General features: G+C 71.4%; 39 protein-coding genes and 2 pseudogenes (1 of these 41 only partly in view). 24 read left to right on the top strand and 17 right to left on the bottom strand.

Annotation, left to right across the window (positions count from 1 at the left end):
- Both ABH926_RS15845 and ABH926_RS15840 read right to left on the bottom strand, forming a co-directional pair.
- Positions 1-10,069, bottom strand: partial view of an SDR family NAD(P)-dependent oxidoreductase gene (locus ABH926_RS15845; RefSeq protein ID WP_370366319.1) — the 5' portion only. 1,253 nt of this gene lie to the left of the window's left edge; only the first 10,069 of its 11,322 coding nucleotides appear in the window; the start codon lies at positions 10,067-10,069; its stop codon lies off the left edge, out of view.
- A gap of 328 nt (positions 10,070-10,397) precedes the next feature.
- Positions 10,398-11,276, bottom strand: coding sequence for a thioesterase II family protein (locus ABH926_RS15840; RefSeq protein ID WP_370366318.1), 879 nt, complete (start codon positions 11,274-11,276; stop codon positions 10,398-10,400).
- 303 nt (positions 11,277-11,579) lie between these two features.
- Here ABH926_RS15840 and ABH926_RS15835 point away from each other — a divergent pair, with 303 nt between their 5' ends.
- Both ABH926_RS15835 and ABH926_RS15830 read left to right on the top strand, forming a co-directional pair.
- Positions 11,580-12,365, top strand: a complete 786-nt coding sequence (locus tag ABH926_RS15835) for an ABC transporter ATP-binding protein (protein ID WP_370366317.1) — start codon at positions 11,580-11,582, stop codon at positions 12,363-12,365.
- A 3-nt stretch (positions 12,366-12,368) separates the two neighbouring features.
- Positions 12,369-13,733: an FtsX-like permease family protein gene (locus tag ABH926_RS15830; protein ID WP_370366316.1), complete on the top strand. Its 1,365-nt coding sequence runs from the start codon at positions 12,369-12,371 to the stop codon at positions 13,731-13,733.
- Between the two features lie 210 nt (positions 13,734-13,943).
- Here ABH926_RS15830 and ABH926_RS15825 read toward each other — a convergent pair whose 3' ends face one another.
- Complete coding sequence (locus ABH926_RS15825; RefSeq protein ID WP_370366315.1) at positions 13,944-15,518, bottom strand: AMP-binding protein; 1,575 nt, start codon at positions 15,516-15,518, stop codon at positions 13,944-13,946.
- 74 nt (positions 15,519-15,592) lie between these two features.
- On the opposite strand from ABH926_RS15825, the gene ABH926_RS15820 reads away from it, so the two are divergent.
- The 3 genes from ABH926_RS15820 (at position 15,593) to ABH926_RS15810 (ending at position 17,801) form a co-directional block, all read left to right on the top strand.
- Positions 15,593-15,838 carry a phosphopantetheine-binding protein gene (locus ABH926_RS15820; protein ID WP_370342646.1) on the top strand — a complete coding sequence of 82 codons (246 nt, stop codon included), beginning with the start codon at positions 15,593-15,595 and terminating at the stop codon, positions 15,836-15,838.
- Between the two features lie 437 nt (positions 15,839-16,275).
- A complete protein-coding gene (locus ABH926_RS15815) occupies positions 16,276-17,154 on the top strand; it encodes a metallophosphoesterase (RefSeq protein ID WP_370366314.1) in 879 nt (292 codons plus the stop codon).
- Positions 17,151-17,801, top strand: coding sequence for a 4'-phosphopantetheinyl transferase (locus ABH926_RS15810; protein ID WP_370366313.1), 651 nt, complete (start codon positions 17,151-17,153; stop codon positions 17,799-17,801). The genes ABH926_RS15815 and ABH926_RS15810 overlap by 4 nt, the downstream gene beginning before the upstream one ends.
- Positions 17,802-17,900: 99 nt before the next feature.
- Here ABH926_RS15810 and ABH926_RS15805 read toward each other — a convergent pair whose 3' ends face one another.
- Positions 17,901-22,268, bottom strand: coding sequence for a discoidin domain-containing protein (locus ABH926_RS15805; RefSeq protein WP_370366312.1), 4,368 nt, complete (start codon positions 22,266-22,268; stop codon positions 17,901-17,903).
- A 238-nt stretch (positions 22,269-22,506) separates the two neighbouring features.
- On the opposite strand from ABH926_RS15805, the gene ABH926_RS15800 reads away from it, so the two are divergent.
- Entirely contained in the window at positions 22,507-22,653 is a 147-nt protein-coding gene (locus tag ABH926_RS15800; RefSeq protein WP_370366311.1) for a hypothetical protein, read from the top strand.
- Positions 22,654-22,953: 300 nt separating this feature from the next.
- Here the strand turns inward: ABH926_RS15800 and ABH926_RS15795 are convergent, their stop codons facing one another.
- The gene (locus ABH926_RS15795; RefSeq protein ID WP_370366310.1) at positions 22,954-24,252 is read right to left on the bottom strand and encodes a serine/threonine-protein kinase; all 1,299 of its coding nucleotides are present in this window, start codon (positions 24,250-24,252) and stop codon (positions 22,954-22,956) included.
- Between the two features lie 66 nt (positions 24,253-24,318).
- Entirely contained in the window at positions 24,319-25,140 is an 822-nt protein-coding gene (locus ABH926_RS15790; RefSeq protein WP_370366309.1) for a ribonuclease BN, read from the bottom strand.
- 264 nt (positions 25,141-25,404) lie between these two features.
- Between ABH926_RS15790 and ABH926_RS15785 the strand changes: the two genes are divergently transcribed.
- Positions 25,405-25,821: a hypothetical protein gene (locus tag ABH926_RS15785; protein ID WP_370366308.1), complete on the top strand. Its 417-nt coding sequence runs from the start codon at positions 25,405-25,407 to the stop codon at positions 25,819-25,821.
- A gap of 27 nt (positions 25,822-25,848) precedes the next feature.
- Here the strand turns inward: ABH926_RS15785 and ABH926_RS15780 are convergent, their stop codons facing one another.
- The gene (locus tag ABH926_RS15780; RefSeq protein ID WP_370366307.1) at positions 25,849-27,456 is read right to left on the bottom strand and encodes an FMN-binding glutamate synthase family protein; all 1,608 of its coding nucleotides are present in this window, start codon (positions 27,454-27,456) and stop codon (positions 25,849-25,851) included.
- A gap of 118 nt (positions 27,457-27,574) precedes the next feature.
- Positions 27,575-27,907 carry a WhiB family transcriptional regulator gene (locus ABH926_RS15775; protein WP_370366306.1) on the bottom strand — a complete coding sequence of 111 codons (333 nt, stop codon included), beginning with the start codon at positions 27,905-27,907 and terminating at the stop codon, positions 27,575-27,577.
- A gap of 253 nt (positions 27,908-28,160) precedes the next feature.
- On the opposite strand from ABH926_RS15775, the gene ABH926_RS15770 reads away from it, so the two are divergent.
- The 5 genes from ABH926_RS15770 to ABH926_RS15750 all read left to right on the top strand — a co-directional run bounded on the left by ABH926_RS15770 (position 28,161) and on the right by ABH926_RS15750 (position 33,661).
- Complete coding sequence (locus ABH926_RS15770) at positions 28,161-28,340, top strand: hydrophobic protein (protein ID WP_370366305.1); 180 nt, start codon at positions 28,161-28,163, stop codon at positions 28,338-28,340.
- A 49-nt stretch (positions 28,341-28,389) separates the two neighbouring features.
- A complete protein-coding gene (locus ABH926_RS15765; RefSeq protein ID WP_370366303.1) occupies positions 28,390-30,120 on the top strand; it encodes a thiamine pyrophosphate-dependent enzyme in 1,731 nt (576 codons plus the stop codon).
- Between the two features lie 364 nt (positions 30,121-30,484).
- The gene (locus ABH926_RS15760) at positions 30,485-31,351 is read left to right on the top strand and encodes a hypothetical protein (RefSeq protein ID WP_370366301.1); all 867 of its coding nucleotides are present in this window, start codon (positions 30,485-30,487) and stop codon (positions 31,349-31,351) included.
- Between the two features lie 211 nt (positions 31,352-31,562).
- Complete coding sequence (locus ABH926_RS15755) at positions 31,563-33,191, top strand: protease pro-enzyme activation domain-containing protein (protein ID WP_370366299.1); 1,629 nt, start codon at positions 31,563-31,565, stop codon at positions 33,189-33,191.
- Positions 33,192-33,415: 224 nt separating this feature from the next.
- Positions 33,416-33,661 carry a hypothetical protein gene (locus ABH926_RS15750; protein WP_370366297.1) on the top strand — a complete coding sequence of 82 codons (246 nt, stop codon included), beginning with the start codon at positions 33,416-33,418 and terminating at the stop codon, positions 33,659-33,661.
- A gap of 24 nt (positions 33,662-33,685) precedes the next feature.
- Here the strand turns inward: ABH926_RS15750 and ABH926_RS15745 are convergent, their stop codons facing one another.
- On the bottom strand, positions 33,686-34,987 hold the full coding sequence (locus tag ABH926_RS15745; RefSeq protein WP_370366295.1) for an MFS transporter: 1,302 nt from the start codon (positions 34,985-34,987) through the stop codon (positions 33,686-33,688).
- A 755-nt stretch (positions 34,988-35,742) separates the two neighbouring features.
- Between ABH926_RS15745 and rho the strand changes: the two are divergent.
- Both rho and ABH926_RS15735 read left to right on the top strand, forming a co-directional pair.
- A pseudogene (gene rho / locus ABH926_RS15740) lies at positions 35,743-36,939 on the top strand (transcription termination factor Rho); the annotation flags it as partial.
- A gap of 288 nt (positions 36,940-37,227) precedes the next feature.
- Positions 37,228-37,920 carry an alpha/beta fold hydrolase gene (locus ABH926_RS15735; RefSeq protein WP_370366294.1) on the top strand — a complete coding sequence of 231 codons (693 nt, stop codon included), beginning with the start codon at positions 37,228-37,230 and terminating at the stop codon, positions 37,918-37,920.
- On the opposite strand, the gene ABH926_RS15730 is transcribed toward ABH926_RS15735, so the two are convergent.
- Together ABH926_RS15730 and ABH926_RS15725 are read right to left on the bottom strand one after the other, a co-directional pair.
- Positions 37,890-39,965 carry a carbohydrate binding domain-containing protein gene (locus ABH926_RS15730; protein WP_370366293.1) on the bottom strand — a complete coding sequence of 692 codons (2,076 nt, stop codon included), beginning with the start codon at positions 39,963-39,965 and terminating at the stop codon, positions 37,890-37,892. The two genes, ABH926_RS15735 and ABH926_RS15730, sit on opposite strands and share 31 nt — an antisense overlap.
- A gap of 117 nt (positions 39,966-40,082) precedes the next feature.
- Positions 40,083-40,406 carry an STAS domain-containing protein gene (locus ABH926_RS15725; RefSeq protein ID WP_370366291.1) on the bottom strand — a complete coding sequence of 108 codons (324 nt, stop codon included), beginning with the start codon at positions 40,404-40,406 and terminating at the stop codon, positions 40,083-40,085.
- A gap of 392 nt (positions 40,407-40,798) precedes the next feature.
- Here ABH926_RS15725 and ABH926_RS15720 point away from each other — a divergent pair, with 392 nt between their 5' ends.
- Complete coding sequence (locus tag ABH926_RS15720; RefSeq protein ID WP_370366290.1) at positions 40,799-42,007, top strand: alpha/beta hydrolase; 1,209 nt, start codon at positions 40,799-40,801, stop codon at positions 42,005-42,007.
- A 138-nt stretch (positions 42,008-42,145) separates the two neighbouring features.
- On the opposite strand, the gene ABH926_RS15715 is transcribed toward ABH926_RS15720, so the two are convergent.
- The 4 genes from ABH926_RS15715 to ABH926_RS15700 form a co-directional block, all read right to left on the bottom strand.
- Entirely contained in the window at positions 42,146-44,059 is a 1,914-nt protein-coding gene (locus ABH926_RS15715; protein ID WP_370366289.1) for an acyl-CoA dehydrogenase, read from the bottom strand.
- Positions 44,060-44,141: 82 nt separating this feature from the next.
- The gene (locus tag ABH926_RS15710) at positions 44,142-44,477 is read right to left on the bottom strand and encodes a hypothetical protein (protein WP_370366288.1); all 336 of its coding nucleotides are present in this window, start codon (positions 44,475-44,477) and stop codon (positions 44,142-44,144) included.
- Between the two features lie 78 nt (positions 44,478-44,555).
- Positions 44,556-45,368: a class I SAM-dependent methyltransferase gene (locus ABH926_RS15705; RefSeq protein WP_370366287.1), complete on the bottom strand. Its 813-nt coding sequence runs from the start codon at positions 45,366-45,368 to the stop codon at positions 44,556-44,558.
- Positions 45,369-45,397: 29 nt separating this feature from the next.
- The gene (locus tag ABH926_RS15700; RefSeq protein ID WP_370366286.1) at positions 45,398-46,582 is read right to left on the bottom strand and encodes a hypothetical protein; all 1,185 of its coding nucleotides are present in this window, start codon (positions 46,580-46,582) and stop codon (positions 45,398-45,400) included.
- A 142-nt stretch (positions 46,583-46,724) separates the two neighbouring features.
- On the opposite strand from ABH926_RS15700, the gene ABH926_RS15695 reads away from it, so the two are divergent.
- The 6 genes and pseudogenes from ABH926_RS15695 to ABH926_RS15670 all read left to right on the top strand — a co-directional run bounded on the left by ABH926_RS15695 (position 46,725) and on the right by ABH926_RS15670 (position 53,136).
- A complete protein-coding gene (locus tag ABH926_RS15695) occupies positions 46,725-47,954 on the top strand; it encodes a cytochrome P450 (RefSeq protein ID WP_370366285.1) in 1,230 nt (409 codons plus the stop codon).
- A 68-nt stretch (positions 47,955-48,022) separates the two neighbouring features.
- On the top strand, positions 48,023-48,622 hold the full coding sequence (locus ABH926_RS15690) for a sulfite oxidase-like oxidoreductase (RefSeq protein WP_370366284.1): 600 nt from the start codon (positions 48,023-48,025) through the stop codon (positions 48,620-48,622).
- Positions 48,592-49,359, top strand: coding sequence for a ferredoxin reductase (locus tag ABH926_RS15685; protein WP_370366283.1), 768 nt, complete (start codon positions 48,592-48,594; stop codon positions 49,357-49,359). The genes ABH926_RS15690 and ABH926_RS15685 overlap by 31 nt, the downstream gene beginning before the upstream one ends.
- Positions 49,359-49,676 carry a DUF6510 family protein gene (locus tag ABH926_RS15680; RefSeq protein ID WP_370366282.1) on the top strand — a complete coding sequence of 106 codons (318 nt, stop codon included), beginning with the start codon at positions 49,359-49,361 and terminating at the stop codon, positions 49,674-49,676. The genes ABH926_RS15685 and ABH926_RS15680 overlap by 1 nt, the downstream gene beginning before the upstream one ends.
- Before the next feature lie 326 nt (positions 49,677-50,002).
- Positions 50,003-50,716: a G1 family glutamic endopeptidase gene (locus tag ABH926_RS15675; RefSeq protein ID WP_370366280.1), complete on the top strand. Its 714-nt coding sequence runs from the start codon at positions 50,003-50,005 to the stop codon at positions 50,714-50,716.
- Between the two features lie 187 nt (positions 50,717-50,903).
- Positions 50,904-53,136: pseudogene (locus ABH926_RS15670) on the top strand (LLM class flavin-dependent oxidoreductase).
- Here ABH926_RS15670 and ABH926_RS15665 read toward each other — a convergent pair.
- Positions 53,124-53,483, bottom strand: coding sequence for a winged helix-turn-helix transcriptional regulator (locus ABH926_RS15665; RefSeq protein WP_370366279.1), 360 nt, complete (start codon positions 53,481-53,483; stop codon positions 53,124-53,126). The pseudogene ABH926_RS15670 and the gene ABH926_RS15665 sit on opposite strands and share 13 nt — an antisense overlap.
- A gap of 165 nt (positions 53,484-53,648) precedes the next feature.
- Here ABH926_RS15665 and ABH926_RS15660 point away from each other — a divergent pair, with 165 nt between their 5' ends.
- Positions 53,649-54,974, top strand: coding sequence for an SLC13 family permease (locus tag ABH926_RS15660; RefSeq protein WP_370366340.1), 1,326 nt, complete (start codon positions 53,649-53,651; stop codon positions 54,972-54,974).
- 138 nt (positions 54,975-55,112) lie between these two features.
- Here the strand turns inward: ABH926_RS15660 and ABH926_RS15655 are convergent, their stop codons facing one another.
- Entirely contained in the window at positions 55,113-56,438 is a 1,326-nt protein-coding gene (locus ABH926_RS15655) for an MFS transporter (protein WP_370366278.1), read from the bottom strand.
- Positions 56,439-56,490: 52 nt separating this feature from the next.
- On the opposite strand from ABH926_RS15655, the gene ABH926_RS15650 reads away from it, so the two are divergent.
- Together ABH926_RS15650 and ABH926_RS15645 are read left to right on the top strand one after the other, a co-directional pair.
- Positions 56,491-57,138 carry a hypothetical protein gene (locus tag ABH926_RS15650; RefSeq protein ID WP_370366277.1) on the top strand — a complete coding sequence of 216 codons (648 nt, stop codon included), beginning with the start codon at positions 56,491-56,493 and terminating at the stop codon, positions 57,136-57,138.
- Between the two features lie 14 nt (positions 57,139-57,152).
- Positions 57,153-57,668 (top strand): S1 RNA-binding domain-containing protein, encoded by a 516-nt coding sequence (locus ABH926_RS15645; protein ID WP_370366276.1) that lies wholly within the window; start codon positions 57,153-57,155, stop codon positions 57,666-57,668.
- Positions 57,669-57,671 lie beyond the last annotated feature (3 nt).

Here is a 57,671-nt window from a genome sequence, read left to right as displayed (position 1 = left end):
GCCGACGCCGTAGCCCGGCCGCGTCCGCCGGCGCCGCGGCGGCCGCCGCCGAACGCCGGGACGGCGCCACCAACGCCCGCAGCAGATGCGGTATCTCAGTAGTCGAAGCCGCACTGCCGGAGCCCGAGGAAAGCAGAAGCTTAGCGGGCACCAGGAGCGATTCCGGCCGCGATGCCGCGACGTCGAGAAGCTCCATCCCCTCCTCGGCCGACAGCGCCCCCATCCCGGCACGCGCCATCCGAGCCTGCTGCGCGGTCGAGAGCGTCTGCGCCCACAGACCCCAGGCCAGCGACTGAGCGGCCAGACCCTGAGCCCGGCGATGCGCGGCCAGCGCGTCCAGGAAGGCGTTCGCCGCCGCGTAGTTGCCCTGGCCCGGGTTGCCGAACAGCCCGGAAGCCGAGGAGAAGAGCACGAAGGCGGACAAGTCAGCATCCTGCGTCAGCCGGTGCAGGTTCAGCGCGGCATCCACCTTCGGGCGCAGTACCGCGTCGAGCCGGTCGCCGGTCAGCGCCGGGATCGCTCCGTCGTCGAGCACACCGGCCAGATGCACGACCGCGGTCAGCGGGTGTTCGGCCGGGATGCCGGCGAGCAGCGCGGTCACCGCGTCGGCGTCGGCGAGGTCGCAGGCCGCGGCCTCGACGTGCGCGCCGAGGCCGGTCAGCGCAGCGGCCTCCTCCGGCAGTGTGCCGCTGCGGCTCACCAGCAGTAGGCGGTGCGCGCCGTGCTCGGTCACCAGGTGGCGGGCGACCAGCGCGCCGATGGTCCCGGTCGCACCGGTGACCAGCGTGGTGCCCTCGGCGCCGAAGACGCTCGCGGGCTCGCCGGCCGCCGCCACGGCGCGCGGCCGGATCAGGCGCGGTACGCAGGCCTTGCCGGAACGGACCACGGCCTGCGGCTCACCGGATCCGGCCAGCACCACCGCCATCGCGATCGAAGCAGGGTCCTCATCCACATCGACGACGACGAAGCGCCCCGGGTACTCGGCCTGGGCCGAGCGGATCAGACCCCAGACAGCGGCTCCGGCGAGATCGGAGATGTCCTCGCCGGGCAGCGCCACGGCACCGCGCGTCACGAAGACCAGCGTGCTTTCGGCGGGCACGTCCTCGGCGTCCTCGCCCTCGGCGGAGGCCACCTCGCTCTGGAGTATCGCCAGCACGGCGCGCGTCGCCTCGTGAACCGAGGCTGCGTCCATCCCTGGATTCGGCTGCTCGACGATCCGCACCGGCGACGCCTCGTCGACACTCGCGAGCGCGGCGGGCAGCCAGTCCACGCCGAACAGCGCCTTGTGCGTCCCGGACGCCGGCGATGCGCCGAGGTCCGTCCCGCCGCGCAACAGCAGCGACTCGACCGCCGCGACCGGCGCCCCGGCCTGGTCGGCCAGCTCGATCGCCACCGCGCCGCCGTCGATCGGCCGCACCCGCACCCGCACCTTGGTCGCGCCGGTCGCGTACAGCTCGACCCCGGACCAGGCGAACGGCAGGCCCGAGGCCACCTCGCCGCCGGACAGCGCGATCGCGTGCAGCGCGGCGTCCAGGACCGCCGGGTGCAGGCCGAAACCGAGCACCTGCGCGCCCGGCGACTGGTCCAAGCTCACCTCGGCGTAGACCTCCGGCCCGAGCGACCAGGCCGCGCGCAGGCCGCGGAACAGCGGACCGTATCCGAGCCCTGCTTCGGCCAGACCCGGGTAGAGCTCGTCGAGCTCCAGGGCCTGGGCGCCGGCCGGCGGCCATTCGTCCGGTGCCTCCGGCTGCTCCTGAAGCGCGTCGACGGCCAGCGTGCCGGCGGCGTGCCGGGCCCACGGGTCCTCGGCGTCGGCCCGCGAGTACACGGCCACCGTCCGCCGTCCGGCCTCGTCGGGGGCGCCGACCACCACCTGGATCTGCACCTTGCCCCGCTCGGGCAGGATCAGCGGCTGCTCCAGGACCAGGTCCTCCAGGCGGCGGCAGCCGACCTCGTCACCGGCGCGGATCACCAGGTCCACGAAGCCCGCGCCGGGGAACAGCACCGCGCCGCCGACGCGGTGGTCGGCGAGCCACGGGTGGGTGCCCAGCGAGAGCCGGCCCATCAGGGCCATGCCTTCGGAGTCGGCGAACCCGACGGCCGTGCCGAGCACCGGGTGCTCCACCGGCTCCAGTCCGGTGGCCGCCAGGTCGCCGCCGCCCTTGAGGGCCTTGGGGTCCACGTCGGGCCAGTAGCGACGGCGCTGGAACGCGTAGGGCGGCAACGACACGCGCTTGGCGGGCCCGCCGGCGACCAGTACAGAGCCGACCAGCGCGGTGGCGGCCAGGCCCAGGCCGTCGGCGTACAGCCGTCCGGCGGCCCGGTGCAGCGTGACTACCTCGGGCCTGTCCTTGGCCAGCAAGGGAATCATCGCGGTGTCGTCGCCGGCCTCGCTCAGACAACCCTGAGTCAGAGCACTGAGTGTGCCGTCGGAGCCGAGCTCCACGAACCGGGTCACTCCCGCTGCCTCCAGCGTGCGCACCGCGTCAAGGAAACGGACCGTCTGCCGGCAGTTGGCCACCCAGTACTCGGGGTCGCCGAGTTCGCCCTCTGCGGCGAGTTGCCCGGTGACGGTGGAGACCATGGCGAAGCGCGCCTTCTGGAACGACAGGCCGCCCGCGATCTCCCGCAGCTCGTCCAGGATCGGATCCATCTGCGGCGAGTGCACCGCCTGGTTGATCGCCAGCCGCCGCGTGCGCCGGCCCAGTGCGCTCCAGTGCTCGGCCAGTTCCAGCACCGGGGCCTCGTCGCCGGAGACCACGACCGAGCGCGGCCCGTTCACCACGGCGATACCGACCCGGTCGCCGATCATCGGCTCGACCTCTTCAGCCGTGGCCTCGATCGCGACTGCGGCGCCGCCGGTCAGGGCCTGCATCAGGAGTCCGCGGTGCGCGGTCAGCCGCGCCGCGTCGGCCAGCGGCAGCACCCCGGCGGCGTGCGCGGCGGCGAGCTCGCCGACCGAGTGCCCGAGGATGTAGTCAGGCTTCTGACCCCAGGACTCGAGCAGCCGGAACAGCGCGGTCTCCAGGGCGAAGACCGAGGCGAGCGTGTACGAGGTCTGATCAATGATGGCCGCGTCGTCCGAACCCGGCTCGGCGAATACCACGTCGCGCAGGTCCCGATCCAGATGCGGCTTGAAAGCCTCGCTCACCTCGTCGAAGGCGCGAGCGAACGCGGGCAGGGCGGCGTACAGTTCCCGACCCATGCCGACGCGCTGGATTCCCTGGCCGGGGAACAGGAACGCCGTCTTGCGGCCGGTGCGCACGGACCCCCGGACCACCGCGGCGGATTGGCGGTCTTCAGCCAGTGCGGCCAGCGCCGCCAGCGTCTCGTCCCGATCGGTGCCGACGACGGCCGCGCGGTACGGCAGCGCCGACCGCGATGTCGCCAGCGCGTGACCGACGTCGGACAGGTCCAGCTCGGGATGCGCGAGCAGATAGGCGGCCAGCCGCTCGGCCTGCGCGGGCAGCGCCTGCTGGGTGCGGGCCGAGAGCAGCAGCGGGGGTGTCGGGAGTATCGCAGTAGCCTGCGTCGACGGCTCAGGCGATTCGGGCGAGTCGGCCGTCGTCTTCGACTCGTCGGCCGGAGCCTGTTCGATGATGACGTGCGCGTTGGTCCCGCTGTATCCGAAGGCTGAGATGCCGGCGCGGCGCGGATGACCGTTCTGCTCCCAGGGCACGTTCTCCGCCAGCAGCTTCACGTTCCCGGCGGACCAGTCCACGCTGCTGGCCGGCGTCTGCGCGTACCGCGACTGCGGCAGCAGCCCGTGGCGCAGCGCCAGCACCATCTTGATCACCCCGGCGACGCCGGCGGCGGCCTGCGCGTGGCCGATGTTGGACTTCACCGAGCCCAGCCACAGCGGCCGGTCGGCCGGACGGTCCTGGCCGTAGGTCGCCAACAGCGCGCCGAGCTCGATCGGGTCGCCGAGCGAGGTGCCGGTGCCGTGGCCCTCGACCGCGTCCACGTCGGCCGGACCGAGGCCGGCCAGCGCCAGCGCGCGGCGGATCATCCGTTCCTGGGCCACGCCGTTCGGCGCGGTGAGACCGTTGGAGGCGCCGTCCTGGTTGACCGCGGTGGAGCGGACCACCGCGAGCACTTCGTGGCCGCGCCGCTTCGCCTCGGACAGCCGCTCCAGGACCAGCACGCCCACGCCCTCGGCCCAGCCGACCCCGTCGGCCTGGTCGGAGTACGCCTTGCAGCGGCCGTCGGGCGAGGAGCCGCCCTGGATGTCGGACAGCGCGAAGGCCTCCGGCGAGGCCAGCAGCGTGACGCCGCCGGCCAGCGCGAGCGAGCAGTCGCCGCGGCGCAGCGCCTGGGCCGCCATGTGCAGGGCCACCAGTGAGGAGGAGCAGGCGGTGTCGATCGAGACAGCCGGCCCTTCCAGGCCCAGCAGATAGGACACGCGGCCCGAGACCACGCTGCCGAGCGTTCCGGTGCCCCGGTAGAAGAGGTTGTCCGGCAGCATCGCCGAGGGGCCGGCGTCGTAGTCGCACTGCATCGCGCCGGCGAAGACGCCGGTCGGGCTGCCCTTGAGGGCCAGCGGGTCCAGGCCCGCGTCCTGCAAGGCCTCCCAGCACACTTCCAGGAACTTGCGCTGCTGCGGGTCCATCATCAGCGCCTCGTTCGGGCTGATCCCGAAGAACGGCGCGTCGAAATCCGTGGCGTCGCGCAGGAATCCGCCCTGCGGCTGCTTGCCGGTCGCGGCGACCAGCTCGTGCCAGTAGTCCATGTCCCAGGCGCGGTCGGTCGGGAACGCCGAGACCCCGTCGGCGCCGGCGGTCAGCAACTGCCACAGGTCATCGGGGGACTCCACGCCGCCGGGGTAGCGGCAGGCCATGCCGACGATCGCGATCGGCTCGTCGTCGGCGGCGACCGGCAGCGCGTCCTGCGGTTCGGCCGCGTCCGCGCCGAAGATCTCGGCGTGCAGATGCCCGGCCAGCTCCCGCGCGGTCGGATAGTCGAAGACCACTGTCACGCGCAGCCGCACGCCGCACGCGGCGGTCAGCCGGTTGCGCAGTTCGACGGCGGTCAGCGAGTCGAACCCGAGGTCCTTGAACACCCGGTCGGCGTCGACCTCGTCGGCCCCGGCGTAGCCGAGCACCGCCGCGACGTGCGTCCGGACCATCTCGGCCAGCGCGTCCAACTGCTCGGCCGCGGACCGGCCGGCCAGCCGGGCGCGCAGCGGCTCGGCGCCGGCCTGGCGGCCCGACGCCCGACGCCGGCCCGCGGGCACCAGGCCCCGCAGCAGATCGGGGAAGGAGTCAGGGTCCTTGCTCAGGCCGGCGAGGTCCAGCCGGATCGGCACCAGCGCGGCGTCGTCCAGCGCGGCCGCGGTGTCGAGCAGGGCCAGGCCCTCCTCGGCGGACAAGGCGTTGGCCGCGCCCTTGCCGGTGCCGCCCATGCTGTCGGCCAGCGCCCACTGGCCCCAGGCCAGCGACTGCGCGGGACGTCCCAGGGCTTTGCGATGCTCGGCCAGGGCGTCCAGGAAGCTGTTGGCGGCGGCGTAGTTGGCCTGTCCGGGGGCGCCGAGCACGCCGGCCGCCGAGGAGAAGAGCACGAACGCGGACAGGTCGCGACGCTCGGTCAGCGTGTGCAGGTTCCACGCCGCGTCGGCCTTGGCCGCCAACACAGCGTCGAGACGCTCAGGGGTCTGCGAAGCCAGGATCCCGTCGGCCAGGACACCGGCGGTGTGCACCACCGCGGCGATCTTCCGCTTGGCGAGCAGAGCGCGTGCGGCCTTCAGGTCACCGAGGTCGCACGCGGCGATCTCCACGTCGGCACCCAGCGCGATCAGCTGGGCGGACAGCTCCGCCGCGCCCGCCGCCCGGGTGCCGCTGCGGCTGACGAGCAGCAGGCGGCGGATCCCGTGGCGCTCGACCAGATGGCGGGCCACCAGGCTGCCGAGGGCGCCGGTGCCGCCGGTTATCAGGACGCTGCCGGGGTGCTCGGCGGCTGCGGCCCAGGGCAGCTGCTCCACCTCGGACCCGGGCGCGGGACGCACTCGCACCAAGCGCGGGATCCAGACCTCTTCGTCGCGCACGGCAGTCTCGGCCAGCTCCGCCGCGACGATTCCCGGCAGCAGGCCGAGCACGTCCTGCCCGGTCGGGGCGTCCATAAGGAACAGCCGGCCCGGGTGCTCCGCCTGGGCGGAACGGATCATGCCGTGGACCGCGGCGCCGGCCAGGTCGGTCGGCTCCTCCCCCGCCAGCGCCACCGCGCCATGGGTGACCAGCACCAGGCGCGAGGCTTCGAAGCGGTCCTGCGCGAGCCAGGTCTGGACGGCGGCCAGCACGCGGTGCGTCGCCGTCCGGGCGGCGGCCGCGTCCGGGCCGCCTTCGACCGGCAGCACGAGGATCGCGGGGACCGGGCCGTCGCCCTCAGGTGCGATCGCGTCGAGCATCGCGACGGTGTCAGTGGTCTGCGACTGGATCGGCGCGGCGTGCCGGGACCATTCGACGCGGTAGAGCAGGTCGCTGCCCGCCTTGGCCGCGCCTGCGGTTTCGGTGTCGGCGCCGGAGAAGATTCGGAGCATCAGCGATCCGACCGAGGCGACCGGGTGGCCGTCCGCGTCGGCGATCTTCAGGGTGACGGTCTTGGCGCCGTCGGTGTCAGTGCCAGTGCCAGTGCGCGTGATCTTTACGCGGACGGCCGGCGCGCCGGCGGCGTGCAGCTCCACATCGGACCACATGTAGGGCAGGGCGGCCGAGCCCTCGGAGGGCTCCGGGGCGTCCTCGCCGAGCAGGCCGATCGCGTGGAGCACCGCGTCGAACACTGCCGGGTGCAGGCCGAAGCTCTCCGCGTGGTGCCGGACGTGCTCGGGCAGCGCTGCCTCGGCGAAGACCTCGTCGCCGCGGCGCCAGGCGGCGCGCAGGCCCTGGAACACCGGGCCGTAGACCAGGCCGCCGGCGGCAGCCATGTCCTCGTACATGCCGTCCAGGTCCACGGGGCGCGCGCCGGGTGGGGGCCAGGCTGCGAAATCGGAGTCGGACACCGACTCGTCGGCGCCTTCGGCCAGGACGCCTTCGGCGTGCAGCGTCCACGCGTCCTCGGTCGGCGGTCCGTCCGGGCGGGAGTAGACGGCCACCTGGCGCGCGCCGTCGTCCTCCGGCGCTCCGACGATCACCTGGATCAGCACGCCGCCGCGCTCCGGCAGGACCAGCGGGGCCCGCAGCGTCAGTTCCCTGACAGCGGGGCATTCGGCGCGGTCGCCGGCCCGGACCGCCAGCTCGACGAAGGCCGTGCCGGGCAGCAGCGTCCGACCGCCGACGCGGTGGTCGGCGAGCCAGGGGTGGGTGGCGACGGAGAGCCGGCCGGAGAGCACGACGCCCTCGGAGTCGGCCAGGACGGTCGCCGCGCCGAGCAGCGGGTGGTCGACCGGTTCCAGGCCCAGGGAGCCCGGGTCGCCGTCCGAGGAGGAGGCCTCCAGCCAGAAACGCTGGCGCTGGAAGGGGTACGTGGGCAGGTCGATGCGCGCGGCGGGCTCGCCGTAGAAGGCGTGCCAGTCCACTGCGATGCCTTGGGCGTGCAGGGTGGCCAGCGCGGTGACGATCGCGCGCTCCTCGGGCTGGTCCTTGCGCAGCGCCGCCAGCGCGGTGGCGCCGTCGAGGTCGAGGAGTCCGGTCAGGGTCGCCTGCGGGCCGATCTCCACGAAGCGGGTGACGTTGCTGGATACCAGGGAGCTGATGCCGTCGGCGAAGCGCACGGACTGCCGCACATGCCCGACCCAGTACTCGGGGTCGCACAGCTCCTTCTCGGCGAGCTTGCCGGTGACGTTCGAGACGAGCAGGATCTGCGGGACGGTGTAGGTCAGGCTCTCGGCGACCTTGCGGAACTCGGCCAGCATCGGGTCCATCAGTACGGAGTGGAAGGCGTGCGAGACGGCCAGCTGCTTGGTGCGCGAGAAGCCCGCGGCGACCTTCGCCACCGCCTCCGCCTCGCCGGAGACCACTACCGAGGACGGTCCGTTGATCGCGGCGATGTCGACACCCGGCACCAGCGCGGCGCGCACCTCGTCCTCGGTCGCGGCGATCGAGACCATCGCACCGCCAGCCGGCAGGGCCTGCATGAGGCGGCCGCGTGCGGCGACGAGGGTGCAGGCGTCGTCCAGCGACCAGACGCCGGCGACGTAGGCGGCGGCGAGCTCGCCGATCGAGTGGCCGGCGAGGTATTCCGGGTGCACGCCCCAGGACTCGAAGAGGCGGAACAGCGCGACCTCGAAGGCGAACAGCGCGCACTGGGTGTAAGTGGTCTGATCCAGCAGCTCCGGCTTGGACCACATGATGTCTTTGAGGGGGTACTCGAAGCGCGCGCAGACCTCGTCGAGCGCGGCGGCGAACACCGGGAAGGCCTGGTAGAGCTCGGCGCCCATGCCGAGCCGCTGCGAACCCTGGCCGGCGAACAGGAACGCCACGCGGCCGCCACCGCCGGCCCCGGTCACCACACCCCGAGTCGGCTCGCCGGCGACCAGCGAGGACAGGCCGGCGAGTAGCTCCTCGCGCCCCGCACCGACCACCACCGCACGCTGCTCGAACTGGGTACGGGTGAGCGCCAGGGCCCGGCCGGTGTCGGCAGGTTCGGCGCCCGGGTTCGCTTCGGCCCAAGCCAGGAGCTGCTCGGATTGGGCGGCCAGGGCTGCCGGGGTGCGGCCCGAGACCGGCCACGCGGTCACGGCCCTGGCAGTCGCAAGGTGGGCGCCATCACCAGAAATGGCTTCGGCCGCCTCCTCCTCGAACTGCTCCAGAATCACATGCGAGTTCGTCCCGCTCAGCCCGAAGGCCGACACCGCCGCGCGCCGGGGCCGCCCGGTCTGCGGCCATTCGCGCCGCTCCGTCAGCAGCCTGACGTTCCCCGCGGTCCAGTCCACGTGCCGGGTCGGCTCGTCCACGTGCAGGGTCTGCGGCAGCACCCCGTTCCGCAGGGCCATCACCATCTTGATCACCCCGGCCACCCCCGCGGCGGCCTGGGTGTGTCCGAGGTTCGACTTCACCGAACCCAGCCACAGCGGCCGGTCCTCAGGGCGGTCCTGGCCGTAGACCGCCATCAGCGCCTGGGCCTCGATCGGGTCGCCGAGGGTGGTGGCGGTGCCGTGCGCCTCCAGGGCGTCGACCTGGTCGGCGGACAGGCGGGCGTTGGCCAGGGCGGCGCGGATCACCCGTTGCTGGGCCGGGCCGTTGGGGGCGGTCATGCCGTTGGAGGCGCCGTCCTGGTTCACCGCGGTGCCGCGGACGACCGCCCACACCGGGTGGCCGTTGCGGCGGGCGTCGGACAGGCGCTCCAGCAGCAGCATGCCGGCGCCTTCGGACCAGCCGGTGCCGTCGGCGGACTGGGCGAAGGCGTGGCAGCGGCCGTCGGCGGCCATGCCGCGGCCGGCGCTGAACTCCACGAAGATGCGCGGCGTCGACATCACGCTGACGCCGCCGGCCAGGGCCAGCGAGCACTCGCCGGCCCGCAGCGACTGCGCGGCCATGTGCAGGGTGACCAGGGAGGAGGAGCAGGCGGTGTCCACCGTCACGGCCGGGCCCTCCAGGCCGAAGTGGTACGCCACCCGGCCGGAGACCACGCCGGAGGAGCCGAAGCCGCCCGGGTAGTCGTGGTACATCACGCCGGCGAAGACTCCGACCTGGCTGCCCTTGACCGACTGCGGCTGGATCCCGGCCCGCTCGAACGCCTCCCAGGAGGTGTCCAGCAGCAGCCGCTGCTGCGGGTCGATCAGCAGCGCCTCGCGCGGGCTGATGCCGAAGAAGGCGGCGTCGAAGTCCGGCGAGTCGTGCAGGAAGCCGCCCTCGTCGACGTAGCTGGTCCCGGGCCGCTCGCCGGTCGGGTCGTAGAACACCTCCAGGTCCCAGCCGCGGTCGGCGGGGAACGGGCCGACCGCGTCGACGCCGCCGGCCACCAGGTCCCACAGCTGCTCAGGCGTGCCCGCCTCGCCGGGGAAGCGGCAGGCCATCCCGATGATCGCGATCGGCTCTCGCGCGCTGTCGGTCAGTTTGCGGTTCTGCTCGCGCAGACGCTCGGTCTCCTTCAACGAGACCCGAAGGGCGGAGAGCAGTTTGTCTTCGGGCTTTTCCATATTGCCCTCACCCTTCAGTCACGGATCGGCCATAGGCGGTGCACGCGCCTCACATTAGGAGTGCTCACAGGCCTGCCCCCACCCCTAGAAGGCCCTGGCAGGCCCCTGAGAACAGGCGCGCCGCCGGGAACGGCGCGGCGCGGGAAAACCTCTACGGAAATGCCGCGGGAATGACGCGGAAGGCAGCAGTGAACACGGAAAAGTCGGCCCGGCCGCTCGGGCCGGGCCGACTCGTCGTCGGGCTAGGGGTCCGCGGTGGTCCGCACGCAGCCCCGCGAGCCGCCGTCGTCGCCTCGGCGGTCGGCGGGGTGCGGGCCCCCGGTGCCTTCTAGGGGTGCTGCGCCCCGGCCGCCCACGCGCGCAGCCCGGCGCGCACCGACGCGATCACGCTGGGCGCCTGCTCGCTGAGGAAGAAGTGACCGCCGGGGAACTGCTCGACACGGCACTCCCCCGTGGTGTGCCGCTCCCAGGCCTGGGCCTCCTCCGCGGTGGTCATGTCGTCGCTGTCGCCGGTGAGCACGTGGATCGGGCAGCCGAGCACCGGGCCGTCGTCGGCCTGGTAGGTCTCCACCGCCTTGTAGTCCCCGCGCACCGCGGTGATGACCATGGGCAGCAGGTCCTCGTCCTCGAGGACCTCGTCCCCGGTGCCGCTGAGCTCCTTCAGGGCCTTGATGATGCCCTGGTCGTCGCGGCGGTGCACCGATTCCTCGCGCACGGTGGAGGGGGCCCGCCGGCCGGAGGCGAACAGCCCGAGCGGCGTGATGCCCTGGGCCTCCAGGCGCCGGGCCACTTCGTAGCCGACCATGGCGCCCATGCTGTGGCCGAACAGCGCCACCGGCCGGTCGCACCACGGCAGCAGCTCGGCGGTGACCAGGTCGGCCAGGGCGCGGATGTCGTCGATCACCGGTTCGGTGCGCCGGTCCTGCCGGCCCGGGTACTGCACGGCCAGCACGTCGACCTCGGGGGCCAGCGCCCTGGCGACGGGGAAGTAGTACGTCGCGGCGCCGCCGGCGTGCGGCAGGCACAGCAGGCGCACGGCGGCGTCCTCGGCGGGCTGGAAGCGGCGGATCCAGTCGCCGGTGGCGGCGCGGGCCCGGTTCTGGCCCTGGCTCTGGCTCTGGCCCTGGCTCTGAGCGTTCGCCGACTGAGCGTTCGCCGACTGAGCGTTCGTCGTCTGAGTACTCGTCGTCTGAGTGGTCGTCGTCATAGTGTCTCGAATGTCGCAGCCGGGCCCGGGCCCTTCAACCCCTATCGAATCCCGCCTCCACCAGGGGTGTCGGCACGGAGCACACGCTTGTTGCCGGCAGATCACCGCCGGCTCACGCCGCCGGCGGCCGGACCGCGGATCAGGGCCCTGTCGTGCAGGTCGCCGACCCTTCGGTCACCGATCCAGTCCGAAATGGTGGAGTTATGCCTACCATCGCCGGGGTGTTTCCACCCCTGACTCCCGGCGGGCTCCGCAGGATCCTCATATGGCAGGAAGGGCATCGCCAGGAGGAGAGAGCAGAAAATGATTCGAGGAAACACCCAGGTCCGGCAGGACGACGTGCTCCGGCTGGTCTCGGTGAGCAAGGTCTACGACAAGACCGGAGTGCCGGTCACCGCTTTGAAGAACGTGAACCTGTCCCTGGCCGCGGGCACGTTCACCGCGATCATGGGCCCCTCGGGCTCGGGCAAGAGCACGCTGCTGCAGTGCGCCTCCGGGCTGGACCAGCCGACCAGCGGCCAGGTGAGCATCGCCGGGCAGCCGATGGCGTTCGGCGACGAGACCGAGCTGACCAAGTTCCGCCGCGGCCGGATCGGCTTCGTGTTCCAGCAGTTCAATCTGCTGCCCTCCCTCACGGTGCAGCAGAACATCACCCTGCCGGCGCGGCTGGAGGGCAAGCGCGTGGACAAGGCCCGGATGGCCGCCGTGGTCTCGCGGGTGGGCCTGTCCGGCCGGCTCGGCCACCGGCCGGCCCAGCTGTCCGGCGGTGAGCAGCAGCGGGTGGCGATCGCCCGGGCGCTGGTCGCCAACCCCAAGATCCTGTTCGCCGACGAGCCGACCGGCGCGCTGGACACCCACCGGGCCGGCGAGGTGCTGAACCTGTTCGACCAGGCCGTGCGCGAGTTCGGGCAGACGGTGATCATGGTGACCCACGACCCGATCGCCGCCTCGCACGCCGACCTGGTGCTCTTCCTGGTCGACGGGCAGATCGTGGACGAGATGGCGCACCCGAACCCGGCCTCGGTGGCCGAGGAGATGGCCCGCCTCGGCGAGGAAGTCACCCGCCGTCACGCCGGATCGGAGTCCTGACCAGTGTTCCGCCTCGCTCTGAGCTCGCTGCGCTCGCGCAAGGGCTCCTTCGCCGCGACGTTCATCAACGTCTTCCTCGGCGCCGGCATCCTCATGGCCTTCTCCTCGCTGTTCGACACCGGCGCCGCCGCCGGGGTCTCCAAGCAGGACAAGAAGACCCTGACCACGATGTGCTTCGTGGTGGACGGCTGGGGGGTGCTGATCGTGGCCTTCGGGATCGCGGCCACCCTGAACCTCGTGGTGCGCCAGCGCGGCACCGAGATCGGCCTGCTGAAGTCGGCCGGCGCGGTCCCCGGCCAGATCACCCGCATGATCATGGGCGAGACCGCGGTGGTCGCGCTGCTGGGCGCGGTCCTGGCGCTGCCCGCCGGCTTCTTCGCCGGGCGCGCCGTGGTCGCCACCCTGGCCTCCACCCACCAGGTGACGCACGGCATCGCCTACCACTTCGGGCCGATGGCGCTGAGCATCGGCCTGGGCGACACGTTCCTGGCCGCCGCCGTCGCCGCCTACATCACCGGCCGCCGGGCCGCCACCGTCAGCACGCGGGAGGCCCTGGTCGCCGGCGCGGTCGAGACCTCGAAGATGAGCAAGAAGCGGATCGCCTTCGGCATCTTCTTCCTGCTGCTCGGCAGCGACTGCGGCGTCCTGGTCTCCACCGCGCTCAAGCACAAGGGATACCTGACGATGTCGCTGGCCGGCGAGGCGTGCATCCACGTCTCCATCGGCCTGGCACTGTTGTCCCCGCTGCTGCTGCGCCTGGTCCGGCTGCTGGTCGGCGGCCTGATCCGGGGCTTCGGCGGGGCCCCGGGCTACCTGGCCGACCTGAACATGCGGCAGCGCTCGAACCGGATGGCCGGGGTGCTGATGCCGATCATCCTGTTCGTCGGGATGGCCACCGGCTCGCTGTACATGCAGGTCATCGAGAACGACGCGGTGTCCTCCGGCCGGGAGGTGCGGACCCAGGACACGAAGAACGTGGAGACGCTGAACTTCGTCATCGTCGCCACGATCGCGGTCTTCGCCGCGGTGGTGCTGATCAACCTCGCGGTCACCTCGACGGTCTACCGCCGGCGCGAGTTCGGCCAGCAGCGGCTGGTCGGCAGCACGCCGGGGCAGGTCCGGCGGATGGTCCGGCTGGAGAGCGTGATCACGGTGATCACCGGCCTGCTGGCCGGGACCGTGGCGGCGCTGGCCTCGGTGGTGCCGTTCAGCATCGCCCGGGCGGACAAGGTGGTGCCGCACATCGGGCCCGCCATCTATCTGGGAGTGGTGGCCACGGTCATCGTCCTGACGTTCGCGGCGAACGGGGGCGCCACGCGCAAGGCACTGCGCGAGCCCGCGCTCGACGCTCTCGCGGCAGGGCGCTGATACGGGTCGCGACGGTTCGCGGCGATCAGCTTCGGGCCTGACGTCGCGACTATCGCACGGGCGCGGACAGCCCGGAGCACGGTGTCGGCCTTGGGTCGACACGGCGCTCCGGGCTTGTTGGTGCTTCAGGCTTGTTGGTGCTTCAGGCTTGTTGGTGCTCCGAGCTTCTTGGTGCTCCGGGCTTGTTGGTGGCTTGTGCTTGTCTCCTGATCAGAGATCGCGCTCGGCGGCGGCCAGGGCGGTGAGCGCCCCGCGGTCCACCTTCCGGTTGGGCGACAACGGGAACTGCTCGATCCGCGTGAACCGGCGCGGGATCGCACCGATCGGCAGTTGCTCGCGCAGCCCGCGGACCAGCTCGACCGCCGAATGCGGCTCGCCGGTGTAGTAGGCCACGAGCACGACGCCGCCGTCCGTCGGGGCGCCCACGACGACGGCGTCCTGGACCCCGCAGGCCCGCAGCGCGTGCTCGACCTCGGCCGGCTCGATCCGCCAGCCCTGCACCTGGATCTGGGAGTCCAGGCGGCCCAGGTACGCCAGATCAGTACCCGTAGTAACAGCCTCGCCGCCGGGGCCGATGCGGCGCGCGCGGTCGCCGGTGCGGTAGTAACGCAGGCCATTGCGTTCCAGGAACCGGCCGGGGCCGTCGGCGGGGTCCAGGTACCCGGTGGTCATCTGGGGACCGGCGATGCAGAGCTCTCCTTCCTCGGCGGCCGGGTTGCCGTCGGCGTCGAGCAGGAGGACGTCGTGGCCGGCGTGCACGGCGCCGATCGGGACCACGCCGTTGACCGCCACGCGCGGCGTCCGGGTGTCGGACCAGCGGTAGGCCGAGACGGTCACCGTGAGCTCGGTCGGGCCGTACAGGTTCTCCACGGTCGCCGCCGGTGCGGCCCGGCGCCAGTCCTCGACGTCCCGGCACGTGAGCGCCTCCCCGGCGAAGAAGCTCCAGCGCAGTCCGGGCATGGCGCCGGGGGCCAGGCCGCCGGTGCGGCGCACCAGGTCGATGGCGCTGGGGGTGGAGAACCAGACGGTCACGCCGCGCTCAGCCAGGAACTCCGGCAGCGCGCGGAAGGCCTGCGGCGGCACGGTCGTGAACTCCGCGCCCGCGCCCCAGGCACAGAAGAGGTCGAACACCGAGCAGTCGAAGTTCAGGTCGAAGACCTGGGAGAAGACGTCGGTCGGGGCGAAGTCGTAGCGCGCGTCCAGCAGTGAGAAGTAGTGCGCGAAGCCTCGGTGCGTCAGCCGCACCCCCTTGGGCCGGCCCGTCGATCCAGAGGTGAACAGGATGTAAGCCAAGTCCTCGGCGGCCACCGGCCGTGGCTCGGCGAGGGCCGCGGCCGGGTCCGCCTTCAGCGTGGCGAAGGGCAGGCCGTCGACCGGGGTCGCCGCGTCGTCCGGACCGACCACGAGCGCCGCCCGGCCCTGACCGCCGCAGACCTGTTCCAGGACCGGCAGCGCGCCCGCGTCGGCGATCACGACGTCGGCCTGCGCGGCCTCGGCCATCTGGGCCAGCCGGGCGGCCGGGAAGTCCGGGCGCAGGGGCACCACCGTGGCGCCGGCGTAGAGCGCGGCGAGGATCCCGGTGTAGGCCTCGGGGCCCTTGGCCGCCAGGACGCCCACCGCCTTCGCCTCCGCGGCCGCCAGCGCGCCGGCCCATATCAGAGCTCGTTCATGCAGCTGCCGGTAGGTCCAGGCCTGGTCTCCGTGGCGCAGCGCCGTCCGCTCCGGGGCCAGGGCCAGGCCGCGCTGGAAGCGGGCCGGAAGGGTTTGTTCTGTCGGGAATTCCATGTCCGCCTCCGAGGGCCGGGAATAGGGGTTCGCTTTCATCGACCGGAAAGGATGCCGTCGGTAAAGTCATCGCCATGTGGGATGAGCGATTCGAAGAATCCGTACGCCGCTATCTGCCATATCTGCCCGCCGACGAGGAACTGGCCGCCGACACCCCGCTGCGGGATTTCGGCCTGGACTCGCTGGCGACGGTGGAGCTGCTGTCCGCGCTGGAGGCCTCTTACGACGTCCGGTTCCAGGACGAGGCCCTGTCGCTGGCCACGTTCGAGACGCCCGAGGTGCTGTGGAAGACCCTGTCCCGGATCCGGGAGCAGGTGTAGCAGGCTGCGAAGACCGGCGTCGGCCCTGGTCGGCCGCGTCGGGTTCGCATGGCGACCACGCGGCCGCGTCCTGCCGGGACGCGGCCGCATCGCGTGCTCGCTCTTCGCCGTCGCAGCCGTCGCCGCCATCGCCGCCTCCCGGGCTCTCACGCGTCCTCCAGCCCATGTCTAGCCGCCACACCAAGGCCTGGACCAGCCCCTTAGGGGCACCCCAGAGCCCTGAGGGGGCCGGTGGAGGCCTTCGGCGACCCCGACGCGAACCCCTATCTCGCAGCGCCGGACATGCGCACAGGGGCTCGCGGATGCGACAGTGGTAGCGCTGCCGTGTCACGCTCCGCGATCCGCGCAGCCGAGCATTCTCCATTCCTCGCCTATTCGCCGGAGACCGAATGCGTGCGGTAGAAACGGAATCCCACGACCCGACGGCTATTCCGGCAATGGATGGCGCGCGTGTCTGGGCGGTGAGCGATCTCCATGTCGCGCACCCCGACAATCGGGCAATCGTGGAACGGCTGCGGCCTGTGCACCGGGACGACTGGCTGCTGGTCGCCGGCGATGTCGGCGAGATGTTCGAGGACGTCGTCGCGGCGCTGGAACTGCTGGCGGGCCGGTTCGCCAAGGTGATCTGGACGCCGGGCAACCACGAGCTGTGGACCCACCCGAAGGACCCGGTCACGCTGCGCGGCGAGCACCGCTACCTGGGCCTGGTCGAACGCTGCCGGGCGCTGGGCGTCGTGACCCCCGAGGACGGGTACCCGGTCTGGACCGGCGAGGGCGGGCCGGCGGTGATCGCCCCGCTGTTCGTGCTCTACGACTACACCTTCATGCCCCCCGGCGCCCGCGACACGGCCGAGGGCCTGGCCATCGCCGAGGCCGCCGGCATCGTCTGCACCGACCAGTACCTCCTGCACCCGGACCCGTATCCGAGCCGCGAGGACTGGTGCCGCACGCGCGTGGCGTACACCGAGCACCGGCTCGCCGATCTGGACCCCGCGGTACCGACCGTCCTGGTGAACCACTACCCGCTGGTCCGCACGCCCACCAGGATCCTGCGATACCCCGAGTTCGCGCAGTGGTGCGGCACCGAGGCCACCGCCGACTGGCACAAGCGGTTCAACGCCACGGACATGGTCTACGGGCACCTGCACATCCCGCGCCGCACGGTCTATGACAACGTGCGCTTCACCGAGGTCTCCCTGGGCTACCCGCGCGAGTGGAGCCAGCGCCCGCCGGTCGACCCGCTGCGCCAGATCCTGCCGACCCCGCCGCCCCAGCCGACCGCGCCGTCGACCTCAGGAGAGGCGGCGGGATCGTGATCGAGGAGATCCTGCCGGCCTCTGTGGTGTCGGTGGAGACCCGCACCGACATCGACGACCTGTTCCCGGAGGAGGCCGAACTGGTCGCCCGGGCCGTCGAGAAGCGCCGCCGGGAGTTCGCCACGGCCCGCTGGTGCGCCCGCAAAGCCCTGGCCGACCTGGGCCACGAAGCGGCCCCGATCCTGCGCGGCCCGAAGAACGAGCCCCTGTGGCCGGACGGCATCGTCGGCGCCCTGACCCACTGCGACGGCTACCGCGCCGCGGCGGTGGCACCCGCCACGGCCATAACCGGCCTGGGCATAGACGCCGAACCGCACGAGGAACTCCCGGCCGGCACGCTGAAGCTGATCGCCCGCCCGGAGGAGATCCCGGTGCTCGCGGACCTGGCCTCGCAGTACCCTGCGACGCACTGGGACAAGGTCCTCTTCAGTGCGAAGGAGTCGGTCTACAAGGCCTGGTACCCGCTGGCCCGCCGCTGGCTCGACTTCCAGGACGCGACCCTGCACTTCGACCCGCGGGCCCGGGCCTTCGAGGCCGAGCTGCACCAGCCCGGGCTCGTCGTCGGCGGCGTGGAGCTGCGGCGGCTGAGCGGGCGCTTCGCGGTCGGGGACGGGTTGGTGGTGACGGCGGTCGTCATCGAAGGCTGACAGCGACATCCGAACACCGATCGGGCCGCCTCCCCGCAGGGAGGCGGCCCGATCGGCCTATCGCCTATCGCCTATCGCCTAGCGCCTAGCGCCTAGCGCTTACGGATTCACGTTGATCGTCATCGTGCTGGTCGTGTTCTGGATGTTGACGTCGTTGTTGCTCTCCGTCAGACCGCTGAACGTGACCGTCCCGACGGCCGGCCCCTGCCCCGACTCCGGCAGCGGGTTCGCCCAGATGCCGAACCCGGACTTGCCGTTGCCGAACCCGTCGTTGTTGGCGTGGGCGCCGCTGATCGTCATGTTCGAGAACGTGGTGTCCGTGAACGGGTACTGCGCTGTGTTGTTCACGTAGTCCGTCTGGAACATGATCCCGGTGTACGTCGGATCGGTGATCGACCCGCCGCTCACCCTGATCCCCTGGAAGGGGTTCGTCGCCGAGAACGCCCAGATCGCTCCGAACGCCTGGTTGCCCCAGAAGTGGCCACCGTCTCGAGCCAGGGAGAAGTTCTGGATCGTGGTGGTCTGCGGGGCGGCTTCGAATCCTTCGAAGGGGAACCCGAAGTTCAGCGAGCTGATCGTCAGGCCGGGGTAGCACAGCGTGTCCGAGACGTTGAAGTTCTGGACCGTGTTGGCACCGCCGCCGTAGATCGCGACGCCCGCCGCCCGCCAGGGGGCGATGGCTGTCACGTTCTGGATGGTGTTGTTGATCTCCTTGCAGCCGCTGCAGCTGTCCTGGGCGGCGAACAGTGCGAAGCTGTCGTCGCCGGTGGTGCGGGCCTCGTCGTTGGAGATGAGGTTGTTCTGGCTGCCGTTGGTGAGGTTGATGCCGTCCGCGAGGGTGTCGCGGATGCGCATGTTGGTGAACGAGCTGTTCTGCACGGCCGTCAGGCCCCAGACGCCCACCACGTTGTGCTCGATCCAGATGTTGTCGATCGAGATGTTCGACACGCTGGTGAGCTGGAAGGTGTGGCCCGGGCCGTCCACGCGGGTGGTGTAGTTGCCGAACCACGCGAAGCCGCTGAACGACGAACCGCTGGCGGTGGACTGCACGTCCCAGCCGGTGTCCGTGTTCGTCTGGCCCTGCGGGGCGACGAACTGGGTGTACCACACGCCGGCGCCGACGATCTTGATCGCCTTGCCGTAGACGGTGAAGCGCCCGGTCAGCGCGTACTGGCCGGCCGGCAGGTAGACGCCGGTGTACTTGCCCGTCGTGTCCTGGCGGACGGTGTCGATGGCGTTCTGCACGTCCTGCTGGGCGAAGCCGGCCGGGACGAGCAGGTGGGCCGGGTCCGGGTTCGCGGTGGGCGCGGTCTGCTCCAGGTTCATGAAGTCGATCGCGTACTGCGAGGTGTTCCCGCTGTCCTTCTTCAACGTGAACACGGTGCCCGTCGGGTACGAGTTGGCCAGCAGGAAGCTGGACTCGTCGTAGATGTGCCGCGGCGAGCCGGCGCTCGGGGAGTCGCCGGGGCCGGTCTCGGCGCCGTAGAGCCACGCGTAGTGCGAGGTCAGGTTCAGCGGCTGGACCAGCGTGCCGTTCGCGTACAGGTCGAGGGTGGCGTTGATGCCGCCGCCGCCCGAGGCGTCCGGGAGTGAGTAGCGCAGGACGAACGTGTTCGTCGACTCCCGCGAGGTCCAGCTGACCGAGTCGCCGGTGTTGTCCAGCGTCACGGCCTTGCGCTGGGTCGCCTCACCGGCGATGTCGCCGATGGTGCGGTTCGGGCCGACGATCGCCGCCGAGCCGCCCAGGGTGCCGTCGGTGCTCTTGTAGCTGTCGTAGGGCATGTTCGCACCCTGACCCACGAACAGCGGGGTGTCGGTGGTCAGGTGCGGGACCTTGATCGGCAGTTCGTTCGGGTCGGTCGCGATCACCATGTGCGCGGTGTACTTGCCGTTGACGGCGTTCCACGTGCCCAGGGTCACCGGGGCCGCGGTGGCGCCGGCGGCGATCGTGCCGCTGATCGAGCCGGTCAGGGTGGCCACGGTCGAGTTGTTCTGGTCCAGCAGGGTGACCGTGATGCCGTGCGAGCCGCTGGTGGTGGCGATCGTGCCCTGGTTCTTCACCGAGGCGGTGAACGTCACCGTGTTGCCGTTCGACGGGTTCGGCGGCGTCCAGGACAGCGTGCCGACCAGGTCGGCGGACTGCACCGGGGCGACGACCAGGTTCGTCGGGTTGGTGTAGCTCTGGTTGGCCTGCGTCTCGAAGTTCTTCTTCGACTCGTCGACCTTGGTGGTGAGCTGGTAGGTGCCGGCGGTCAGGGTGCCGATCGGCGCCGAGACGGTCTGCGTGGCGCCGGGCGCGAGCGCGCCGACGGTCGTCGAGCCGACCTTGTTGGTGCCCAGGTAGAAGTTGACGTCGGTGGCGACCGAGGCCGCGGTGCCGGCGTTGCTGATGACCGCCGAGGCGGTGACGTTGTCGGTCTCCACCGGCGCGGACGGGGTCCAGGAGGAGCTGGTCGGCGTCAGGTCCGGGTTCGGCGCCGGGGTGCCGAAGACCTGGAACTCCGCGACCTGCCCGCCGGGGGCGCCGCTGTTGCTGGTGATGGACAGCTCGACGTCGGCGACGCGCGCGCTGACCGGGATGGTGACGGTGTTCTGGTTGCTGCTCGGGTCGAAGGAGTAGCTCTGCGCGGCCACGATGGTGCTGAAGGTGGTCGCGCTCTGCTCCCGGCCCAGGACCGCGATGGTCTGGGTGCGGGCCGACCAGGCCGCGGCCGGGTTCAGCTTCACCACGACCGAGGTGATGTCGGCGTTGGCGCCCAGGTGCTCGGTCAGCGTCGAGGGGTAGGACGAGCCCTCGAAGTACGTGGTCATATCACCGTCGTCGGCGTTCGCCGGGGCGTAGGTGAAGGTGTACGCCGAGCCGTCGATCGGCTTGTTCAGCCCGAGGTTGGTCTGGTTGCCGCCGGAGCCGGTGCGGGTCACGGTGTTGGACGCCGTGGACTCGTTGCCGGCCGCGTCGTGCGCCTCGACGTAGTAGGACACGGTCAGGGAGTCCGCGACCGAGTCGGTGTACGTCAGGGTGCTGCCGGAGACCGTGGCGACCTTCGCGTTGTTGCGGAAGACGTCATAGCCGGTCACGCCGACGTTGTCGGTGCTGGCCGCCCAGGTCAGCTTCACCTGGCCGGAGGCCGGCTGGGTGTAGGCGAGGTTGGTCGGCGCGGTGGGTGGCTGGGTGTCGCCGCCGGAGGCGCCGGTGCGGGTCACGCTGTTGCTGTTCGCCGACTGGTTGCCCGCCGCGTCGTGCGCGCGCACGAAGTAGGTGACGGTCTCGGTGGCCGGCGGGTTGTCGGTGTACGTCAGCGCGGTGGCCGGGACCGAGGTCAGCAGCGCGTTGTTGGCATACACGTCGTAGCCGGTGACGGCCACGTTGTCGGTGCTCGCACCCCAGGTCAGGGTGACCGCGCCGGAGGAGTTCTGGGTGTAGGCCAGGTTCGTCGGCGCGCTCGGCGGCGTGGTGTCGCCGCCGGAGGGGCCGTAGACCTCGAACTCGCCGATCTGGCCGGCCGGCCACCCGGTGTTCGCGGTGATGTTCAGCCGCACGTACCGCGTGGTGGTCGTGTTGAAGTTGATCGTCACGGTGTTGTTGTTCGCGTTCGGGTCGAACGTGTACCCGGCCGAGGCGACGATGTCGCTGAAGCTGGACCCGTCAGTGCTGCCCTGCACGGCCAGCGTCTGGGTCCGCGCGCCCCACGAGGTGGACGGCGGCAGCTTGAGCACCACCTGGTTGACCGACACCGAGGCGCCGAGGTCGACCTGCAGCCACTGCGGCAGGGCGTTGTCGGTGCTCTCCCAGTAGGTGGAGGCGTTGCCGTCGTTGGCGTTGGCCGGAACGTAGTTCTGGCTGTAGCCGCTGGCCGACATCGTCTTGCCGGACGCCAGGTTGTTCGAGGACACGGCGGCGCCGTAGACCTCGAACTCCGACAGCTGTCCGGCGCTCCAGCCGGTGTTCGCGGTGATGTTGACCCGCACGTACCGGGTGCTGGTCGCGCCGAAGCTGATCGTCACGGTATTGCTGTTCGCCGACGGGTCGAAGGTGTACCCGGTCGAGGCGACGATCGTGGAGAACGTGGAGTTGTCGGTGCTGCCCTGTACCGACAGGGTTTCGCTGCGCGCACCCCAGGAAGCCGGAAGCTTCAGCACGACCTGGTTCACCGACGTCGCGGCCCCCAGGTCGATCTGCGCCCACTGCGGGAACGAGCCGTTGGCGCTCTCCCAGTACGAGTTCTGATCGCCGTCGTTCAGGTTCGACCCGACGTAGGGCGAGTTCGAGCTGGAGACGGAGACCGCCTTGCCCAGCGCGAGGTTGCTGCCCGCGGCCTGTGCCGTGGCCTGTGCCGTAGTCAAGGGAATCAGCGGCAGCATGGGCAGCAGCGCGGCCAGCATGGCCGCCAGGACCAGGCCGATCGCGCCGCGGCGCCATCGTCGGGCCGGGGCCGGCGAGCCGGCCGTGAGTATTCCGTGACGCATCGACTTCCTCGGTTCGTGGGGCGGGAAGGGGGACACGTCAGAGTCCTGCGAGACATTTACCGACCGAGAATTCGATCTTTTCATGACTCTGACGCCTTCTTGCGTCGTGCCATGGGAAAGTTACAGAGAGGCTACCGACAGGTCAAGAGATCGCGACTCGTTGGTTCGACAGAGGGCTGTCGAGCTCATAAGGCCGGGCATGGTTGCGTCCGAAGCGGCAGACACCCGGTGTCCGAGCATGCCGAGCCCCTCCGAGCAGTTGCCCGATCTCGAACCGGAGCAGCGGGCGGCGCTGAGTGAGGTCGGGCGACAGTGGGGCGACGGCATCGACGATCCCCGGACCTGGCACGAAGCGCTGCCCGTCGATCCCTCGCTGGACGCCTAACCATCGGCTGTGCGGCCGGCCAACGCGCTTCGGCCGCTTCGTGCCGGTGGCCGTGCACATGCTGGCGATCCTCGTCCTGGCCGGCACCGCCGGGCTGCGGAACGCGCTGCCGATCGCCGGCGTGATCGCCGTGCTGATGCTCGCCGTCGGCGTCTCGTACCGCCAGACGATCCGCGCCTACCCCAACGGCGGCGGGTCCTACATCGTGGCCGGCGGCAACCTGGGCCGGATCCCGGGGCTGTTCGCGGCGGCCGGGCTGTTGGTCGACTACGTCCTGACCGTCGCGGTGAAGGGGGGCTCTCAGTCCCCGTCGCCCTTCTCGTTTCCCGGGCATTTGTGCTTGCCGTGCGGGTTCCCCGGCTGGCACTTCGCCGGGCCCGGTGCCGGTGCCTGCGCCGGTGCCTGCGCCGGCGACGACACCGGGGGCTTGGTCCGGGTCGCAGGCTTCTGCGACGGGGGCGATGAGGTGGTGCTGGCGGGAAGCGTCGTCGGGGCGGCGGCCGGGACCACAGCCGGGGCAGGGTTCTGCTGCGGTCCGGCCGCTCCGGCGCCCGGAGTCGTCGAGCTGGGACTGGTGGTGTCGGCCGACGCTCCCGCGGAGAGCCAGTCGGCGCCCACACCCACGACGGCGGCAGCGGTGAAGGCGGCCGCGCCGAGGACGGCCAGACTGCGGCGGGTCCGCCGAGATCCGACTCCGGCTCCGGCTCCAGCTCCAACAGCGGCACCGGCAGAGATGGCGGGGGCTAGGGCAAGGGCGGGGGCGGGGGCGGCGGCCAGCTCCATGGTCCCGTCGAACGGTGTGAAGCCGGGAAGCTCGTCCTCGCCGACATCCATCAGAGCTCTGACTTCATCGTCGGACGGACGCGCCGAGGGGACCCTGGCCGTCATCGCCCGCAGCACGTTCAGCCAGCCCGGGCCCAGCCGCGAGGGGATGCGCGGCGGCCGCAAGGCGTTGGCGGTGGCGCGTTCCAGCGGCGTGCCGTGGTACTCGCGCTCCCCGGTCAGCGCCTCCAGCAGCACCAGGCCCAGGGCGTAGACGTCCACCGCCGGCGTCAGCGGCAGCCCCTCGGCCTGCTCGGGCGCGAGGTAGCCGGCCGTGCCGACGATGCAGTCGGTGGCGGTCAGGGCCGGGCCGTCGGCGGCGCGCGCGAACCCGAAGTCGGCGAGGTAGGGCGTCCCGTCGTCGGCCAGGAGCACGTTGCTGGGCTTGACGTCGCGGTGCACGATGCCCTGCGCGTGGATGTGGGCCAGGGCACCGGCCAGCGCCCGGCCGATCCGCTTCACCTCGCGCGGGTCGAGCGGCCCGTCGGCCAGCAGCTTGGCCAGCGTCGTCCCGCGCACGAGCGGCATCACGATGAAGCGGCGGCCGTCGGCGCCGCGCCCGGAGTCGTACACGGGCAGCAGATGCGGATGCGCCAGCCGGGCCAGGATCCGGGCTTCCTCGTCGATCCGCTCCGACGTGCTGCCGCCGATGTCGATGTCGCGGAACACCTTCACGGCCACCTCGCGCCGCAACACGGTGTCATCGGCTACATAAACGCACGCAGTCGCCCCCTCCCCGATGAGTCGACCAAGAACGTAGCGCCCTTCCACGTCCATCAGCTGCTCCTCTCCGCCGCCCGCCCGGATACCGCGCTGCGGACCATCCAAACAACGGCGGCGGCCTCAGCCGCGCGCGCAGCGATGCTCGTGATAACACCGTCCGGCCAGCGATCCGCCGTAGATGACGAACCCCACACCGATCAGCCAGGACACCACCACCAGCACGACGCCGACCGCGCCGTCGGCCTCCGCGCCGGAGGCGATCATCGGCTGGAACACCAGGCTGGAGAAGGCCCGCAGGCCGCTCAGGCCCGCGACGGTCGCGATCGCGCCCGGCAGCAGGACGCTCCACTGGACCCGGCCGGCGAGCAGGAAGTACTGCCCCCACCAGAAGAACAGGAGTCCGGCCGTTACGAAGATGAAGATCCGCACCCCCGACGCGAACGCCCCGTGCGGCAACAGTCTGCCGCTGGCCACCTCGAACGACGTGTAGCCGGTCAGGGCCGCGAGCCACACCACCAGACGCCAGGACCGGCGCCAGAACCGCAGCAGGGACCGGGCCGGGAGCCGCCAGATCTTCTCGTAGCCGACCTGGACCTCAGCCACGAACGTCAGACCGAACACCACCAGAAGCGTCAGGCTGAGGATGCCGGTCTGCTTGGCGATCCCGTGCGGCGTCCGGAACACCCGGACCAGCGGCGCGGCCGTGTTCTCCGGCAGGCCCATGCCGTCGGCGATCCACTGGCCGAACCCCCTCGGGGAGAACGGGTCGACCGCGGCCACCAGGATGAGCAGCGGGATCAACGTCACCAGGCCGAGCGTCGCGAACGCCATCGCCCGCCGCATCAGCTCCACCTCGGTGTAGCCGCGCAGGACCCGGCCCAGGACGCTGTGGCGCCAGCGCGCTCGCCAACGGGTACGCCAGTCCGACTGCTGCTCCGCCATCCGACACCTCCGACCACGCGCGGCCGTTCGGGTGATCCGCCCGCGCTGTGTCGGCCGGCTCACGACGTTCCTCGCACTGCCGGGCACACCGGCAGCACAGCGTGAAACGCCGCTTACCTTGATCAAGCTAGTGGACGCCGATGATGCCGCAACCCGCCGCCGGCGCCCCGGACCGCCAGGTCAGGAATGTCGTCGGTTAGCGCGGCGCACGCTGGGTACCCGGCGCCCGCCGCAGCGACGATCAAGCGACGATCAGGAGTAGGCATGAGCCCTTGGAAGTCCCGGAGAAAGCAGGCCGCTTACTCGCGCCTGGTCGCGCAGATCTCCGAACACGACGTGATCCGCGCCGCCGAGGAGGTCGTCGGGGCCGCGTGGATGGCCGGCCTGCAGGAAGCCGAAGAGCAGGCCGCCACGGCCCGCCGCGTGTGCACCCACATGCGCGACCTCGCCTGCCAGGCCTACCGCTCGGCCGAGGCCGGGCAGGACGCCGACCGGCTCACCGAGAGCTACCACGAACTGGCCGCCTCGCAGCAGGCGCTGACCCGCGTCCGCGACCGCCACGACAATCTGCGGGCGTTCGCCGAGCGGGAGCGCGCGGTGTGGGCGGAGGCAGAACGGATACGTGCGCTGGAGGCCTCGGCCGACCGCGATCGGCTGGCCGAGGCGGACTCAGCCCCTTGACTCAGATCTCTGACTCAGATCTCTGACTCAGCGCGCGGCGGCACCGGCGAACCGGTCGGCGTCCGCCGCACGCCAGTCCGCGGCCCACTCCTGCGGCGCCTCGGCCAGCAGTTCCCCGGGCTCAAGCCACTGATACATCTCACCGTACGTCCGCACCGTGTTCTGGTCGATACGCCGCAGCAGATGCTCCGGACGCAGCTCGCGCGGCTCCTTCAACCCCATCGCCGCGATGATCTGCTGCGCCTCGGCGACGGTGTTCTGCTGGTAGCGGCGGACCCGCTCGGCCTTGTCGGCGACGTCGAGCGCCCTGGCGCGCGCCGGATCCTGGGTGGCCACGCCGACCGGGCAGTGGTTGGTGTGGCACATCCGGGCCTGGATGCAGCCGGCGGCCATCATCATCGCCCGGGCCGAGTTCAGGTAGTCGGCGCCCTGCGCGAGGCGCTTGACGATGTCCATGCCGGTGGCGACCTTGCCGCCGGCACCGATCCGGATCCGGTCCCGCAGCCCGGTGCCGACCAGGGCGTTGTGCACGGTGTGGAGCCCGTCGGTCAGGGACTTGCCGAAGCTGTCCTGGAATTCCAGCGGGGCGGCGCCGGTCCCGCCCTCGGAGCCGTCGACGACGATGAAGTCCGGGGTGATCCCCTCGGCGACCATCGCCTTGCAGATCGCCAGGAACTCGCTGCGGCGCCCCACGCACAACTTGAATCCCACCGGCTTGCCCTGCGCCAGTTCCCGCATCCGCGCCAGGAACAGGACAAGTTCACGGGGCGTCTGGAACACCCGGTGCGCCGGCGGGCTGATGCACTTCTCCCCCTCCGGGACCTCCCGGAAGCGCGCGATCTCCGCGGTCACCTTGGCCGCCGGCAGCACGCCGCCGAGTCCCGGCTTGGCGCCCTGGCTGAGTTTCAGTTCGGCGGCCTTGACGTGCGGATGGGCCACCTTGTCGTGGAACTGCGCCTCGTCGAAGTCACCGTCGCGAGTACGGACGCTGAAATAGCCGCTGCCGATCTCCCAGACCAGATCGGCGCCGCCCTCGAGGTGGTACGGGGTCAACCCGCCCTCGCCGGTGTCCTGTGCGAATCCGCCGGCCGCGGCGCCGGCGTTCATCGCGCGGATCGCGTTCGCGCTCAACGAGCCGAAGCTCATCGCCGAGATGTTCAGCAAGGCCATGTCGTACGGCTGGGTGCAGTCCGGACCGCCCACGCGGACCCGCGGCGGATCCTTCGGCGGGACAAGGGGCACGGTGGCCTGTTCGACGAACTCATAGCCCGGGGCCATCACGTCCAGTTCGGTACCGAACGACGTCTCCTCGTGAATGCCTTTGGCCTGCTCATAAACGACGGTACGGGTATCGCGATCGAACGGTCGGCCGTCGTAGTCCCGCTCGATGAAATACTGCTGCATCTCCGGCCGGATGGTCTCCAGGAGATAGCGCAGATGACCGAGCACCGGGAAGTTCCGCAGCACGGAGTGACGCCGCTGCACGACGTCATAGACGGCCACCACCGCGAGCGCGCCGAACACCCCGACGGCGAACAGCCACCACAGCGAACTCGCCGCCGCGGCCCATATCGCGCCCGCGGTGATGAGGAGCAATACCGCGGGCACTCCGACGGCCGACCAACGGATTCGCATGGACACATCCACCTTCCATCTGAACGTACGTGATCACCCGGCCGCGCCCTTGTGTCCGCGGCCGCTGTGTGTGAAACCCCGCTTCAGCGAGGTGGACGAGCCGGCGCCGAGCGGGCCGTCACCGCCGCCGGACGCCCTTGGCCCGGCCCGGAGGCGGCGCCCCGTTCCGGCGCCGGCGCCTGCGGGCGCTGACCCGCTCCCGCTGTGTGGTGCCGCCCCACACGCCGAACTCCCCCGAGCCGGATTCGGCGAAGCGCAGGCATTCGGCCTGCACCGGGCAGGCCGCGCAGATCTTCTTCGCCTCCTGCTCGCGGCGGATGCGGGCGTGGGGCCGTTCATGGTCCGGTTCGAAGAACAGGCGGCTGTCGTAGTCCCGGCACGCGGCCTGCTCCTGCCATTCGAGGCGGCGCGTCGGGTCCTCGTCGAGTACGCGAAGCGGTGTCACTGTCACTGGTGATCTCCCGGGGAAGTCGGCGGGCGCGACGGCCCGCCCGGACGTTCGAAGCTGGGGTTCCGGCTGCCCAGCGAACCCCATGTCAAACGGAGACCTCGGCCTGACCTGCGACGGAAGAAAAAATCCGGGGAACTTCGGCCGGGTTTTGTTTCATCTCGTTCCGGGTGGCCAGAAGGGACGCTTCAGACGACGTTCCGGGCTGGCAGCCGCGAAAGACGCCGGCACAGCCCGCGGAAAAGGGAGATTCGTCATGGGTGTCATTCTTTTGGTCCTGCTGCTGGCCCTGGTCCTGGGTGGCCTCGGTTTCGCGGCGCACGTGCTGTGGATCATCGCCGCGATCGTGTTCCTGGCCTGGCTGGTCGGCTTCGGCATCAGCCGCGGTGAGGCCGCCGGCTCGGGCGGGCGTCGCCGTTGGTACGGCCGCTGGTAAGGCCGTCCCGCGTCGCCGACCACCACTGCCCACAAGTAAGGGAGTAGCAATGACCACCGTCGCCGAGCAGATCGTCACCGCCCTGGCCGATCTGGGCGTCCGGACCGTGTGGGGTGTGGTCGGCGACGCGCTCAACCCGGTGACCGACGCGATCCGCCGTGAGGACCGCATCGAGTGGATCGGCACCCGGCACGAGGAGGCGGCGGCGTTCGCCGCAGGGGCTCAGGCCCAGCTCACCGGGACCTTGGGCGTGTGCATGGGCACCGTCGGGCCGGGCTCGCTGCATCTGCTGAACGGCTTGTACGACGCGAAGAAGTCGCACGCGCCCGTGCTGGCGATCTGCGGGCAGGTCCCGACGGCCGAGCTGGGCGCCGACTTCTTCCAGGAGGTCGACAACGACCAGGTGTTCCGGGATGTGGCGGCCTTCCGGCACACCATCACCGCGGCGTCCCAGATGCCGCGCGTCCTGGAGCAGGCGGTGCAGGCCGCGTACGCCGCACCCGGCGTCGCGGTCCTCACCCTGCCCGGCGACGTCGGAGCCGCCGAGGTCGCCAAGGACAGCGCCGTGCACATCACGCGGATCCCGGCCCGCCTGGCGCCCGACGAGGAGCAGATGGCGCGCGCCGCGCAGCTGCTCGACGAGGCCGGGAAGGTCACCATGCTGGTCGGGACCGGGGCCCGCGAGTCCCGGGCGGCGGTGCTGGATCTCGCCGACCATCTGGCGGCCCCCATGGTCCTGACCCTGAAGGCGAAGGAGGGACTGGAGGCGGACAACCCCTTCCAGATCGGCCAGAGCGGGCTGATCGGCAACCCGGCGACCCACGAGGCGCTGAAGTCCGCCGACGCCCTGCTGATGATCGGGACCGACTTCCCCTACCCGGAGTGGCTCCCGGCGGGGACGGCGACCGTGCAGATCGACACCCGGGCCGAGCACATCGGCCGCAGGACTCCGGTCGATGTGGGGGTCGTCGGCGACGCGGGTCTGAGCGCCACGGCCCTGATGGGCCGGTTGCGGCGCAAGGACGACCGCAAGCATCTGGAGCGGGCGCGCTCGGAGTACGAGGACTGGCTGGGACACCAGCGCCGCCTGACCGATCCGGAGCACGACAAGAGCCTGGTGGGCAAGGTGCGCTCGCTGCTCGACAACACCGAGGACAAGATCCGGCCCGAGGTGCTGGCCACGCTCATCGACCGGCACGCCGCCGACGACGCGGTGTTCACCACCGACACCGGCATGTCGACGGTGTGGCTGGCCCGCTTCGTGACGATGCGCGGCACCCGCCGCCTCCTCGGTTCCTTCAACCTCGGCTCGATGGCCAACGCGATGCCGCAGGCGCTCGGCGCCGCCGCGGTCGACCGCGGCCGCCAGAGCATCGCCTTCTGCGGCGACGGCGGACTGACGATGCTGCTGGGTGAACTGCTCACCGCCGCCGCCTACGACCTGCCGGTCAAGCTCATCGTCTTCGACAACGGCCGGCTGGGCATGGTCAAACTCGAACAGGAGCAAGGCGGCCTGCCGGAGTTCGGTACGGAGCTGAGCAATCCCGACCTGGCGGGCCTGGCCCGCGCGGCCGGCCTGCCCGCCGCCCGCGTCACCGACCCCGAGCAGTTGGAGGCCGCGGTGATCGCCGCCCTGGCCGCTCCGGGGCCGTACCTGCTGGACGTGGTCACCAACCCCGAGGAGATCGCGCTGCCGCCCAAGACGAGCGTCGACCAGGCTTGGGGTTTCGCGATCGCGAAGGTCAAGGAAGGGCTTGTGAGCCGGGGCGCCAAGGCATAGGCGGTTCGGGTTCGGAGTACGGTTCGGGTTCGGAGTTCCAGGCACCGCGAACGGTGCCTGGAACTCTTGCGTGTTTCGGCGACAGGTATGGCAGCACATAGAGAATATCGGTATCCCGACTCTTTCGGACACCGTCCCATCGGCTCCGATCCCCCGCCTGAGCAGGCGTCATTGACCGGATCATCGTGGGCTGATATTGATGAAAGCGTGCAGCTGATCCGGCTGGTTTCCCGGGACCACATCGACTTCGGTCGGGTGTGGTCCTCGTCGTGTTGCCGTTGATCCCCGCAGCCTGCTGAAGCACATTCTCTTTCCCCTTTCTGCTTTTTCTTCTCACCAGCCCGATCGAGAAGGGCCATTCGCCGTGCCCGCGAAGAATCCGAAGGGCCGGGGCGCCAAGCCCGGTCCGTCCGTCCCCACGCCCGCGACGCCCGCCGCGCCCCGGACCTACGCCTGGTGGCTGTGGTCCGGGATGCCGACCTTCGAAGGGGTCTGCGACGCGTTGGCGTTCCAGTACGCGGCCCTGGACGAACTGCTCCAGCCGGTCCTGGCGGCCCACCAGACCGTTTCCGGCCCGCACGCCGGCCTGGACCCCTGGCGCACCGCCGTCCTGCTGGCCCGCCTGACCACCGCGGCCGAGGAGGTCGTCGCGGTGACTCAGGGCCCTGTCTGCGGCGCCCCGGCGGTGGACGCCGTCGACTGGTTCCGTTCCCCGGCCACCGTGCGGAACTGGGCCGCGTCCGAGGCGATCGCCCGCTCGGCGGCCGGGCGCGCGATGCAGTCCGGCATCGGCCGGGCGGCCGCGGGCCACCGCGCCGCGACGGCGGTCGCCGCCGCCGTCCTGCGATCCGGCGGGCCGGACCGGGCCCTCGGCGGCGTGGCCGGCGGACTGGACCTGGCCGAGTTCGCGGTCACCCGGCTGGTGCCCGCGGTGGTCTACGGCCTGGAACTCGCCGCCGAACTCGGCCGCCCCGGATACGCCGACCCCCGGGCCGCGCATCTGGTGAGCGGCTTCCTGGCGGCGGTCGCCGAGCGGGCCGCGGCCGGGCCCGGCACGGCGCCGATCACCGTCGACGGCCAGGGTTCGCTCATCGTGCTGGCCGGCGGCCGGGGCCGGGCGCGGATCCCGGCGGTGGAGTGGATCCAGGCCGCGACCAGCCGGCCTCCGGTGCGCCTGTCGCTGCCGCGCAGCCACGACTGGCTCGCCGCCGAGCTTCCGCTCGGGGCCTGACCTGACATGCGCGCCTGACCCGACACCCCGCGCCGATGTAACCCGTCGGTAACACCGAGCCCTTCCGCGCCGTATCAGAAGCCTGAGACCACCCCCGAACCGTTAAGTCCGAGTAAATCATCGTGTATGGCTCTTTTCAGTACCCTCATACGGCATTAGCTTCCTGATGGGCCCACAACCACCCCACCCGTCAACCCCAAGGAATCGCCACATGTCTGTCAGCTCCAAGCGAATACGGCGGACGCTCGGTGTCCTCGCGGCACCGCTGCCCGTCCTCGTGCTCGCCCTCCCGGTCGCGCACGCCGCCACCGCCCCCACGCGGACCGCCTTCGCGGGCACTGCCACCCCGCACCTGGCGTCCGACGCCGTGCGCACCGGATCCGTCGCGGCCGACGCGCAGGTACCACTCGAGATCAGCCTCAAGCCGCGTGACCAGGCCGGTCTGGACGCGTTCCTGCGCGAGGTGTCCGACCCCGCCTCGCCGCAGTACAAGCACTACCTGACCGTGCCGCAGTACGCCGCGGCGTACGGGGCCACCGACGCCCAGATCGCCGAGGTCACCAAGTACCTGAAGGCCCAGGGCCTGTCGGTGGGCGCGGCGACCGCCAACCACCTGACGCTGTCGGCCAGCGGCAGTGCCGCGAAGGTGGAGAAGGCGTTCGGGGTGCAGCTGGGCACCTGGCACACCGCCGGCCGCGACGTCTTCGCCAACACCACGGCGCCGACGCTGCCCACGGACATCGCCTCAGTCGTCTCCGGCGTGGCGGGGCTGTCCAACGCCTCGCTCCGCACGGCGGCGAACCACGTCGACAACCAGGCGGCGCCGCACGCCGGCACCGTGCTCACGCCCACCAAGGCGCGCGGCGGATACAACCTCTCCTCGTCCATCTCCGCCGGGGACAACGGCTCGGGCCAGACGGTCGGGCTGGTGGAGTTCTCGGCCTACTCGGCGTCCGCGGTCGCGGGCTACAACAGCAAGTACGGCCTCGGCGCTCCGACCGCCAGCGTGGTGAAGGTGGACGGCGGCACCACCGACACCTCCGGCTCGGTGGAGGACGAGCTCGACATCGAGGTCATCAACGCCCTGGCCCCCAAGGCGAACGTGAAGGTGTACGAGGCGCCGAACAGCGACGCCGGCGAGGTCGCCCTCTACGCGGCCCTGGTCAGCGCCGACGTGCCGGTGATCTCCAGCAGCTGGGGCGAGCCGGAGAACCAGGAGAACAACCTGTCCTCCGACGACGCCGACTTCAAGGAGGCCGCGGCCCAGGGCCAGTCGGTGTTCGCCGCCTCCGGTGACAGCGGCGCCACGGACGACGGCTCGACCCTGTCCGTCGACTACCCGGCCTCGGACCCGTACGTGTCCGGCGTGGGCGGCACCGACCTGACCGTCTCCTCGTCCAACGCGTGGAGCAGCGAGACCGGCTGGTCCGGCAGCGGCGGCGGCCAGTCCGACAAGTGGTCCACCCCGTCCTTCCAGACGCCGGTGAACAGCAGCGGCCACCGCGAGGTGCCGGACGTCTCCGCCGCCGGCGGCGACAGCAGCCCCTGGTACATCGACGCCGACGGCAGCTGGACGGACGTGTGGGGCACCAGCGCCGCCGCCCCGAACTGGGCCGCCTTCGCCGCCGACTACAACACCGCGGCGGGCAAGGCCGGCAAGGCCAAGTTCGGGTACGCGAACAGCTTCATATACACCGTCGCCCGCAGCTCGGCGTACTCCTCGGCGTTCCACGACATCAAGAGCGGCAACAACGGCGGATACAACGCGGGCACCGGGTACGACGAGGTGACCGGCTGGGGCTCGTACAACGGCGCGAAATTCATCGCCGCGGAGCTGTAAGGAGAACGCTCTGCCAGAACACTGACAACTGACAACTGACAGCCCGACTGAGCCAGCCGGCGGTCGCCACGACCGCCGGCCGGCCTTCTGTGTCCCACGAACTGATCGAGAACCTGCGGACCGGGCCAGAACAGGGGCAAAAGACCGCTACCGGGACCAGAGACCGCGCGGTATAACCAACCCAGCAAAACAGAGCCCTGAGCCGCCACCAGTCGGGAGGTCCCATGTTCCGCCGCACCCTGACCACGGCCGCCGCGATCACCCTCGCCGCAGCCGGCACCGCCCTGATTCCCGCCGGCACCGCGCAGGCCAAGGCCTGCGGCGCGGGCACCTGGTGCCTCTGGTCCGTCTACCAGGACGCGGGCCACACCGATCTCATCGGCGAGCACGGCTACGACTGCAGCGGCAAGTGGTTCACGGAGGGCGTCGGGGGCAGCCCCTACGTGGTGTTCCAGGTCCTTCCCTGCTGAACGGCGCCGGGCTCGGGCCCCGCTCTAAGCCACACTCGGCGAGGCCTCCCCGAGCCGAGCCCGCTCCGCCACCGCCTCCCGCGAGTCGTACCGCAGCAGCGAAGGCACCAGCGCGGCCAGCAGTCCTATCCCGGCCAGGCACGCCAGCCCGCCGGACACCACCGACACCCGCGGCGTGAACGCCGTCGCGACCGCGCCGGACTCCAGGTCGCCCAACCGCGGGCCGCCGGCGACCACGACCATGTAGACGCCCTGCAGGCGCCCCTGGAGCCCCGGGGGCGTCACCACCTGCATCATCGTCGATCGGTACACCGCGCTGACCTGGTCGGCGGCCCCGGCGAGCGCCAGCATCAGCAGACCGAACCAGAGCAGCGAGGTGGCGCCGAACAGGGCTATCGAGCCGCCCCAGACCACGATCGCCAGGATCACGCCGCGTCCCTGGTGCCGGACCCCGGTGATGAGTCCGCCAAGGCCCGTCATCAGCAGCGCACCGGCAGCCGGGGCCGCGTACATGAGGCTGGCCGTGCCCGCGCCGCCGTGGTACTGGCCGAAGGCCAGGGCCGGGTACAGGGCCTTGGGCATGCCGAAGATCATCGCGTTGATGTCAGCCAGGAACGTGGCCATGATGATCCGCTGCCCGCGCACGAAGCGCAGGCCCTGGAGCACCGAGGCCAGGCCGGCGCGCGGCGCGTCCTCGGCGGCCGGCAGGGCGGGCAGGCGCGCGACCGCGTAGAGCGCCGCGACGAACGAGGCCACGTCGATGCCGTAGGCCCACTGGAAGCCGCCGGCCGCGACCGCGACGCCGGCGAGCACCGGCCCGACGATGACCGAGAACGTCATGCTGCCGTAGGACAGCGTGTTGGCGGCGGGCAGCTTCTCGGGACGGACCAGCAGCGGCGTGATCGAGCGCCGCGCCGGGGCGTCGACCGCGGCGAAGGCCGCCTGCACCGCGACGCAGACGAACAACAGCGGCACGCTCCGCATCCCTGCGGCGGCCTGCACCAGCAGCGCCACACTGACCGCCATCGTCCCCACCGAGGTGATCAGCAACAGCCTCCGGCGCTCGACCGCGTCGGCGATCGCGCCGCCGTAAAGGCCGAAGAAGATGAGCGGGACCAGCGCCGCCAGGCTCACCAGCCCGACCTGCAACGAGGAGTGGGTGAGCGAGTACACCTGCACCGGCACGGCGACCTGAGTCACCTGCGTCCCGATCGACGACACCGCCTGGCCGGCGAACAGCCGGCGATAGGCCGGCGACTCCCGCAGCGGCGTGATGTCCGAAACGGCTGCTCGGGCCGCTCGGCCCAGACGTGCGGTAAGACTCACCGCCGCATGCTATCCGTGACGGCCGGACGCCCGGCACGGCGGTCCGCGGAGCGTGCCGGCAGGCAGAAAAACAGCGGCTCGCAGGCTTTGCCCTGTCGGGACCGCGCACAGCGCCGATGACGCCGCGAACGACCTTCCAGGCACCGGGGACGTCCGGTGAGCCTGCGAGCCGGGTGACTGTTGGAGATTAGCCCGCCGCCCCGGTCCTGCCGGGTGAGGCCTTCGGCCTCTTTTCGCGGGCGGGGCGGCTAGCTGACAGCCACCTCACGCGTCCTGGTACAACTCAACTCAGGATCACCTCCTTTCATGTGTGAGATCACGATAGGCAGGCCGACGTCGCGAACGCAATGGGTTTCCAGAGCGGACTCGCGGGAGCCGGTGGCGCACTCGTGACGGCCGGTGTGCTAGCCTGCTGTCGGCAGAGCGATTTTCTGCCGTGTGGGAATACCCACCAGCTGTCTCGGCGCTTAGGTCTGTAGCGCGGCAGCCATTCATCCGCCGCTCCGGTTGGCGATCTGCATTCCGCAAGTTCTTGAGCTGGGCCGATGCCCCTCTCGCCGCCGTGCCGCTTCGTGACGTCTTCCGAAGCCGCCGGTTCTCCGCGAACCCCCTTTGAAAGGACCCTCATGTCCACCGCCACACTTGAACGCTCCACCGTCGAACGTCCCCGATCCACCACGCGGGTCCCCGATCCCGTGACCGCCGGCACCGTGACCGCCGGCACCGTGACCGCCGGCACCGTGACCGCCGGCACCGTGACCGTCACGGGCATCCTCGACCGGCAGGACCAGCACGGCTTCCTGCGGACCAGCGGCTACCTGCCCGGTCCCGGGGACCTCTACATCACGCCGGCGACGATCCGGCGATACGGCCTGCGTCCCGGCGATCTGATCACCGGCACCGCCGCCGAACCCCCTGACTCCGAGGGCCAGGCGAGCACGAGGACGAGCGCTAACACGAGCGCGAGCACCCGCAAATCCGCCCGGTCCAACCCGGCCGGCAAGGCCCGACCGCTGGACCGGATCGACACGATCAACGGACTGCCCGCGACGGCCGGCCCGACCCGCCCGCACTTCGCCGCGATGACCCCGCTGTACCCCCAGCAGCGACTGCGCCTGGAAACCGAGCCCCGGCAGCTGCTGACCCGGGCCATCGACCTGGTCACGCCGATCGGCAAGGGCCAGCGCGGCCTCATCGTCGCCCCGCCCAAGACCGGCAAGACCACCCTGCTGCAGGCCATCGCCAAGGCCGTCACACAGAACCACCCCGAGTGCCACCTCATGGTCGTGCTGCTCGACGAGCGCCCCGAAGAGGTCACCGACATGCGCCGCTCGGTCGCCGGCGAGATCATCGCCTCCACCTTCGACCGCCCGGTCACCGAGCACATCGCGGTCGCCGAACTGGCCGTCGAACGCGCCAAGCGCCTCGCCGAACAAGGCCAGGACGTCGTGATCCTCCTGGACTCCATCACCCGCCTGTGCCGAGCGCACAACAACAACGCCAAGTCCAGCGGCCGCACCCTGTCCGGCGGCGTCGACGCCTCCGCGGTGGCGGCCCCCAAGCAGCTCTTCGGCGCCGCCCGCAACCTCGAAGAGGGCGGCTCGATCACCATCCTGGCCACCGCCCTGATCGACACCGGCTCACGCGCCGACGACTACTTCTTCGAGGAACTGAAGAGCACCGGCAACATGGAGCTGCGCCTGGACCGCTCCCTGGCCGACCGCCGCGTCTTCCCCGCCATCGACATCACCGGCTCCAGCACCCGGCGCGAGGAGCTGCTGATGCCCGCTGAGGAGCTGGACGCCATGTGGCGGCTGCGGCGGGCTCTGCGGGGGCAGGGTGGGCAGGGCGGCCCGCACGGGACCGAGGTGCTGTTGGAGCGGTTGAAGCAGACCGGGAGCAACAGCGAGTTCATTCAGCGAGTTCGGCAGACGACTGTTTCGGGGGGTTGATTTCGGGGGTTGATTTCGGGCGGCCTTTGGTGCTCAGGTGCGGTTTGTTTGTGGGTTGACAGTCAAGGGCGATTTTTAGGGCTCGCAGAGGGTTAACACGCTGGTTTGATCTCCGTAAGCGGGTTGTTGTCGTCAGCGAGGAAGTCGATGAGGTCGGCCGGTGCGGGGAAGCGGGCCGTAGACGGGGTGATCGTGTATCCGTGCTGGTCCAGGAGCGGGCGTATCTGTTGCCCTCACCCCTCAACCTCCCCAGCCCCCAACAGCACCCTCATATGCCAAGCTGCCCCCATGACGGGGACCCACCTCCACACCGAAGCCCGCGGCGACCCCGCGAACCCCACCCTGATCCTCCTCCACGGCGGCGGCGCGGCATCGCGCACCTGGAAGCACCAGCTCTCCGCGCTCAGCGACCGCTTCCACCTCATCGCGCCGGATCTCCCCGGCTTCGGCCGCTCGGCGGGGCCGGTCAGCCTCAGCGGGTCGGCGCGGGCCGTCGCGGAGCTCGTCGAGCGCCACGGGCCGGTTCACCTGTGCGGCTACTCCATGGGTGCGTTCGTCGCCGCGCGGGTCGCCGCCGAACACCCCGCCGGTATCAGCAAGCTGGTTCTGTGCGGCGCCAACATCAAGGCAGCCGAGCACGGCCGCCGGCAGATCGCCTTCTACCGCTCGCGGCCCGGCTGGTGGCTCATGAAGGCCGTCTCCGACCTGCCGACCCGAGCCGCGCTGCTGCAGATGGTCGACGAGGCCGAGGGCAGCGATCTGACCGCCTACCTGCCGCGCATCCAGGCCCCGACGCTGGTGCTGTGCGGGCGGCGGGACCGGGCGTGCGTGGTCGACGCGCAGCCGATGGCCGACGCCATCCCCGATGCCAGGGCCCTGATCGTGCCGCACAACGGTCACCTGCTGCCGCTCACCGGGGCGAAGGCGTTCAACGCGATCGTCGGTGCTTTCTACGGCAGCGCCGCCGGGGACGCCAAGTAGCTCTGCGTCCGCGTCACCCAGTAGTCGAAGTCGCTGGGCGCGTTCTGGTTCGCGCCGACCATCTCCGGCACCCCGTACGTGCCGGTGCCGGTTCCGGCGCCGAACAGGATGGCGACCACGCCTGCCGAAGCGGCGTCGGACATGTGCGAGCCCCACGTCACGGTGCTGCCGTTCACCGAGATCTTCGGATCCGCGCCCGGGTTCGACCCGTAGAAGGCCAGGTTGTTGCCGCTCGAGGTGAACGTGTCCCCGAAGAAGAACGTCGAGGCCGAGTCCTCGTACTGCTCACTCGTCACGTCGTCCAGGTCCGGGAAGTGTCCCGAGGAGTTCCAGTACGTCGGGCTCGGCGTCTGCGTCGAGTTCAGGTGACCGCACGCGATCTGCCACAGCACCGCCGGCAGGCCCAGCGAGGCGCGGATCGTCTGCACGTACAACAGATAGTTGCTCCAGTGCGCCGCATTCAGATACCTGATATCCCCGGCCGGATTCGGGTCCCGCAGGTAGCCGAAGTCCTGTCCCCACTGGTCGAAGGCGACGAAGTCGGCGTGGTAGCCGATGTCGGCCGTGGCCAGGAAGTTCGCGACCTGCGTCCCGGTGTTCGCCACCGACTGGCGGCCCGCGGTCCAGCCCATGGTGTCGGTGTCCTTCAACGCGTCCCGCACGCCCCAGGTGTTGACCTGCCATCCGACGAAGGCGCTCGGGTCGTACTTCTTGATGGTGTAGTTGATCGCCTCGACCAGGCCCTTGAGGTTGCTGCCGAAGGTCGGGTCGCCCGAGCCGAGCACGCCCGCGGAGTACGCGGCGCTGGTCGCGGCCGGCATCTGCGCCGCGTTCCCGCCGTAGTTCGCCGCGTAGTTCTGCTGCAGGTAGCCCATCATGTCCGGCTCGATGATCCAGCCGACGGGACGTCCCGGCGCCGCCGTGTTCGCGGCCGTCGCGGCGGTCTTCAGCGCCTGGAAGTAGGTCGTCAGCCAGTTCGAGCTCTGCATGTTGGTGAAGTCGACGCTGGTGCCGTCCACGTTGCCGTTCATGCCGTACTCGACCAGGACCGGCGTCATCCCGAAGGACTGCGAGTGGTTGATGAGCGTGGTCGTGGTGGCGGCCCAGTTCGGGAAGTCGTTGCCGAGCAGGTACTCGTAGCCGTAGTTCGGCATCGCGCCGTGCGACTGGAGCGTCGTCATGAAGGAGTCGACGCTGCTGCCGGGCGTGTAGACGCTCCCCACCGCCAAGTACGACGGATGCCACGCGCTGCCGCCACCGCCGCCGGACGTCTGGGTCGTCGCGGTCACCGGCACGCTCGCGGACGACTCGGTTCCGTCCGCGGCGAGCGCCGTGACCTTGTACGTGTGCGAGCTCCCGGAAGCCAGACCGCTGATGGTCGCGCTGGTCGCCGTCGGGCTCGCGACCACGGAGGCGCCCTCGTAGACGCGGTACGACGCGGCCGCGGTCGAGCCGCTCGGCTCGGTCCAGGCCAGCGAGACGCTGGAGGTGGTCGTGCCGGTCACGGTCAGGCCGGTCGGCGTGGGCGGCGCGGTGCCCCCACCCCCGCCGCCACCGCCGGGGCCGATGAGCGCGACGTCGTCGGCGTAGTAGGTGGGCTGCGCGTACCAGCCGTGCAGGTAGATGCCGACCGAGGTGACGCCGGCACCGGTCGTGAAGGACGTGGTCAGCTGCTGCCAGCCCGATGCCGACGGCGTCCAGGTGGACGAGTACCCGGTCGCGCCGAGGTAGACATACGAGCCCTGGACGTAGGCGCTGAGCGTGTACGCCGAGTTCGGCTGCACCGCGATGGTCTGCGAGCACTGCGCGGTGTCCGAGGAGGTCGGTGTCGCGGCCAGGGCCTGGCTGCCGCTGTGCACCGGCGACCCGACGGTGGTCGCGGTCCCGGCGTCGCAGGACCAGCCGGTCAGGCCGCTCTCGAAACCGGGATCGCTCACCAGGTTGCCGCCGGCGGCGGCCGCCGGAATCGCCAGCGCCCCGACGGCGCCGAACCCGATCAGCGCCAACAGCGCCGCGACCAGCATGGCCAAAGATCTGATCCGCATCGTGCAGCTCCCGGCTCGGCATCGGTGCACTGTCGCAAGGCTCTGCCAATGAAGATGGACTAGACCACTTCGGCCGTCAATGCCCCTTCGCCGGTCAATGCCCGGGCCGGTGCGTTCTCAGCTCCCTGCGACCGCGATCGCCGCGCTGTCGTAACACACCAGCGCGTCGCGCAGTCCGGTGAGCGCGATGATGTGCCGGGTCATCGCCCCGACCCGGGACAGCCGCGCCCAGCCGCCGGCCTCGGCCGCGATCTCCCGCGCGCGCAGCAGCGCCCGCAGCCCGGTGCAGTCGCAGAACTCCAGGTGGCCCAGGTCCAGCACGATGTGCACGTGCCCCTGCTCGACGAGGGACCGCACCCGCTCGATGAGCCGCGGCATGGTCGCCAGGTCCAGCTCGCCGCCCAGCGACAGCACCATCGCGCCGGTGACGGGCCACGTCATCAGGCTGAGGTTCTCCCCGGGGCGCGAAATCCCGCCGCGCCTGCCGCGAAGTGGAAAATCCGCCATGGCACTCGACTGCCAGGGCCCGGGATCCGAGTCCGCCATACCGCATCCAACCAGGGGGTTCAGCATCCGACGTCGTCAGCGAGATGCCATGGTATCAGGGTACAGCTATCGGAATTCCGGCAATAGGAACACCCGGCGGCCGGAAAAGGGGCATATCCGCGTTCCCGCACTTCGGGGCGCTAGCGGGGTGTGATCGGGATCGCAGTGCGTCGTCTTGTCTCATGAAGTTCTCATATGGGACAGTACCGACGATACCGCGCGAGGATCACCGACCGCGCCACCCGCGTCCGCGGACGACCGACCGCGTCCTTGAAAGGCCCCCTCCCATGAGCTTGACCAGCACCACGCTGCTCATCCTCGCGGTGTGCCTGGCCGTCATCGCACCGATCGCCACGTACGTGCTGTGGAACCGCGCCCGCGGGCCCCGCCCGGTGCGCGCCGCCACCCGCTTCGGGCTCATCGGCCTGTGCCAGGCCACCGTGCTGCTGCTGGTCGGGCTGCTGGTCAACAACCACTACAGCCTGTACGCGTCCTGGAGCGATCTGCTCGGCGAGGACGGCGGCGGGCCGGTCGCCGTGCACCAGGCCACCCACGCGGCCACCGACCTGAACCGGGACGGCGGGAGCAGGCTGCAGCCGCCCGGCTTCGGCGGCCCCGGCCAGGCCGCGCACGTGACCGCGCCGAACACCCGCGACACGCCGACCACCCCGGACCCGCCCGCGCCGACCGGACCGAAGGTCACGTTCGTCCCCGGCGGCCACGACACCCAGGTCGCGGCCTTCCGCGGCCCGCTGTCCGGCATCGGCGGCAACGGCGACGACGTCATGGTCTGGCTCCCGCCGCAGTACCACGACCCGGCCTACGCGAACACCCGCTTCCCGGTGGTCATGCTGTTCCCGGGCTACCCCGGCTCGGCGGTCAGCTGGTTCAGCGTCCTGGGCGGCGGCCAGGTGCTCGGGCAGATGATCGCCCAGCAGAAGGCCACGCCGTTCGTCCTGGTCGCGGTGAACGTCAACCAGAACGGCCAGAACCTCAACTGCTCCAACATCCCCGGCGGGCCGCAGATGGCCACCTACATCGCCCAGGACGTCCGGACCATGATCGAGGCGAACTTCCACGTGTCCGACCGCCGCACCGCCTGGGGCCTGATGGGCTTCTCCGACGGCGGACTGTGCGCCGGCAAACTGCTGCTCCAGTACCCGCAGTACTTCCGCTCGGCGGCGCAGATGGCCGGGGACTCCACCCCGGACGGCCGCCAGGTGGTGCGCGCCGGCACCGACTTCGTCGACCAGAACTCCACCCTGTGGCTGCTGACGCACCACCACCCCGGCCCGAACCTGCCGGTCAGCCTGCTGGCGGCGGTGTCGGACCAGGACACCGACTCCCTGCCGGTCGCCTTCCAGCTGCAGGCCGCGGCGCCGGACGTCGTGTCGGTGTCCGAGCACGCGCGCGGGGCGCACAATCCGGCGGTGTGGAAGAGCTGGCTGCCTGAGATGTACGGCTGGCTGAGCCAGCATCTCGACACCGTGGGGTAGGCGAGGCGGTATGGCGAGGTCGGGCGGCCCGGCGCGGCCAAGCAAGCCGGGCAACTCGGCACGGCCAGGCACGCCAGTCAGGTCGCGGGGCAGCCCGGCCAAGCACCTCGCGCGCGCAGGCCCGGCAGATCGCCGCCCTCACTCCGAGGCATCCCCCTCAAGCATCGGCGCCGCCAGGTACCGCTCCGGAATCGCGAACGCGTCCACCAGCGTCCGCGCGTGCGGCCGCAGCGCCGCGCACAGCTCGTTCACCGCGGCGATGACCGCCTTCGAGCGCCCGGCGCTCAGGCGGCCGTGCTCCAGGAACCAGGCGCGGTCGGCCTCGATGTTCGCCAGCGCGTACAGGTCGCAGACCCGCTCCAGCAGCGTCTTCGCGGCCGGGTCCGGGCAGCGGCCGATGGCGCGGACGAAGGCCTCAAGCACCAGTCGGTCGACGTGGACCCGGCCGGCGCGCAGCACGTGGTCCTGGGCCGCGTTGAACACGCCGAACGGGTCGTCGCCGGCCTTGCGCAGGCGGTCCGCGACGCCCTCCAGCACGTGCTGCTCGCGGTCCTCGAACAGCTTGAGCTGCCAGTCGCGGTCGAACAGCGCCTCGCGGTCGTCGCCCTCGGTCAGCCGGTCCAGGACCTTGCGCGCCGCCGTCCGCTCGGCCACCAGGCCGAGCACGCGCTCGGCGGCGAACCGGGCCGTCGCCAGCGGGCTCAGGTTCTGGAACGCGTCCTTGTAGCCGGTCAGCAGTCCCTTGGCGACGAGCTGGAGCAGGACCGTGTTGTCGCCCTCGAAGGTGGTGAACACGTCGGTGTCGGCCTTCAGCCCGGGCAGCAGGTTCTCGGCCAGGTAGCCGGCGCCGCCGCAGGCCTCGCGCGCGGCCTGGATCGCGGCGGTGGCGTGCCAGGTGTTGGCGGCCTTCAGGCCGGCGGCCCGCGACTCCAACTCGCGCTGCTGCTCCTCAGGGGCCTCGGAGGTGGTGTCGTGCAGCGCGGCGACCAGCTCTTCCTGGGCGAAGTGCAGCGCGTAGGTCGTGGCCAGGGCCGGGAGCAGTTTGCGCTGGTGGCCCAGGTAGTCCAGGATCACCACCTCCTCACCGTCCGGCCTGGCGAACTGCCGGCGCTGTTCGGCGTAGCGGACGGCGAGCGCCAACGCCCGCTTCGTCGCGCTCCCGGCGCTCCCGCCGACGCTGACGCGGCCGCGGATCAGCGTGCCGAGCATGGTGAAGAAGCGGCGTGCGTCGCCTTCGATGGGACTGGAGTAGGTGCCGTCCGGGGCCACGTCGCCGAACCGGTTGAGCAGGGCTTCGCGCGGGACGCGGACCTGGTCGAAGGCCAGGCGGCCGTTGTCGACGCCGTTGAGGCCGGCTTTGGGCCCGCAGTCCTCGATGGCGACGCCCGGCGCCGCCTGCCCGCGCTCGTCGCGGATCGGCACCATGAAGGCGTGGACGCCTCGCGACTCGCCCCGCGTGACCAGCTGCGCGAACACCACGGCTGCGTGCCCGTCGCGCGCGGCGTTCCCGATGTACTCCTTGGTGGCGCCGCGGTCCGGGGTGTGGACGACGAACTCGGCCGTGTCCGGGTCGTAGGTCGCGGTGGTGCGCAGGTGCTGCACGTCCGAGCCGTGCCCGTGCTCGGTCATCGCGAAGCACCCGAGCAGCTCCAGGTCCTTGATGCGGCGCAGGTAGCGCTCATGGTGCGGCGCGGTGCCCAGCAGCTGCACGGCCCCGCCGAACAGGCCCCACTGCACGCCGGCCTTGACCATCAGCGACAGGTCGCCGAAGCCGAGCATCTCGACGGAGACGACCGAGCCGCCGATGTCCCCGCCGCCGCCGTAGGCCTTGTCGAAGCCCAGCCCCGGCAGGTCGGTCGCGCAGAGCGCCTGGAGCTGGTCCAGGATGGCGCGCCGGTGTTCGTCCAGGTCCAGCCCGATCGGATCCCGGTACGGCCGGGCCGCCATGTGGGACCGGATGTCGGCGCGCAGGGCGGCCCAGCGGCCGTCCAGGAGGGGTGTCAGGGTGTCCGGGTCGACGGCGGCGGGCACGGGCGGCACGGACGACGGCATGGGCTGCTCCTGGCGGTGTGCGAAAACGGCGGAGTGACGGACTGTCCTGGTCACGGCCCGGTCGGGCTCAGGCTGCTCCCGGTCACGGCCCGGCGGGGCTCGGCTCGGGTTCCGGCAGCGGATCGGGGCCGGGGATCGGACCGGGGCGACCGGGGCCGGGCGGCGTGGGCTCGGGGAACGGCTTCGGCGGCCCGGGCGTCGGCGTGGGCGGCCGGGGCACCGGCGGCGGCGTCGGCCCGGGACCGGGGACCGGCGGGACCGGCGGGACCGGCGTGGGCGGCTCGGGCTCGGGACCAGGGACCGGCGGGACCGGCGGCCTCGGCGTGGGCGGCTCGGGCTCGGGGCCGTCGGGGTGCCCCGGGGGCGTCGGTACCGGCGGGATCGTGTCCGCGACGGGGCTTCCGGTCAGATAGCCCATGGTGGACCTCCTACGCGAGTTCGTGCCTTTCCGTGCCTCGACGGCATCGGCTGCGGTGCCTGGTCCGTCTGCCCGCGATCACCCCGGTGAAACGGTCTTCCGCCCGAACGAGGCGCTGATCAGGCCGTTCACCTCCCCGCCGACCGACAGCCCGGCCTGCCGCAGCTCGTCGTGGAGCGTCTCGGCGGTGGCGGGCCACATGGTGAACTCCTCGTACTCCTCCCTGACGATCCGCCCGGCGCGCTCGACCCGGTAGGTGTACGTCACCGACAGCAGGCCGCGGTCGGCGCGGGTGCACACCTCGGCGCGGTACGTGTCGGGCCCGACCCGGACCGGCGGTAGCTCGCGGCGCGTCGGCGTGTCGGGCACGGCGGCCGGCGGCGGCTCCACCAGCAGCAGTCCGCCGGGGACCAGCGCCGCCGCGGCCGCGCGCCACAGCTCCCGGCGCTGCGGCGGCTCCACCACGCCGGCGGTGTTCGCGCAGATCACGAGGTCGGCCACCCCTGTCAGTCCGGCGCCCTGGAGCGTGTCGGGGTGCACGGTCACGCGGGCGCGGGCGTCGGCGCTCAGGCCGGCCACGCGCGTCAGCAGCGCCACCCGCATCGGCGCGGACGGCTCGACGGCGTGGACCGGCGCCGCCGAGCACGCCAACAGCACCTCGGTCACGATCCCGGTGCCGGCCCCGACGTCCACGATGCCCGTCGTCGCGGCGCGCGCGGCGGCGGCGAACCGGCGCTCGGCCAGGCGGCGGTCAGACTCGGACTGCAGGATGTCGTAGAACTCCGCGGTTACCGAGTACGGCTCGGCCGCACCGGCGGTGTCGTCGGGGGCATCAGGGTCATCAGGGGCATCGGGAACATCGGGGGCCTGGTCGGATCGATCTTGGAGCATGGTGGCCCCGTACCCGGGATCGGCGGTTGTCAGCCGTTCCGCAGCGCGAACGGGTTGTACTGCGGCGCCGTGGCGGTCCCGGAGTCGGAGTAACCCACCGCGTGCACGATCGAGGCGCCCGGTGTCGTGGTGACGCCGCTGAGCGTGGTGGGCAGCCCGCTGGCGCTCGGGCTGGCGACGACCGTCCAGCTGCTGCCGTTCCACTGCTCGGTCAGGGTCTGGCGCCGCATCGTGCCCGGGACGACGTCGTCGCCGACCGCCCAGACGTCGTCAGCCGCGTTCGCGGTGGTCACCGAGTGCAACAGCGGGTCCGTGCCCGCGTTCGGGCTGGGGACCTTGGTCCAGGACGTACCGTTCCAATGCTCGATCAAGGTGCTGTAGCTGCCCACGGAGTCGATGACGCCGGCCGTGCCGACCGCCCAGACGTCGGTCGGGCTGTTCGCCTTCAGCCCGTACAGGGTGTCGACGGCGTTGACGTTGCTGCTGCCGACCGGGGGCATCGGCACGAGGCTCCACGAGGTGCCGTTCCAGTGCACCGAGTACGGCTCGTTCTGGTAGGCGTTCGCACCGATCTGCTCCAGGGCCGAGCCGACCATCCACACGTCGTCGGGCCCGTCGGCGGAGACCGCGCTGAGCGTGGCGCCCATGTTGTTGTTGGCCGGCTGCGGCGGCGTGAAGTTGGTCCACGAGGTCCCGTCCCAGTGCGCCGCCTGGCCGTTGTGGGTGTAGCTGCCGAACGCGTAAGCGTCGGTCGGGCTGATGTCGGCGACGCCGAGGACTTCGGTGGAACCCAGGGAACTGATGTCCACGGTGGTCCAGGCGGTGCCGTTCCAGTGCAGGGCCAGCGGCAGGAACTGGTAGCGCTGCTGCCGCATCGCGCCCACGGCCCAGGCGTCGCCGGGCCCGCTGGCGCTCACAGCATCCAGCGCGGAGGTCGGATCGGCGATGGCCGGTACGGCGGACTGGCGCCAGGCGCCGCCGTCCCAGTGGTCGATCAGCGCCTTGGACCCGAGGTTGGTGTTGGCCGCGCCGCCCAGACTGCCGACGGCCCAGGCGTCGGTGTCGGACGTCGAGGCCGCCGCGACCAGGAACGCGTTCTGCCCGGCGGGCGGTGCGGCGACGACCGCCCATCCGCCGGCCGCGCCGGCCGGCCCGGCGGCCAGGACCACGGCGGCCGCGGCAGCGACACCGGCGGTGCTTCGCAACAGGTTCATCGTTTCCCCTTCGTGCGGAAGTGGCTTCCGGAATGAAACGGCGGCGGGGTGCCGCCGGTTCGGGGATTTCGGCAAACTTTCACAGAATACTGTTTTACCAACGCTTCTTGCGTATCGAAGTCCCCTGATTACCGTGAGTCGCATGACTGACACAGGCACCGCCGCCGACGCCGGCCGGGCCGGGGACCTGCCGGCGTTCCCGTTCCCGAGCCCCTCGCTCACCCCGCCGGCCGAGTACGCCGAGCGCCGGGCCGCGTGCCCGTTCGGGCAGGTGCGGCTGCCCAGCGGCGATCCGGCGATCCTGCTGGTGACCTACAAGGACGTGGCCGCCGCGATGGCCGATCCGCGGCTGTCGCACGATCTGACCGGTCCCGACGCGCCGCGGATGACCGCCGAGCCGAGCTTCCTGCAGGACCCCGACATCGTCCTCAACAAGGACGGCGAGGACCATCTGCGCCTGCGCCGCATCATCGCCGCGGCCTTCACCCCGCGCCGGGCCGAGCGCTGGAAGCCGGTGATCGCGCAGATCGCGGACGAGCTCATCGACGAGCTGGAGCAGACCGGGCCGCCGGCCGATCTGGTCGGGGGGTACTGCTTCGCGCTGCCGGTGCGGATCATCTGCCGGCTGCTCGGTGTGCCCGAGCAGGACGCGCTGCGCTTCCGGGTCTGGTCCAACGCCTTCTCCGCCGGCGCGCAGATGACGCCCGAGCAGACCGCGGCGGAGGTCGCCGCGTTCCTGGCGTACATGACCGAGCTGATCGCCGCGCGCCGCGCCGAGCCCGGGCAGGACCTGATCGACGACCTGATCGCGGCCCGCGACGGTGCGGACAAGCTCACCGAGCAGGAGCTGCTGACGCTGGCCACGGGCCTGATCGCGGCCGGCAACGAGACCACCGCCACGGCGCTGAGCCGGGCCCTGGCCGAGCTGCTCGACGGCGACCGCCGGCTGTGGCAGCGGCTGCTGGACGATCCCGACCAGGTGCCGGCCGCCGTCGACGAGCTGCTGCGTTACACCGGGCTGAGCAACAGCACCCTGCTGCGCATGGCGGTGGAGGACGTAGACCTGCCCTCCGGCCGGGTCCTGGCCGGGCAGGCTGTCGCGATCCCCAGCAACGGCGCCCTGCGCGACCCCGAGGCCTACCCCGCCCCCGACACCATCGACTTCGACCGGGACGCGCCCCCGACCCTGATATTCGGCGGCGGTCCGCACTACTGTCTGGGGGCGCACCTGGCCAAGGCCGAGCTGACCGTCGGGCTGGCCGCGCTGCTCCGGCGGCTGCCGGGCCTGCGGATCACCGTCCCGCGCGACGAGCTGCGGTTCAGCGGCGGCGAGATCGTCGACTCGATGGTCGCCCTGCCCGTCGCCTGGTGACCTCCGCACACCTCAGCCCACGTCCGCCCGACATGCGCGGGCCCCCGGCGCCGGGGAGAATCGCCAGTATGGCGATCGTCTCGCGGGGCTTCCAGGGCCGGCGGCGGCCCTCGGACCACCGCCTGCCCCCGGGGCAGTACGAGACCCGAGACTTTCCCGTGCTCTCGGCCGGCCCCACCCCCCGGGTCGACCGCGACGCCTGGCGGTTCAGCGTCGTCACCGAGGGCGGCGAGCGCCACAGCTGGACCTGGCCGCAGCTGATGGCGCTGCCGGCCGAGCGGCCGGTGGTGGATCTGCACTGTGTGACCAAGTGGTCGAAGTTCGGCACCGCCTGGCAGGGCGTCTCGCTGGACGTGCTGCTGGCCCAGGTCGAGACCGAGGCCGAGTTCGCGCTCGTCCACTCCTACGGCGGCTACACCACGAACCTGCCGCTCAAGGACCTGCTCGACGGCCAGGCGTGGATCGCCTACGGCTATGACGGCCGGGACCTGACCCCCGAGCACGGCGGCCCGGCCCGGCTGCTGGTACCGCACCTGTACCTGTGGAAGTCGGCCAAGTGGGTGCGGGGCATCCAGCTGCTGGTGCGGGACGAACCCGGGTTCTGGGAGAGCGCGGGCTATCACGACTATGGGGACCCATGGCGCGAGCAGCGGTATCAGGGCGACTAGGCGAGCGGCTGCGCTGGCGGGTCGCGACGCTGGTCGGGCAGCGCGAGGAGACCCCGACCACGCGCACGCTGGTGCTCGACGTGCCGGGCTGGCCGGGGCATCTGGCCGGCCAGCACGTGGACGTGCGGCTGACCGCCGAGGACGGCTACAGCACCCAGCGCAGCTACTCCATCGCCTCGGCGCCCGACGGCGCGCTGCTGGAGCTCACGGTGCAGCAGGTCTCCGACGGCGAGGTGTCGCCGTATCTGGCCCACGACCTGATCGCCGGCGATCTGCTGGAGCTGCGCGGGCCGGTCGGCGGCTGGTTCGTGTGGCGGCCGGAGCAGACCGAGCCGGTACTGCTGGTGGCCGGCGGATCCGGGATCGTGCCGCTGATGGCGATGATCCGGGCCCGCCGGCAGCTGCAGATGCAGCTCGGCCCGCTGGCGCCGTTCCGACTGCTGTACTCGGTGCGCTCCCCCGGCGACCGGATGTACCTCGCCGAGCTCCAGGCCCCGGACCCCGGGCTGGACGTGCACTTCCTCTACACGCGCCAGGCCCCGCAGGGCTGGGCGCGCCCTCCGGGCCGGCTCACCGAGGCGGACCTGGCGGCGGTCGCCTGGCCGCCCTCGGCCCAGGCGACCACCTACGTGTGCGGCCCGACCGGTTTCGTCGAGCACGCCGCGGACCTGTTGGTCGGCCTCGGCCAGGCGCCGGACCGGATCCGGACCGAGCGCTTCGGCCCGACAGGAGGCTGATGATGTCCGAGGACGGTTACACCGGCGGCTGCTACGACGACGGCTGCTACGACGACGGCGACTACGAGGACGGCAACGCCCTGGCCGGTCCGCTGTCGGAGATCTTCGCCGTGGACGTGGTCTCGGCGCAGGGGCACTGCACCGGCTGCGGCACGACCGGCCCGATCGCACAGCTGCGGGTGTATGGACCGGGGCCGGGGTTGGTGGCGCGGTGCCCGGCGTGCGGTCAGGTCGTGATGCGGTACGTGCGCGGGAGGGATTCGGCGTGGCTGGATCTGCGCGGAACGGTGAGTCTGCGGATCGATCTGGCCGAGTAATTCAGGCTCCTGAGACAGAGGACGGCCCCGGTGCGGACACCCGCACCGGGGCCGTCTCGTCGCGCCCCGTGACGACCCGCTGACCCCCCGCACAAAGGGTCGCAACCCCTTGCCTCCCCCTTGCCTTGATCCCGCGCCCTACTGGGGTTCCCATTGGGATTTTCGCGAGAACGCCAGCTCATCCGCTATATGGCCATCCACCTGGCAAATCCCTCGTGAAAATCAAGCGACCTTCGCCTATTGAGTGACCTGTTGCTGCTCGCTACGGTGACGCCAATCAGCCCCCTTCCAGCGCGCCCACACGCGCCCCCACTGAAGGAGCAAGTATGCGCAGGTTCCTGATACACGCCGCCGCTTTCGCGGCCGTGGCGACCGCCGTCGCACCGATCGCCCCGGCCACCGCGGCGGCCACCTCCGGTCTGGCGTTCAAGCCGCTGTCCTACAACACCAACGGCTACAACTGGGGTGGCTACGCCGCCCAGGGCAGCGGCTTCACCTCGGTCTCGGCGTCCTGGACCGAGCCGGCCGCCTCCTGCGGCTCCACCAACGACCTGTACGCGCCCTGGGTCGGCATCGACGGCTACGGCTCCAACAGCGTCGAGCAGACCGGTGTGGCCACCGACTGCTCCAGCGGCAGCCCGGTCGACGAGCCCTGGTACGAGATGTACCCGGCCGCGCCGGTCTACTTGAACACCAGCTCCTACCCGGTGCGGACCGGCGACGTCATCAACGCCTCGGTGACCTACGCGGGCAGCAGCAAGTACAAGCTGGTCCTGAGCGACTCCACCCGGGGCTGGACCTACAGCACGACCAAGAGCCTGTCGGGCGCCTCGCGGGCCAGCGCCGAGGTCATCATCGAGTCGCCGACCGGCTCGTACCCGAACTTCGGCACGCTGCACTTCACCAACGCGAAGATCAACGGTGCCTCGCTGAGCTCGAAGAACCCGACGGCGCTGGACCCGTCCAACGGCGTCTACGAGGCCCACACCAGCGCGATCTCCGGCGGCACCAGCTTCACCGACACCTTCGAGCACGAGTAAAGACGTGACAGCGCCGGGCGGCTGAGCCCCCGGCGCCCTCCCCCACCGGGACCGGCCGCGGCGTGACGACACGCCGCGGCCGGTCTGCGTTTGCCGTCCCCGGCGCGCGGCCGCTCCGGAATAGCACTAGTATTTTCGAAGTTACTCCGCTCGACAGAGCAACCCGCGTCGCGCCAGAGGAGCCGACATGACGGACTACGGCCACGACCTGCGGTTCGGGACCTTCATCACGCCGCAGAGCCAGGACCCCACAGCCCCGGTGGTCCTGGCCCAGCTCAGCGAGCAGGCCGGGCTGGACCTGGTGACGTTCCAGGACCATCCCTACCAGCCGGCGTTCCTGGACACCTGGACGCTGCTGACCTGGGTGGCGGCGCGCACCGAGCGCATCGGCCTGGCCGCGAACGTGCACAGCCTGCCGATGCGGCCGCCGGCCGTGCTGGCCCGGTCCGCCGCCAGCCTGGACCTGCTGTCCGGCGGGCGCTACGACCTCGCGCTGGGCGCCGGCGGCTTCTGGGACGCGATCGCGGCCATGGGCGGTCCGCGCCGCACGCCCGGCGAGGCGGTCGAGGCGTTCAGCGAGGCGCTGGACGTCATCCGCGGGATCTGGGACACCTCCGAGCGCGGCGGCGCCCGGGTGAACGGCGAGCACTACCAGGTCGTCGGCGCCAAGCGCGGTCCCGCGCCGGCGTACGACATCCCCATCTGGGTCGGCGCGCTCAAGCCCCGCATGCTGCGCCTGATCGGCGAGAAGGCCGACGGCTGGCTGCCGAGCCTGTTCTACCTGCAGGACGGCGACCTGGAGCGCGGGCAGCGGGTCATCGACGAGGCCGCGACGGCGGCGGGCCGGGACCCGCGGGACATTCGCAGACTACTGAATATCTCCGGCAGCTTCGCCGCTCAGGACGGGGGATTCCTGCAGGGGCCGCCGGAGCAATGGGCACAGCAGTTGCTGCCCCTGGCCGTGGAGTCGGGGGTGAGCACGTTCATCCTCGCCAGCGACGATCCGCAGGACATCCAGACCTACGCCGAGGAAGTGGCGCCCCGGCTGCGGGAACTGGTCGAGCGGGAGCGACGTGCTTAACGGCATCGCCTATGACGCGGTCCCGGAATCGCTGAAGCGCTCGGCCGTGGAGCCCGGGGACAAGGAGTACGAACGGTTTCGGTCCACGTATGTCCGGACCGGTTCCCCCGGCCTGGTGCTGCGGCCCGAGTCGGCGCAGGGCGTCGCCGACGCGCTGGGGTTCGCGCGCGCCCAACAGGTTCCGCTGGCGATACGCAGCGGCGGGCACAGCATGTCCGGGGCGTCGACCAACGACGGCGGCGTGGTGGTGAATCTGGGGCGGCTCAACCGGATCGAGGTTCTGGATCCGGCGGCGGGAAAGGTCCGGATCGAGGCCGGGGCGCGGTGGTCCGAGGTCGCCGAGGCACTGCGGCCACACGGCCTGGCGATCAGCTCCGGGGACTACGGCGGCGTGGGGGTCGGCGGGCTCGCCACCGCCGGGGGCATAGGGTTCCTCGGCCGGGAGCACGGGCTGACCATCGACCACGTCACCGCCACCGAGCTGGTGCTGGCCGACGGGACGATGGTGCGGGCCGATGCCGAGCACCATCCGGAGTTGTTCTGGGCGGTGCGGGGCGCGGGAGCGGCGCTCGGTGTGGTGACAGCGTTCGAATTCACCGCGCCGCCGGTCGGCGATGTGGTGTTCGCGCAGATGGTTTATGACGCTGGGGATCTGGCCGGGCTGCTCGAACGGTGGGGCGAGGTGGTGGAGAACGCGCCGCGCGGGCTCACGAGCTTCTTGTCCGCGGGGAGGCGGCAGGCGCAGCTCATGGCGGTGTTCAACGGCGCCGACGACGCCGAGGCCATCGACGCGTTGTCACCGTTGCTCGATGTGGCGCCGGTACTCGGACAACGAGCGCAGCGGGTGCCGTACGCGGCGATCGTGCACGCGGACGACGCGGCCTACGAGGGCGGCAGCACGCGAGGACCGTTGCTCAGCAACGGTTTCGCCGAGCATCTCACCCCGGCGGTGACCGGCGAGATCGCCGAGGCGCTGCGCAGCGGGGTGACGCAGTGGCTGTCGATACGCGCGGTCGGCGGGGCGATCAACGATGTCGCGCCCTCGGCCACGGCTTTCGCGCACCGGCACCAGAACTTCTCGATCGCGGACATCGGCGGGAGTGAGCGCGAGTTTCTGGCGTACTGGGACGGGATGCGCAAGCTCACCGAGGGGCTTTACACCAACTTCGAGACCGATCCGCGGCCGCAGCGGTTGCGGGACGCGTTTCCCGGCGAGGCGTTGGGCCGGTTGCTTGCGGTCAAGGCGCAGTACGACCCGGACGATGTGTTCCATCAGACGATCGCGCTGTCATCCGTTGATGAGGATGAGGACGGCACCGGCGCGGATCAGGCGAGGTGATCGTCGGCCCAGTCGGCGACCTGCTCCAGGATCGGAACCAGGGCCTGGCCGGCCGGGGTGAGGCCGTACTGCACGCCGGGCGGCCGGGTATCGGTGACGCGGCGGTCGACGATCCCGGCCTCGGCCAGCTCGGCGAGGCGGTCGGAGAGCACCGAGTCGCTGATCGGGCCGATGCGCCGCCGCAGGTCGGCGAAGCCCGCCGGGCCGGGCGCGAGGACCGCGACGATCAGGCCGTTCCAGCGCTTGCCGAGCAGGGCGAAGGCCCGGCCCAGGGCGCGTTCGCAAGCCGGCGCGTCGTGGGCGGGGCGGCTGCGGGCGGTGCGATTGGGAACGCCGGCCTTGGGCATGAGGCCAGTCTAGCTCGGCGGGGCGGAGGTACTACTTTTTTCGAAGTTGGTGGCGACCGTTCGCCGAGGTGACGGCACGCGACCGATAAGATCGTCAAGCACTGTCTGCGAACCAATGGAGCGCATTGTGAGCATCGCCGGCATCCGGCCGAGGGCCGGCGTGTGCTGAGCTCCGGAGCCGGCACGGTGGTGTCGGTCGTGCTGCTGTTCGTCGTCCTCGTGTTCGCCGTGGTGCGGCCGCGCGGCTGGCCCGAAGCCGCGGCGGCGATCCCGGCGGCGGGCATCGTGATCGCGATCGGGGCGGTCTCGCCGCACACGGCCTGGTCGGTGGTGACCACCCTGGCACCGACCGTCGGATTCCTCGCCGCGGTCCTGGTTCTGGCGCAACTGTGTGCCGACGACGGCCTGTTCACGGCGGCTGGCGCCCTGATGGCGCGGGTCGCCAACCGATCCGGCCGACCCGACGCACACCGGCTGCTGACCGCGGTGTTCGTGGTGGCGGCGCTGACGACGGCCGTCCTGAGCCTGGACGCCACGGTGGTCCTGCTGACCCCGGTGGTCCTGGCCACAACGGTCCGCGCCCGGGTGAAGGACCGGCCGCACGTGTACGCCTGCGCGCACCTGTCGAACTCGGCCTCGCTGCTGCTGCCGGTGTCGAACCTGACGAACCTGCTGGCCTTCAGCGCGTCGGGCCTGACCTTCAGCCGGTTCGCGGCGCTGATGGCGCTGCCGTGGGTGGCGGCGGTCGGGACGGAGTATGTGGTCTTCCGGAAGTTCTTCGCCGACGACTTGGCACCGGGAGCCAACCCTGGCCAGGCAACCGAAGCAGCAAGCCCGGCCACCGGCTCCGGCACCTCCGAAGCTCCCGATGACTCCGACTCCCCCATCACCGTCCCCACCTTCACCGTCGTCATCGTCGCGGCCACCCTGGCCGGCTTCGCCGTCACCTCCCTGGCCGGCCTGAACCCGGCGTGGGCGGCGCTGGCCGGGGTCCTCATCCTCGGTACGCGGGCGCTGGTGCGGCGGCGGGCGACCGTGGGCGAGCTGGTCAGCTCGGCCTCGCCCTTCTTCTGCGCGTTCGTGCTGGCGCTCGGCGTCGTGGTGAAGGCGGCGACCGGGAGCGGGCTCGGGGCGCATGCCGGCGACCTGCTGCCGCAGGGGTCTTCGTTCCTGCCGCTGCTGGGGACCGCGTGCGTGGCGGCGGTGCTGGCCAACGTGGTCAACAACCTGCCGGCCACGCTCGTGCTGCTTCCGGCCGCCGCAGCCGCCGGGCCGGCGACGCTGTTGGCGGTGCTGCTGGGTGTGAACCTCGGGCCGAACCTGACCTATGTCGGGTCGCTGGCGACGCTGTTGTGGCGCCGGGTGCTGACCTCGCACGGCGAGCAGGTGAGCCTGGCGACGTACACCCGGCTCGGCCTGGTCGCCGTGCCCGCGACGCTGGTCGCCGCGACGGTCGCGCTGTGGGCCGCGGTGAGCGTCATCGGGGTTTGAGCGTCATCGGGGTTTGAGCATCATCGGGATGTGAGCTCGGCCAGCACCGACTCGGTCGCCCCGCGCTCCACGATCGCCCCGTGCCGCATCACCCAGCAGATTCAGGATCTGGGCCTGATGCGATCATCGCGGTGTGTGTCATCGTGACCGTGGTGTCGGGGAACCGGGTGGAGGGGTCGCCGCAGACGGCGCAGACGGCCCGGACGGCGCCGGCGGAGGGGCCACGGTGATGTCGCGGCCGGCCCCGACGCCGATGAGCGCCTGCATCCCGGCGAGCGCGGCCAGCACCGTCAACGGCACGGCCCAGCCGCCGGTGACGCCGTGCAGCGCGCCGAGCAGCAGCGGGCCGACCGCGGCAACCAGGTAGCCGACCGACTGGGCCATCGCGGCCAGCGCCGCGGCCTGCGGGCCCTCGGCGGCGCGCTGGCCCTGGAAGGTCAGGGCCAGCACCAGCGTCGCGCCGCCGCCGAAGCCGGTCAGCACGCAGGCCGGCACGGCCAGGCCCGGGGCCGCGGCCAGCAGCGCGAACCCCGCCCCGGTGAGGACCGAGGCGGCCGCGGCGAGCAGGCGCTGGTCGACGCGGCGGCGGGTGAGCAGCGGCAGGGTGCTGCTGGCGACCAGCCCCACGGCCTGGAACAGGAACAGCTCCCAGCCGGCCGTGGCCGCCGGGGTGCCGTGGTCGTGGACGATGCTGGGGAGCCAGGCGATGGTGGCGTAGAAGCCGAAGGACTGCAGGCCCATGAAGAGGCTGACTTGCCAGGCCAGCGGCGAGCGCCAGAGGCCGGGCGCCTTCGGCGGCGGGGGCGGAGGGGCAGCAGGCGAGGTCGGGGGCTGCGGCATCGACTTCGGCATCGGCCGGGCTTCGCGGCGCAGGTGCGGCAGCCACGCGGGAAACGCCAGCACCGCGAGCACCGCCCAGCAGCCCAGCGCGGTGCGCCAGCCACCGGGCAGGACGTCGGCCAGCGGCACCGACACCCCGGAGGAGATCGCGGCGACCAGCCCCATCGCGGTCACGTAGACGCCGGTGACCTGCCCGATCCGCGGCCCCGGCACGTTCGTCCGCACCACCGCCGGCAGCAGGACGTTGCCCGCGGCGATCGCGGCGGCGATGACGACGGTGCCGGTGAACAGCAAGACCGTCCCCGGCAGCGAGCGCACGACCAGCCCGGCCGCCAGCAACGGCAGCGACAGGGCCAGGACCCGCGGCGCCCCGTACCGGCGCGCGGCCCGGCCGGCCAGCGGCGAGGTCGTGGCGAAGGTCAGCAGCGGCAGCGTGAGCAGCAGCCCGCCCCAGGTCTCGGACAGCCCGGTGGAGTGCTCGATGCTCGGCAGCAGCGGCCCGACACCGGTCAGCCCGGCGCGCAGGTTCGCCGCCACGAGGATGATCGCGATCAGCAACGAGGTGGTCAGCGTGGCCGGACCGGGCGCCGTCCGGTCCCGGGCAGCCCGCTCGTCCACGCTCATGAACGTGATCATATGCGCCGCCTGTCGGCCGCAGCCGGTAGCGTGCACGGCCATGGGATTGGGGATTTCGGTGGGGATACTGTGCGATCAGGCGCGCAACGACCCCGAGGGCTACGCCCACCACCACGACGCGTTCGACAACCTGACCCACGCCCTGGCAGCCGAGGGCATCACATGGCGCGAGCCGGAGGTCATCCACAAGGCCGGCGACGACCACGACTACTCGACAGGCTTCCCCTACAGCTACCTGTCGCACCTGCGGCGCGTCTTCACCCTCGCCCGACTCGGCGAAGCCGTGACCCCCTGGTCCGCGGTGAGCGACGACCAGTACCGCCACGACCTGATGAAGGTCGATGACGAGACGGTCATGTTCTCCTCCCACCTGCTCTGCCACTCCGACAACGAGGGCTACTACATCCCGGTCGCCTTCGACGACCCGCTGTTCCTGCCCGAGGAGGCGCAGGTCGCGGGCGTGGGCATGGTCGGCTCGAGCCACCGGCTGCGGGCGGAACTGGCGGGCTTCGCGGCAGCGCTCGGCATCCGGCTCGATGAGCAGGGGGCGCTGTCCGACGATGAGGCCGCGGCCGTGGAGGCGACGGGCGAGGACGACGCGTTCGCAGCGGAGCGGTATGTGTGGCTGCACCTGTATCGGGCGTGCCTGGCGAGCATCGGGAGCGGGCACGCGATCGTGTTCTGCTGAAAGACTGCGTCCCGATGGCTTTTGAGCAGGCTGACCACCCGGAACTGTGGGCCTTCCTCGAAGCGCTGCGACCCGGCGAGATCCTGTCCGGCGTGGTCGCGGCGGTCGAGCGCTTCGGTGTGTTCGTGGCCTTGGACGACGGCCCCGCGCACCCGGGCTTCCCCGGTGTCGGCTTCATCACGATCCCCGAACTCGCCTGGCAGCGCTTCGACGCGGCCACGGACATCGTCGAGGTCGGTCAGCGCGTATCCGGCGAGTTCCTGCAGTTCGACACCTGGAACCTGGAGGCCCGGCTCTCGCTGCGCGCGACGCAGCCGGATCCGTTCCAGACCTTCGCCGACCAGGTCTCCGTGGGCGAGGAGCTGACCGGGCAGGTCACCATGCTGGTGCCGTTCGGAGTCTTCGTCCGGGTCGCCGACGGCATCGAGGGCCTGCTTCGGCACGGGGAGGCCGATGTCGGGGACACCGTGACGGTCGTCGTCGCCGGCATCGACCGGAAGCGGCGCACGCTGGAGCTCAGCCCGCACTGAACC

Origin of the sequence: Catenulispora sp. GP43, assembly GCF_041260665.1 — a bacterium.
Classification (GTDB): domain Bacteria; phylum Actinomycetota; class Actinomycetes; order Streptomycetales; family Catenulisporaceae; genus Catenulispora.
Note: the sequence above shows the minus strand (reverse complement) of the source record. Positions and strands in the feature narration are given on the sequence as shown.

Excerpts from the sequence above, each read along its gene's own strand:
- ABH926_RS15820 (WP_370342646.1), top strand. The coding sequence starts at position 15,593 with ATGTGGGATGAGCGATTCGAAGAATCCGTACGCCGCTATCTGCCATAT.
- ABH926_RS15650 (WP_370366277.1), top strand. The coding sequence starts at position 56,491 with ATGGGATTGGGGATTTCGGTGGGGATACTGTGCGATCAGGCGCGCAAC.
- ABH926_RS15805 (WP_370366312.1), bottom strand. The coding sequence starts at position 22,268 with ATGCGTCACGGAATACTCACGGCCGGCTCGCCGGCCCCGGCCCGACGA.
- ABH926_RS15765 (WP_370366303.1), top strand. The coding sequence starts at position 28,390 with ATGACCACCGTCGCCGAGCAGATCGTCACCGCCCTGGCCGATCTGGGC.
- ABH926_RS15695 (WP_370366285.1), top strand. The coding sequence starts at position 46,725 with ATGACTGACACAGGCACCGCCGCCGACGCCGGCCGGGCCGGGGACCTG.
- ABH926_RS15780 (WP_370366307.1), bottom strand. The coding sequence starts at position 27,456 with ATGCGAATCCGTTGGTCGGCCGTCGGAGTGCCCGCGGTATTGCTCCTC.
- ABH926_RS15815 (WP_370366314.1), top strand. The coding sequence starts at position 16,276 with ATGGATGGCGCGCGTGTCTGGGCGGTGAGCGATCTCCATGTCGCGCAC.
- ABH926_RS15785 (WP_370366308.1), top strand. The coding sequence starts at position 25,405 with ATGAGCCCTTGGAAGTCCCGGAGAAAGCAGGCCGCTTACTCGCGCCTG.
- ABH926_RS15825 (WP_370366315.1), bottom strand. The coding sequence starts at position 15,518 with ATGGAATTCCCGACAGAACAAACCCTTCCGGCCCGCTTCCAGCGCGGC.
- ABH926_RS15690 (WP_370366284.1), top strand. The coding sequence starts at position 48,023 with ATGGCGATCGTCTCGCGGGGCTTCCAGGGCCGGCGGCGGCCCTCGGAC.
- ABH926_RS15715 (WP_370366289.1), bottom strand. The coding sequence starts at position 44,059 with ATGCCGTCGTCCGTGCCGCCCGTGCCCGCCGCCGTCGACCCGGACACC.
- ABH926_RS15665 (WP_370366279.1), bottom strand. The coding sequence starts at position 53,483 with ATGCCCAAGGCCGGCGTTCCCAATCGCACCGCCCGCAGCCGCCCCGCC.
- ABH926_RS15795 (WP_370366310.1), bottom strand. The coding sequence starts at position 24,252 with ATGGACGTGGAAGGGCGCTACGTTCTTGGTCGACTCATCGGGGAGGGG.
- ABH926_RS15655 (WP_370366278.1), bottom strand. The coding sequence starts at position 56,438 with ATGAGCGTGGACGAGCGGGCTGCCCGGGACCGGACGGCGCCCGGTCCG.
- ABH926_RS15675 (WP_370366280.1), top strand. The coding sequence starts at position 50,003 with ATGCGCAGGTTCCTGATACACGCCGCCGCTTTCGCGGCCGTGGCGACC.
- ABH926_RS15730 (WP_370366293.1), bottom strand. The coding sequence starts at position 39,965 with ATGCGGATCAGATCTTTGGCCATGCTGGTCGCGGCGCTGTTGGCGCTG.
- ABH926_RS15685 (WP_370366283.1), top strand. The coding sequence starts at position 48,592 with ATGGCGCGAGCAGCGGTATCAGGGCGACTAGGCGAGCGGCTGCGCTGG.
- ABH926_RS15680 (WP_370366282.1), top strand. The coding sequence starts at position 49,359 with ATGATGTCCGAGGACGGTTACACCGGCGGCTGCTACGACGACGGCTGC.
- ABH926_RS15800 (WP_370366311.1), top strand. The coding sequence starts at position 22,507 with ATGCCGAGCCCCTCCGAGCAGTTGCCCGATCTCGAACCGGAGCAGCGG.
- ABH926_RS15835 (WP_370366317.1), top strand. The coding sequence starts at position 11,580 with ATGATTCGAGGAAACACCCAGGTCCGGCAGGACGACGTGCTCCGGCTG.
- ABH926_RS15840 (WP_370366318.1), bottom strand. The coding sequence starts at position 11,276 with ATGACGACGACCACTCAGACGACGAGTACTCAGACGACGAACGCTCAG.
- ABH926_RS15725 (WP_370366291.1), bottom strand. The coding sequence starts at position 40,406 with ATGACGTGGCCCGTCACCGGCGCGATGGTGCTGTCGCTGGGCGGCGAG.
- ABH926_RS15790 (WP_370366309.1), bottom strand. The coding sequence starts at position 25,140 with ATGGCGGAGCAGCAGTCGGACTGGCGTACCCGTTGGCGAGCGCGCTGG.
- ABH926_RS15755 (WP_370366299.1), top strand. The coding sequence starts at position 31,563 with ATGTCTGTCAGCTCCAAGCGAATACGGCGGACGCTCGGTGTCCTCGCG.
- ABH926_RS15770 (WP_370366305.1), top strand. The coding sequence starts at position 28,161 with ATGGGTGTCATTCTTTTGGTCCTGCTGCTGGCCCTGGTCCTGGGTGGC.
- ABH926_RS15750 (WP_370366297.1), top strand. The coding sequence starts at position 33,416 with ATGTTCCGCCGCACCCTGACCACGGCCGCCGCGATCACCCTCGCCGCA.
- ABH926_RS15705 (WP_370366287.1), bottom strand. The coding sequence starts at position 45,368 with ATGCTCCAAGATCGATCCGACCAGGCCCCCGATGTTCCCGATGCCCCT.
- ABH926_RS15720 (WP_370366290.1), top strand. The coding sequence starts at position 40,799 with ATGAGCTTGACCAGCACCACGCTGCTCATCCTCGCGGTGTGCCTGGCC.
- ABH926_RS15700 (WP_370366286.1), bottom strand. The coding sequence starts at position 46,582 with ATGAACCTGTTGCGAAGCACCGCCGGTGTCGCTGCCGCGGCCGCCGTG.
- ABH926_RS15645 (WP_370366276.1), top strand. The coding sequence starts at position 57,153 with ATGGCTTTTGAGCAGGCTGACCACCCGGAACTGTGGGCCTTCCTCGAA.
- ABH926_RS15735 (WP_370366294.1), top strand. The coding sequence starts at position 37,228 with ATGACGGGGACCCACCTCCACACCGAAGCCCGCGGCGACCCCGCGAAC.
- ABH926_RS15710 (WP_370366288.1), bottom strand. The coding sequence starts at position 44,477 with ATGGGCTATCTGACCGGAAGCCCCGTCGCGGACACGATCCCGCCGGTA.